General features: G+C 62.1%; 47 protein-coding genes and 1 pseudogene (1 of these 48 running past the window's edge). 17 read left to right on the plus strand and 31 right to left on the minus strand.

The window, feature by feature from the left end; translation table 11 throughout:
• Positions 1-55: 55 nt before the first annotated feature.
• The 3 genes from E6X30_RS08135 to E6X30_RS08140 form a co-directional block, all read right to left on the minus strand.
• Positions 56-502 (minus strand): ankyrin repeat domain-containing protein, encoded by a 447-nt coding sequence (locus E6X30_RS08135; RefSeq protein ID WP_084813908.1) that lies wholly within the window; start codon positions 500-502, stop codon positions 56-58.
• A gap of 93 nt (positions 503-595) precedes the next feature.
• The gene (locus tag E6X30_RS10365; protein WP_084813909.1) at positions 596-799 is read right to left on the minus strand and encodes an RHS domain-containing protein; all 204 of its coding nucleotides are present in this window, start codon (positions 797-799) and stop codon (positions 596-598) included.
• A gap of 24 nt (positions 800-823) precedes the next feature.
• Positions 824-1,372, minus strand: a complete 549-nt coding sequence (locus E6X30_RS08140) for a type I restriction-modification system subunit M N-terminal domain-containing protein (RefSeq protein ID WP_316336008.1) — start codon at positions 1,370-1,372, stop codon at positions 824-826.
• Between the two features lie 290 nt (positions 1,373-1,662).
• On the opposite strand from E6X30_RS08140, the gene E6X30_RS08145 reads away from it, so the two are divergent.
• Positions 1,663-2,247, plus strand: coding sequence for a hypothetical protein (locus E6X30_RS08145; RefSeq protein WP_070487434.1), 585 nt, complete (start codon positions 1,663-1,665; stop codon positions 2,245-2,247).
• Between the two features lie 334 nt (positions 2,248-2,581).
• Positions 2,582-2,764 (plus strand): hypothetical protein, encoded by a 183-nt coding sequence (locus E6X30_RS08150; protein WP_016663415.1) that lies wholly within the window; start codon positions 2,582-2,584, stop codon positions 2,762-2,764.
• Here the strand turns inward: E6X30_RS08150 and E6X30_RS08155 are convergent.
• The 3 genes from E6X30_RS08155 to E6X30_RS08165 form a co-directional block, all read right to left on the minus strand.
• Positions 2,758-3,141, minus strand: coding sequence for a hypothetical protein (locus tag E6X30_RS08155; RefSeq protein ID WP_016663416.1), 384 nt, complete (start codon positions 3,139-3,141; stop codon positions 2,758-2,760). The genes E6X30_RS08150 and E6X30_RS08155 overlap by 7 nt on opposite strands.
• Positions 3,142-3,720: 579 nt before the next feature.
• On the minus strand, positions 3,721-4,842 hold the full coding sequence (locus E6X30_RS08160; protein WP_016663419.1) for a type IIL restriction-modification enzyme MmeI: 1,122 nt from the start codon (positions 4,840-4,842) through the stop codon (positions 3,721-3,723).
• Complete coding sequence (locus E6X30_RS08165; RefSeq protein WP_232049679.1) at positions 4,839-8,174, minus strand: helicase-related protein; 3,336 nt, start codon at positions 8,172-8,174, stop codon at positions 4,839-4,841. Before E6X30_RS08165 ends, E6X30_RS08160 begins: the two co-directional genes overlap by 4 nt.
• Here E6X30_RS08165 and E6X30_RS08170 point away from each other — a divergent pair.
• Positions 8,173-8,883 (plus strand): annotated as a pseudogene (locus E6X30_RS08170) (IS6 family transposase). The gene E6X30_RS08165 and the pseudogene E6X30_RS08170 overlap by 2 nt on opposite strands.
• A gap of 220 nt (positions 8,884-9,103) precedes the next feature.
• Here the strand turns inward: E6X30_RS08170 and add are convergent.
• Positions 9,104-10,114: an adenosine deaminase gene (gene add / locus E6X30_RS08175; protein WP_016663423.1), complete on the minus strand. Its 1,011-nt coding sequence runs from the start codon at positions 10,112-10,114 to the stop codon at positions 9,104-9,106.
• 98 nt (positions 10,115-10,212) lie between these two features.
• Complete coding sequence (locus E6X30_RS08180) at positions 10,213-10,707, minus strand: NUDIX domain-containing protein (protein WP_016663424.1); 495 nt, start codon at positions 10,705-10,707, stop codon at positions 10,213-10,215.
• Positions 10,708-10,801: 94 nt separating this feature from the next.
• Here E6X30_RS08180 and E6X30_RS08185 point away from each other — a divergent pair, with 94 nt between their 5' ends.
• Positions 10,802-11,788: a DMT family transporter gene (locus tag E6X30_RS08185; RefSeq protein ID WP_016663425.1), complete on the plus strand. Its 987-nt coding sequence runs from the start codon at positions 10,802-10,804 to the stop codon at positions 11,786-11,788.
• 109 nt (positions 11,789-11,897) lie between these two features.
• Here the strand turns inward: E6X30_RS08185 and E6X30_RS08190 are convergent, their stop codons facing one another.
• The 3 genes from E6X30_RS08190 to E6X30_RS08200 all read right to left on the minus strand — a co-directional run bounded on the left by E6X30_RS08190 (position 11,898) and on the right by E6X30_RS08200 (position 19,789).
• The gene (locus E6X30_RS08190) at positions 11,898-12,503 is read right to left on the minus strand and encodes a hypothetical protein (protein WP_016663426.1); all 606 of its coding nucleotides are present in this window, start codon (positions 12,501-12,503) and stop codon (positions 11,898-11,900) included.
• A gap of 609 nt (positions 12,504-13,112) precedes the next feature.
• On the minus strand, positions 13,113-18,671 hold the full coding sequence (locus tag E6X30_RS08195) for a S8 family serine peptidase (RefSeq protein WP_016663427.1): 5,559 nt from the start codon (positions 18,669-18,671) through the stop codon (positions 13,113-13,115).
• A gap of 254 nt (positions 18,672-18,925) precedes the next feature.
• Entirely contained in the window at positions 18,926-19,789 is an 864-nt protein-coding gene (locus E6X30_RS08200) for a hypothetical protein (protein WP_016663428.1), read from the minus strand.
• 92 nt (positions 19,790-19,881) lie between these two features.
• On the opposite strand from E6X30_RS08200, the gene E6X30_RS08205 reads away from it, so the two are divergent.
• Positions 19,882-20,376 carry a hypothetical protein gene (locus E6X30_RS08205; RefSeq protein WP_016663429.1) on the plus strand — a complete coding sequence of 165 codons (495 nt, stop codon included), beginning with the start codon at positions 19,882-19,884 and terminating at the stop codon, positions 20,374-20,376.
• 90 nt (positions 20,377-20,466) lie between these two features.
• Positions 20,467-21,606, plus strand: coding sequence for a methyltransferase domain-containing protein (locus tag E6X30_RS08210; protein ID WP_232049680.1), 1,140 nt, complete (start codon positions 20,467-20,469; stop codon positions 21,604-21,606).
• Here E6X30_RS08210 and glpK read toward each other — a convergent pair.
• Together glpK and E6X30_RS08220 are read right to left on the minus strand one after the other, a co-directional pair.
• Positions 21,603-23,153, minus strand: coding sequence for a glycerol kinase GlpK (gene glpK, locus E6X30_RS08215; RefSeq protein ID WP_016663431.1), 1,551 nt, complete (start codon positions 23,151-23,153; stop codon positions 21,603-21,605). The genes E6X30_RS08210 and glpK overlap by 4 nt on opposite strands.
• A gap of 71 nt (positions 23,154-23,224) precedes the next feature.
• Positions 23,225-24,952: a glycerol-3-phosphate dehydrogenase/oxidase gene (locus E6X30_RS08220; protein ID WP_016663432.1), complete on the minus strand. Its 1,728-nt coding sequence runs from the start codon at positions 24,950-24,952 to the stop codon at positions 23,225-23,227.
• 152 nt (positions 24,953-25,104) lie between these two features.
• On the opposite strand from E6X30_RS08220, the gene E6X30_RS08225 reads away from it, so the two are divergent.
• Together E6X30_RS08225 and E6X30_RS08230 are read left to right on the plus strand one after the other, a co-directional pair.
• Complete coding sequence (locus tag E6X30_RS08225) at positions 25,105-26,097, plus strand: asparaginase (protein WP_016663433.1); 993 nt, start codon at positions 25,105-25,107, stop codon at positions 26,095-26,097.
• A 107-nt stretch (positions 26,098-26,204) separates the two neighbouring features.
• Positions 26,205-27,362, plus strand: a complete 1,158-nt coding sequence (locus E6X30_RS08230; RefSeq protein ID WP_016663434.1) for an ATP-binding protein — start codon at positions 26,205-26,207, stop codon at positions 27,360-27,362.
• Here the strand turns inward: E6X30_RS08230 and E6X30_RS08235 are convergent.
• Together E6X30_RS08235 and E6X30_RS08240 are read right to left on the minus strand one after the other, a co-directional pair.
• Positions 27,359-28,807: a multidrug effflux MFS transporter gene (locus E6X30_RS08235; protein ID WP_016663435.1), complete on the minus strand. Its 1,449-nt coding sequence runs from the start codon at positions 28,805-28,807 to the stop codon at positions 27,359-27,361. The two genes, E6X30_RS08230 and E6X30_RS08235, sit on opposite strands and share 4 nt — an antisense overlap.
• Positions 28,808-28,912: 105 nt before the next feature.
• Entirely contained in the window at positions 28,913-29,122 is a 210-nt protein-coding gene (locus tag E6X30_RS08240) for a hypothetical protein (RefSeq protein ID WP_147594870.1), read from the minus strand.
• Between the two features lie 309 nt (positions 29,123-29,431).
• Here E6X30_RS08240 and E6X30_RS08245 point away from each other — a divergent pair, with 309 nt between their 5' ends.
• A complete protein-coding gene (locus E6X30_RS08245) occupies positions 29,432-30,832 on the plus strand; it encodes a hypothetical protein (protein WP_016663437.1) in 1,401 nt (466 codons plus the stop codon).
• Here the strand turns inward: E6X30_RS08245 and E6X30_RS08250 are convergent.
• Genes E6X30_RS08250 through E6X30_RS08260 form a run of 3 tightly spaced genes read right to left on the minus strand, consistent with a single transcriptional unit; the run spans position 30,829 to position 33,506 of the window.
• Positions 30,829-31,488, minus strand: a complete 660-nt coding sequence (locus E6X30_RS08250; RefSeq protein ID WP_016663438.1) for an ABC transporter ATP-binding protein — start codon at positions 31,486-31,488, stop codon at positions 30,829-30,831. The genes E6X30_RS08245 and E6X30_RS08250 overlap by 4 nt on opposite strands.
• Positions 31,489-31,503: 15 nt before the next feature.
• The gene (locus E6X30_RS08255; protein ID WP_147594871.1) at positions 31,504-32,913 is read right to left on the minus strand and encodes a hypothetical protein; all 1,410 of its coding nucleotides are present in this window, start codon (positions 32,911-32,913) and stop codon (positions 31,504-31,506) included.
• A gap of 53 nt (positions 32,914-32,966) precedes the next feature.
• Entirely contained in the window at positions 32,967-33,506 is a 540-nt protein-coding gene (locus E6X30_RS08260) for a hypothetical protein (protein WP_147594872.1), read from the minus strand.
• A gap of 697 nt (positions 33,507-34,203) precedes the next feature.
• On the opposite strand from E6X30_RS08260, the gene pdxH reads away from it, so the two are divergent.
• The gene (pdxH, locus tag E6X30_RS08265; RefSeq protein WP_016663441.1) at positions 34,204-34,887 is read left to right on the plus strand and encodes a pyridoxamine 5'-phosphate oxidase; all 684 of its coding nucleotides are present in this window, start codon (positions 34,204-34,206) and stop codon (positions 34,885-34,887) included.
• Between the two features lie 63 nt (positions 34,888-34,950).
• Here pdxH and E6X30_RS08270 read toward each other — a convergent pair whose 3' ends face one another.
• The 6 genes from E6X30_RS08270 to E6X30_RS08295 are packed head-to-tail and all read right to left on the minus strand — an operon-like array spanning position 34,951 to position 40,385.
• The gene (locus E6X30_RS08270; protein ID WP_016663442.1) at positions 34,951-35,682 is read right to left on the minus strand and encodes a hypothetical protein; all 732 of its coding nucleotides are present in this window, start codon (positions 35,680-35,682) and stop codon (positions 34,951-34,953) included.
• A gap of 14 nt (positions 35,683-35,696) precedes the next feature.
• On the minus strand, positions 35,697-36,206 hold the full coding sequence (locus E6X30_RS08275; protein WP_316336009.1) for an Arc family DNA-binding protein: 510 nt from the start codon (positions 36,204-36,206) through the stop codon (positions 35,697-35,699).
• A 60-nt stretch (positions 36,207-36,266) separates the two neighbouring features.
• Positions 36,267-37,100 carry an energy-coupling factor transporter transmembrane protein EcfT gene (locus E6X30_RS08280; RefSeq protein WP_016663444.1) on the minus strand — a complete coding sequence of 278 codons (834 nt, stop codon included), beginning with the start codon at positions 37,098-37,100 and terminating at the stop codon, positions 36,267-36,269.
• Complete coding sequence (locus tag E6X30_RS08285; protein ID WP_016663445.1) at positions 37,090-38,925, minus strand: ABC transporter ATP-binding protein; 1,836 nt, start codon at positions 38,923-38,925, stop codon at positions 37,090-37,092. Before E6X30_RS08285 ends, E6X30_RS08280 begins: the two co-directional genes overlap by 11 nt.
• Positions 38,926-38,934: 9 nt before the next feature.
• Positions 38,935-39,531 (minus strand): ECF-type riboflavin transporter substrate-binding protein, encoded by a 597-nt coding sequence (locus tag E6X30_RS08290; protein ID WP_016663446.1) that lies wholly within the window; start codon positions 39,529-39,531, stop codon positions 38,935-38,937.
• An 11-nt stretch (positions 39,532-39,542) separates the two neighbouring features.
• On the minus strand, positions 39,543-40,385 hold the full coding sequence (locus E6X30_RS08295; protein WP_016663447.1) for an S-adenosyl-l-methionine hydroxide adenosyltransferase family protein: 843 nt from the start codon (positions 40,383-40,385) through the stop codon (positions 39,543-39,545).
• Between the two features lie 202 nt (positions 40,386-40,587).
• Here E6X30_RS08295 and E6X30_RS08300 point away from each other — a divergent pair, with 202 nt between their 5' ends.
• The 4 genes from E6X30_RS08300 (at position 40,588) to E6X30_RS08315 (ending at position 44,321) form a co-directional block, all read left to right on the plus strand.
• Positions 40,588-41,535: an ABC transporter ATP-binding protein gene (locus E6X30_RS08300; RefSeq protein ID WP_016663448.1), complete on the plus strand. Its 948-nt coding sequence runs from the start codon at positions 40,588-40,590 to the stop codon at positions 41,533-41,535.
• A 44-nt stretch (positions 41,536-41,579) separates the two neighbouring features.
• Complete coding sequence (locus tag E6X30_RS08305; RefSeq protein WP_016663449.1) at positions 41,580-42,398, plus strand: ABC transporter permease; 819 nt, start codon at positions 41,580-41,582, stop codon at positions 42,396-42,398.
• 88 nt (positions 42,399-42,486) lie between these two features.
• Positions 42,487-43,707 (plus strand): sensor histidine kinase, encoded by a 1,221-nt coding sequence (locus E6X30_RS08310; RefSeq protein WP_016663450.1) that lies wholly within the window; start codon positions 42,487-42,489, stop codon positions 43,705-43,707.
• Positions 43,704-44,321 (plus strand): response regulator transcription factor, encoded by a 618-nt coding sequence (locus E6X30_RS08315; RefSeq protein WP_016663451.1) that lies wholly within the window; start codon positions 43,704-43,706, stop codon positions 44,319-44,321. The genes E6X30_RS08310 and E6X30_RS08315 overlap by 4 nt, the downstream gene beginning before the upstream one ends.
• A gap of 184 nt (positions 44,322-44,505) precedes the next feature.
• On the opposite strand, the gene E6X30_RS08320 is transcribed toward E6X30_RS08315, so the two are convergent.
• From E6X30_RS08320 to E6X30_RS08335, 4 genes are all read right to left on the minus strand, one after another.
• Positions 44,506-46,944 (minus strand): PhoX family phosphatase, encoded by a 2,439-nt coding sequence (locus E6X30_RS08320; RefSeq protein ID WP_016663452.1) that lies wholly within the window; start codon positions 46,942-46,944, stop codon positions 44,506-44,508.
• Between the two features lie 169 nt (positions 46,945-47,113).
• Positions 47,114-47,641, minus strand: coding sequence for a NifU family protein (locus E6X30_RS08325; RefSeq protein ID WP_168161692.1), 528 nt, complete (start codon positions 47,639-47,641; stop codon positions 47,114-47,116).
• 143 nt (positions 47,642-47,784) lie between these two features.
• Positions 47,785-49,728: a ferrous iron transporter B gene (locus E6X30_RS08330; protein ID WP_016663454.1), complete on the minus strand. Its 1,944-nt coding sequence runs from the start codon at positions 49,726-49,728 to the stop codon at positions 47,785-47,787.
• On the minus strand, positions 49,725-50,084 hold the full coding sequence (locus E6X30_RS08335; RefSeq protein WP_016663455.1) for a FeoA family protein: 360 nt from the start codon (positions 50,082-50,084) through the stop codon (positions 49,725-49,727). The genes E6X30_RS08330 and E6X30_RS08335 overlap by 4 nt, the downstream gene beginning before the upstream one ends.
• Positions 50,085-50,316: 232 nt before the next feature.
• Between E6X30_RS08335 and E6X30_RS08340 the strand changes: the two genes are divergently transcribed.
• Positions 50,317-51,633 carry a sugar ABC transporter substrate-binding protein gene (locus E6X30_RS08340; protein WP_016663456.1) on the plus strand — a complete coding sequence of 439 codons (1,317 nt, stop codon included), beginning with the start codon at positions 50,317-50,319 and terminating at the stop codon, positions 51,631-51,633.
• A 15-nt stretch (positions 51,634-51,648) separates the two neighbouring features.
• Here the strand turns inward: E6X30_RS08340 and E6X30_RS08345 are convergent, their stop codons facing one another.
• From E6X30_RS08345 to E6X30_RS08355, 3 genes are read right to left on the minus strand one after another with little or no spacing between them, the layout of a single operon-like run.
• Positions 51,649-52,587, minus strand: coding sequence for a carbohydrate ABC transporter permease (locus E6X30_RS08345; RefSeq protein ID WP_016663457.1), 939 nt, complete (start codon positions 52,585-52,587; stop codon positions 51,649-51,651).
• Positions 52,584-53,468: a carbohydrate ABC transporter permease gene (locus tag E6X30_RS08350; RefSeq protein WP_016663458.1), complete on the minus strand. Its 885-nt coding sequence runs from the start codon at positions 53,466-53,468 to the stop codon at positions 52,584-52,586. The genes E6X30_RS08345 and E6X30_RS08350 overlap by 4 nt, the downstream gene beginning before the upstream one ends.
• Positions 53,465-54,790, minus strand: a complete 1,326-nt coding sequence (locus tag E6X30_RS08355; RefSeq protein ID WP_016663459.1) for an ABC transporter substrate-binding protein — start codon at positions 54,788-54,790, stop codon at positions 53,465-53,467. Before E6X30_RS08355 ends, E6X30_RS08350 begins: the two co-directional genes overlap by 4 nt.
• A 223-nt stretch (positions 54,791-55,013) precedes the next feature.
• Here E6X30_RS08355 and E6X30_RS08360 point away from each other — a divergent pair, with 223 nt between their 5' ends.
• Both E6X30_RS08360 and E6X30_RS08365 read left to right on the plus strand, forming a co-directional pair.
• Entirely contained in the window at positions 55,014-55,859 is an 846-nt protein-coding gene (locus E6X30_RS08360; RefSeq protein ID WP_016663460.1) for an MBL fold metallo-hydrolase, read from the plus strand.
• Positions 55,860-56,472: 613 nt separating this feature from the next.
• Positions 56,473-57,671: the 5' portion of a pyruvate dehydrogenase gene (locus tag E6X30_RS08365; RefSeq protein WP_016663461.1), read on the plus strand. It continues 559 nt past the right edge of the window; 1,199 of the gene's 1,758 nt are visible here — the first part of the coding sequence; it begins with the start codon at positions 56,473-56,475; its stop codon lies beyond the right edge, outside the window.

Genomic DNA, 57,671 nt, shown 5'->3' on the forward strand with positions numbered 1-57,671 from the left:
ACCCATATCATCCAATAAAGGTATTCCTATAAATAGGGGGCTTAGACTCTGTATTTCAATTATGCAATAAGTCAATTGGCGCAACACCTGAATCATTTTTCTTGCTTTTATCCGCACCTCTTGCAAGCAAAAGTTTTGCCGTTGAACTATTCTCATCTGGAGAGTTCATCGCTGCACGCCAAAGCGGTGTATTACCCCAAGCATCCACTGGATCAATCTCAGCACCGTTATCAAGTAGCAACTCAGCCATATCGCAGTAATCATGAATAGCCGCTATGTGCAAAGCGGTCATACCTTGATTGTCGGCGGCAGACAGCTCATAGTTCTGCTCAATTAAATATGACACCAGGCTAAGATTATTTTTAGCAACAGCTGATGACAAAAGAGTTCTGCCATCTCTACCTACTGCATCAATACCATTTTTCTTTATAAATGCATCTAAAGCCGGCTTATTATCTGAATTAGTAATAAGCTGAATCATTTGTTCGTCAATAGTTGTCATAAAAAATCTAACTTTTCTATTTAGTGCTGACTTGGAAAACGATGATTATTCTTCACCTGCTCGTCAGCGGCAGACCGGCTCATGACACGGGTTTCACCCCCATGCCTTAGCTTTGGACTCCCACACTACTTCCTGACCTAGGTTCATCAACAGTTGTGGGGTACCGAGGTGATCGCACACATAATGATAAAGTTTCGATGCTGCTGGAATTTCTTGTGCTAACTCGGCCTGCCACTTCCGTGAGCCGAGTAGTTCCGCTTGTGCATCACTGCTATTAATGTATTGTGCCAAGGGCACAAATTGACCATCTTTGTAGAGATACTACACATTCAAGGCCATGGCCGGTGCGTTCTGCAAGTCACGTCCCGGATTGGCCGCATGTTTGCCCAGCTGCTGACCGCTTCGCTCTTCTGAAACAATGGTTAAACCTTCCCAATCATCGTCTATGACCACGTGATCCGTCTGCAAATCTATTCCGAACACGGAGTCACGCAGTTCATCGCACGAGGCACTATGGGGCGCTGTCGATTTAAGTAGATGTTCGACAGCGGGCAAAATGAATGCTCCTGAACCAATGAAGGTTTCGTACACGCGCCCCTCGGTCGGTTCCAGAATCTCCGCGAGGGTGCGCACCAAAGAACGAGGAGTGTAGAACTCCCCTCCCCGCTTGCCCTCAGCAGAGGCGCCCTCCGCCTGCATTTCGGCTTCAAGCTCTAGGCGGCGGGCGTCATCAAAAGCATCAGTCACATACTTGAGGAAGACAAGGCCCAAGACGATGTCCTTGTACTGGGAATCATCCATGGAGCCGCGCAGCTTGTCCGCAGCCTTCCACAGAGTGTCCTCAAATTCCTTCACGGGAGTGGCAACCATTCTTGGGAGTCTACTTCTCAGACTGCGGCTCACCGCTTCGGCGCTACAAAGGCGTATAAACCCGGCCGTCAAGTTGCGCAATCCGCCACCAATTCCCGGGTTTACCTGCCGTTCACCGACGGTCGCTGACCAGTTCACCATGGGCGGCTAACGTGATTTCAAAAGATACTTCCTTAACCTTAGCGTCAGGTTCCTGCAGTTCCACCAGCGAAAGCGGTGGAACTGCACCGAAGATAAAGGACGTCGCTGTGACAACCTCACCAGAAGCACCGAATACTTCGAAAACTCCGATGGCTCGCAGGCTTCTCAAGAAGGTCCCGCCTCAGATCCGAATTATCTTCGTCGTCCTCGGATTACTCCTGATCTTCGGGCTGTTCTCCCTAGGGATGCAACTGTTCATGCTCCTGGTCGTAGTGATGTCGGAAGTGCCGTGGGTCGCATCAGGGATTCTCCTCGGGATCTTCCTCATACTGCTCCTCCCAAGCAAGGGGTGGACCGTGTTCGGTACCCTCCTGTTCATAGTCGGGGCCATCGTCAGCGCGATCGCGGACGTCCCTGGCAACCCGATCTACAACGCGCCGTTTGAGGCACTGTTCCTCAACGAGGGCGAATACCTCTCCGCTAGCGTCATCATCGAGCACCCCACCCAAGGCGAAACAGCCGTCACCCCCGACAACATCATCGTGGATGCAGAGGGCAACGAGCTCCGCGACATCAACGACTTCCTCACGTTCCTCTACCGCCTGGTTCTGTATTCCGTCATCTACGGCGTACTCATCACGCTGCGCGGCTTCCTCGCGAAAATGAAAACCACATCCACGAGCGCCTCCCCTCGCAAGAAAGGGAACGACGAGGCTCACCTCAAGACGCCTTAGGCACGTCGGCGGCGCATCACCATCAACAACGCCATACCCGCCACAACAGTCACGGCCGCCAACGCGGCTGGCACAACCTCAGCCCCCGTGCGGGCCAACGCTCCCCCAGCCTCCGATGCGGTGCCTGCGTTATCGGTTCCACCAGCGTCCGATGGGGTGCTTGCGTTATCGGTGCCGTCAGCGTTGTCGGTGGCGTCCGGTTGCGCTGGGTCGGCTGGCTGCCTGCTGGGGTTTTGTGTTTGCGCTGGTCAGGTCCACGTCGTTAGTGCCATGAGGGCCACCATTGTCGTGGCTGTCATATCTCTTGTGGGATTTTTGTGGGATTCTGGCCCCCATGGTTTTTCTTGAGGATGCTGACACCTACCCCGTCGTCGATCAGGAGCGTGTGCCGGCAGAGGAGTGCGGAATTCTCGGGGCGGCGCAGCAGGCGCCGCGGGAACTGCGCATCGAGCACTCGACGATCCAGCTCGAACACCCCGGGCAAGTCGAGCACGAAGCGGTGTGCGGGGATCAGTAGAAGGCCACCTCGGCGCCCCCGTACTCCACGACGGTGTAACCCTCGGTCTCGGTGGCGGCGAACTGCAGGCCCCGACCGTGCTCACGATCCTCCGCCAGCCAGAAGGACACCCCGAAGCGCCAGCGTTCCAGGGGTTCGGACAGCACGCACACGCTGGTCAGCTCAGGTACCTCACCGTCCGGAAATTCCTCCCGGATCCGCTCCCGTGCTACCGCCAACCACTCCGGTGCCTCTTCGAGAGCCTCAGCGATGCGCGCCGTCATCTCCGGTGACAGGGGAACGTAAGCCGCATCGAGGTCATCGGAGAGGATGAGGCGGACCTGCCACTCGCCCGGAATCTCGACGAGCGTCTCGAAATCGTGGAACTCGTAGTTCATGGTGTCTAGTGACCGCGGATGGCGGTGTCCTCCATCATCTCGACGTCATACTGCGAGATCTCGGCGGCCGGGGGCGGTGCGCAGGTCGCCGTGGAGGTCCTCGCACTCCAAGACGGCGTCCGCGTCCACAGGCTCCCGCAACCGGTTGCTTCGGGATCCCCGAAGGTGGCATTGACTTGTCATGGGGTGATCTTTGGGGCCACAAATCCGTCAATGAGCGGCCCCGACCAGGAGCCCACATTCCAGACACTTTCCTCGATGAATTGGAAGAAAATGGATGTAAGGCTCTCGTTGAAGGCCGCGATTGGTCCTGTGAGCGCACTCGCCATGATAGGGCTTCCCTTGTGATGAAAACGGTTTGCCGTACTTGTGTTTACAAGAATATAACCGCTCAGAGATTAGGTGGCTGCCCTTAAAGCGCAAGATTTCTCGAGCGATTGTCATGGGCGGTTACCCCTGGAGAGCCTTTTCCGTTTTGTGTTTTGTCTGGCTCGCTATTCTGGCGGGCAAGATCGAAGCCGTCCCCATGAGAGGGCAATGACAACAGCACGTGAATAGCCTCCTCGCTAGTTGAACCAGTCAGGCAGCTAAATCGCAGTTCGCGCGCGTTTGTATCCCTCGTGCTATGAAAGTTTCGAGGATGTTGAGGTCACCTAGTTTCTTGAGCAACGCTTCCAGCGCTTTCTTGCTGTCGTACGCCTTGGCGAAAGACTCTTCGAGGTCATCGAGAAACAGTGGGCGAATTGCTTTGAGGATGTTCTCTTCTGTTGTGTAGTGGGCGCCAAATTCGCGGCGCGCACGTTTATCTTTGACCGCCTGGAAGAGCGACCCGAAAATAGCAGGAGAGATTTCGGCCCAGTTGAAATAGGTGGCTTTGAGGAGTAGCTTTCGCGACTGCTCCGTAAAGGCGGGAGTTTCGGTTGCTTCACCGAAGACGCTGCCATTGACGTATGGGAATGCTTGGATGAGTTCGTCATCCTGGCTTGGCCGCTCCTCCCTAGGCTGATTGAGTGCTTGGTAGAGGTCTGCGAGTTTTTCGCCAAGATCACTGCCGTCTTCGTTGGTGCGTTCCTCGATATACCTGGTGAAGAGGTCGCGCTGCCAGAGGTCAGAGTCGTCGGCGTAGAGGCAAAAGAGAGTGCGCACGAGAAACATGGAAGCGTGGTGTTCGTCGAAGCCGGTCGAATCAAGGTGCACATACAGTTCCGCCATGAGCTTCGCAGCGGCAACGGCTGATTCGGCCGCCTCGTAGTCGAACGCTTCGCGCATGCGCGTGAGAATTTCTGGCAGTGTGGGGTCTTCATCGAAGCCAATCCGAATGACCTCAAGTTGGCTCTCGAGGTGGGAGTCGGGCTGGCCAATGGCATGCGTGTGGGCGATGAGTTTTGCGTGTGTGCCGCCTGTTTCGGCGCGGCGGGGCCACCGCCACTCTTGGTGGGTGTCGTTTCCGAAGATGACGAGGCGTTCGTGGCTTTCTCGTGAGAGTTCTTGGTCGATAAGGCGCTGGATACGGCGCGGGGGAAGCTCATTGCAGTACCAGACGCGCAAGCCACTAAACCCGGCAACTTGCGTGAGGGTGTAGGTGTTGTCCTCTATTGAGAGTGTTACGGGTGGCAGTGTGGGGTTTTCCCACCCGAGGTGTTCGATGAAGAGGCGGCGAAAATCGTTGCGATCTACAAGGTTAAGAAGTGTGTGCGTCATTGCGTGATTCCCATGGTGGAGACGATGCGGATGGCATCAGAGGCGGTTCCGGATTCAAATACAAGTTCGTTGTCGCGGTGTAGTGAAACGACTCGGGCGGCGAGGGAGTTGTCGTCGACGCCTTGGCGGATTGCTTGGCGTAGGCGGCGCTCTGCCTCGCGGGTTAGTGGGTGTTGATAAAGGGATTCGAGTGCCGCCTGGGTGTCGCGGTCGAAGGTGGAGAAGTTCAGTGTTGCTCCGAGCCGGTTCCATACAGTCTTACGGACTCCACGTAGTCGTCCAGCGATGGCGGCCGGGGTGGAGAGGTCTTTTCGCACGAGGGTTGTAACGAGGTGTTCGTGATCTTCTCGTGGGTCGAGGCCTGGCTCTTCAGGTGAGGCTTCGAACAGGGCGAGTGTCTCGTGTCCAGTGAGAACTTTAGTAGTTCCGCTGGGGTCAATGAATCCGAACCCGTCGATGCCGCTGGCGGTGCGCACGAAGCACGTCAGGCCTTCACTACTGTCACTGATTCGCTTGCGTCGTGTGGCATCAATGAGATCCGGTAGCGCTGCGATTCGCTGCGCTTCTGCCGGGTCGCGCTGCTCGAGAGCATGCCAGTACTCATATGCCAGCGATGATGCATCCACGTCTTCCGTGCTCTCTTCATCATCGAGCGATCCGTTGTAGAGGTCGTTGAGCATTCGGGTTTCGTTTTCAGAGCCGAAAAAGTTTTCGTCTGAACCGAAGACGGCTGCGTTACGCGAGAGTCGTTGAGCGATTCGTTGACGTAGGGAGATGACGTTTTCGATGCTCTCGTGGAATATGGAGTAGATCAGAACTTCGGGCGAGATTTGCCCGATGCGGTCGACGCGGCCAGCGCGTTGAATGAGTCGGATGATCGCCCAGGGCAGGTCATAGTTGACAACAATATGGGCGTCTTGCAGGTTCTGGCCCTCCGAGAGAACGTCGGTGGCGATAAGGATGCGGGTTTCGTCCTCGGGCGCAACGACGGGATCGGCACCGGGCAGTGCGTTGGATCGGGGTGAGAATCTTTCTGCCATTCGTGTCGGGTCATCGGTCGCCCCGGTCACAGCTGCCACAGCGCCTACTCCTGCCTGGGCCAGCTGGGCTCCGAGATAGTCGGCGGTGTCCTTGTATTCCGTGAACACCAAGACTTTCTCATTCGGGTGTTTCACGCTCACTAATTCAATGAGGGCGGCAAGTTTCGAGTCCCTGTTCGGATCCCATACGCCTACCTTTGTCAGTAGTGCACGTAGGGCCTCCGTGTCTGCCCGCAGATCTGTCGCGAACTGGGCATTGAAATGAGAGGCGGGCACCCACGTAATGTCACGTGGAGCGTTAGCTTTGAGTACCTGGTATCGAGTAGCTGCGTCGGCTGCCGTTAGGTCGAGACCGCTTTCGAGGGTGTCTTCGTCGCTAAGCATGTCAAGGTCATTGATGGTGCCAGCCGGCACGTCAAGATCGTTCTCGAGCGCGTACACAAACAGTTCGTTGCGGGCGAGATGGCGGGTGAGGGACAGCAGGAATGCGTGCCCGCCAGAAGAGAGCCGCTTATAGAGCATGGTTTTTACGAAGCCAGCAACGTGTCCGCGGCCGCGATCAACGCCTTCTGCCCAGTCTTTGAAGAGTGGGTCTTTTCGAGCACGGTGGTTGAGGTACGAGCTGAGGTTGTAGCGAGGCAGACTTAGGTTCTCGATTACGGCGAGAGTGTCATCGTCAGCCAAAATCGTGGCCGGGTCGTCTTCGCCAAAGTCGTGCCGCAGCGGGATCGCCTTACGCGTAGGGAACGTGAACGATTCACCATTGGGGAACTCCACGTATTCTCGTCCGCTGTCGTCTTTCCGCGAGTAGTTTTGGCGGATGAAGGATCTGGTGCGGCGAACGAGGTTTTCGCTCATCAGGCGTTTCCAGTCGTCAGGATCTTCTGACTTACGGAATGCAGCAAGCGTGGTGACCTTCCCATCGACTTGATCCACAAGCTTGCTGTCTGCGGCAATAGCGTTCGTGGGAGCAATCGAAAGATCGTCATCCTCGTCAATCCACAGTGCCAACTGGTTCGCTACATCGGAGAACTCGATGTTGTATGGCGTTGCCGTCAAAGCAAGAACCTTCGACTCATTGCGACGAATGTAGTCAGACAAAGCGGTGTAGTCGCGGCGTTGGTTATTGCGCAGTGTGTGGGACTCATCCACGATGACAAACAGATAGCGGCGTAGGTCAGGGAGTATCTTGTGCGCCATCGAGTAGGGAACGACCGCGCCATGAAGACCGTAGGCTTCGAAGTGCTCTTCCCACATCCGAACGAGGTTCTTCGGGCACACCACAAGCGGCATATATCCGTGCTCATCACGCAGCATCAGCGCAACCGCGATTGCCGTTAAAGTCTTACCTAAGCCCACAACATCGCCGAGCATTGTTCCGCCGCGCGTGACAACTCTTCGAGCCAACGTTCGCACAGCCGTCGTCTGATAATCCAGGAGCTTGTTCGAAATCTCTGGAGGAATGGAATACTCCCCCAAGCCTTCACGCACGTCTCGTGAAAGCTCGTAGCAAACCTTCATAAAAACGTCATACGGTGGTCGGGGATTCGGAGTTGCCCATGATTCATCGAGCAACGCAAGAAGATCCTCGCTCACCTCACGGGAGAACGGATCATTCCATCGATCCTCGAACCACTTAGCTAAATCATGGGCGCTCGTATGGTCGAAAACGTCCACGTTCAGCTCGAGATTCGACATGAGCCCGGGCCACGTCAAGTTCGATGAGCCAACGAAACCGCCAATGGACGTGTTTACGGACTGCCGATGAAAGATATAGGCCTTGCCGTGAAGAGGCCTGCGGGTGAATACCTTGACCTGGATCGCACCTTGCGCCAGCAAGGATCGAAGAGACTGCAAGGTTACGCGATCAGTCGAAGTAGGAAGACCCCGCATCAGCTGTACACGTAGCTGCTCGAGCAATGCTGCCCTGCGCGCTTGAGAGGCCGCTCGATCCGCGTCTAGTCGATCTTTCCCGTCGACCATTGACTGAAGGGACTCCAGCGCCTCCTCCTGCGGTCCGCCCGTCACCATGCCGATCAAGATTCGCGCAACTGGAAGAGTCTTCGACTGCGCCATTTGCTCCACGATCCCGTTGAAAACAGACCAACCGCGCAGGTTGAAGTAGCCCACGGCTACATCCATTCGATCGCTCTCTCGCAGGGTTTTTTGCAGGTGAGGTCCTAGCTGGTGATCGATGTTGTCGAAAATCCGTCCCATGCAAACAATTATGCCGAAGGGTGCTGTTGCAAAGTTGGGGCAGTAGGAAAAGCGACGTGAAAAAATCCCAGCCATGGGTATCTTCTCCGGTCGTCATTTCCCCCGTAACATCATTCTGTGGGCAGTGCGGTGGTACTGCCGCTACGGGGTGAGCTACCGCGATCTGGAGGAAATGATGACCGAGCGGGCCGTGCCGGTCGATCACACCACGATTTACCGCTGGGCCCAGAAATACGCTCCTGAGCTGGACTAGCAAGCACGGTGGTACCGACAGGTACCTGACTGGCAGTCCAGTTCCTGGCGGGTGGATGAGACCTATATCCGGGTCGGCGGCAGGTGATGCTACCTCTATCGGGCGATCACCGCCGGTGGCCAGACCCTGGACTTTCTCCTCTCTCCGAAGCGGAATGTGGCCGCCGCGAAGCGTTTCCTGGCCAAGGCCCTCAGATCCAATGCGTCAGCCGGGTATCCCAGAGTGATCAACACCGATAAAGCACCCTCCCTAGCCAGGGCAGTCGCCGAGTTGAAGTCAGTGGGAATCTGCCCGCCAACAGTGGAACACCGGCAGGTGAAATACCTCAACAACATCCTGGAAGGCGACCACGGTCGGCTGAAGCGGATCCTCGGGCCGAAAGGCGCGTTTAAGAACCGGACATCTGCATATCGAACGTTGAAAGGGATGGAGGCGATGCGCTCATTGCGGAAAGGGCAAGGCGCGATGTTTGCCTACGGGCAACCGAACCCGGACGCGGTGATCGTCAACCGGGTCTTCGAGACGGCCTAACAACGCCCACACGCAGCGGCCATCAGGGAATGAGAAACTGAGTCTTCGCTGCTCTCCGCCCAACTTTGCAACAGCACCATTCGGCCACTGAAATCGTCTTCATGGCTCGAGTGTGGATGCACTATCTAATCGAATCGAGAGCATTCTTCGCACCTGGAACGCAACGGCGCCCGGTGACTTCCTCGAATGTGAGGCTCCGGAGGTGTGCAGCTTCTTGCACTCAGTGTGCGGCGAGGAACTCCTCGAGCGAATCAAGCATCGCCAACCGCTCTGACTCCTCGGCCCACGAAATCTCGATCGAGTTCCGCGCGAGCTGTGCAACCTGTTCCTTCGTGAGGCTTTCCTTTTCCGCAAGCGTAAGGAAGTTATCCGCGATGTAGCCGCCGAAGTACGCCGGGTCGTCGGAGTTGATCGAAACCTTCACCCCGCGGCCAAGCAGCTCGACAATTTCCTTGCCCTTCATCTCTTCCGTCACGAAGGAGTTCGACATGGGGCAGCTCGTCAGGCCAATCCCCTTCTCCACCACAAGCTTCACGAGCTCGGGGTCCTCAATGATGCTCGTGCCGTGATCGAGACGCTCGGCACCAAGCTTCGTGAGCGCGGTACGGATGTTGTCGATCGAACCGACCTGGTCGATATCGCAGTGCATTGTCACGCGAAGGCCGTTCTCACGTGCGAGGTCAAACGCCTCGGCAAACTTCTGCGGTGGATTGTCGCGCTCATCCGAATCGAGCCCCACGCCCACGAACATATCCTTGTACGGAAGCGCCGCACGAAGGGTCTCAAGTGCCGAATCCGCCGACATGTCGCGAAGGAAGCACAGGATGAGATCCGCGCTCAGGCCATTCTCACGGGCCTCCTCGACGGCGCGATAGTAGCCGCGGATCACGGCCCCGAGTTCAACCCCCCTGGTGGTATGCGCCTGCGGGTCAAAGAAACATTCGGCACGCACAACACCATTCTCTTTCGCCCTCGCAAAATACGCGGAGCCCAGCGCGTAGAAATCGTCCTCGTCCTGAAGCACGTTCATCGCTGGGTAGTACACGGCGAGGAACGACGACAACGAATCGAATTGATAGGAGGCCTCGACCTCCTCAACGCTCTCCTGGCCAATATCGATCCCATTTTTCTTCGCAAGCTTGAGCTTGAGATCAGGCTCAAGAGTGCCTTCGAGGTGAAGGTGAAGCTCAGCCTTGGGAATGCCGTAGGCGAAATCTCGCGAAATAGCCACGATTGCTCCTCATCATCGTTCGAGAAAAATACTTCTACGGGAATACCCTTTTTTCATTGTTGCACCACGGAGCGCAGGCAACCGTCGGACCCGAGCCTCTAAAGTGACTGCTCGCGGATCGTGCCGAGCGTGCGCGGGCGGATACTCGGATCCGACTGCAACCACTCGCCAACCTCGCGCGGTCGAACGTCGACCGTGTGGAGGTCGTTGATCTCGATCCACTTGACGCCCACCTGGTGCGGGTCGTGGCCCTCCCCGATGCGCGGCTCGCTACCCGGTTCGAGGTCGCACCAGAACAGAAGATTCTGCTGGTGGAACACTTGCCCTGAGTCGCGGTGGCGGCCCACCTTCGCGCTGATGAGATCGAACGTGCACGCGAGGTCGTACACACGCACGGCCGCGCCGACCTCCTCCTCGCATTCGCGCCTCAGCGCCTCCACTTGGCTTTCGCCGTGTTCTTGCCCGCCGCCGGGCAGGACGAACACGCGGTTGCCGTCAACATCGATGTTTTCGTTGAACAGCACGCTGGTTCCGCGCACGATAATCGCCTTGACGCCAACGCGCACGTTCGAATAACCGGGATCAAGTTCCATAACCCCATCGTAGGGGTCCGACGCTTGCCCGCCACCCGGGCGCCCTATTTTGCGGGGAGTTTCTGCGCGAGACAATCGCGAGACAATGGTGCGCATGAGTACGCAAAGAGAAGTGGCAGATGAGCACCACGGGGGAGCCGCAACACCTCGCGCGCCGTGGTGGGCGATCGCCATCATCATGGCAGGGGGCGTTCTCGCCGCTCTCCAGTCCCGCATTAATGCCGATCTTGCGGGGCAGCTCGAGAGCCCCTATCTCGCGGCCTTCGTGAGCTTCGGCATTGGCTGCCTTGGACTTTGCGTAATCGTGCTGTCTCTGCCCGCTGAGCGACGTGCGGCGCGGGACTACGCGCGCGACATCGCGACGGGTCGCTTCGATTGGCGGTACGCGATCGGCGGCCTTGGCGGCGCCTTCCTTGTTTTCACGCAGTCCCTCACGGTAGGGGTGCTCGGGGTCGCCCTGTTCATCGTGAGCGTTGTCGCGGGGCAAACTCTCGCTGGGGCCGCTCTCGACCGCGTCGGTTTCGGGCCCGGTGAGCCGCGGCGCTTGAGCACCTCGCGCCTTGTCGGCTCAGCCCTCATGGTCGCCAGTGTCGCCTTGGCGCTTGCCTCCGGGCTCACGAACGCCGTGCCGTGGCTCAACCTGATCCTGCCGTTCGTCGCGGGAATAGGCGTCGGCCTTCAAACGGGAGCCAACGGCATCGTCACGGCGAACACGGGAAGTTTTCTCGTTTCGGCGCTCGGAAACTTCACGCTCGGCTCACTCGCGCTCGGCATAGCTGCGGCGGTCAGCCTCGCGCTCACCCCGCTGGGTGGGGCGTTTCCCACCAATCCGGTTCTCTACCTCGGTGGCCTGATCGGCCTCACCTACATTGCCGCCTCCGCCGCCCTCGTGCGGTACACGGGCGTGCTCGTCCTGAGCGGCGCGGCGATTGCGGGCCAAATCATCGGGTCAGTCATGCTCGATGCGCTCGACCCGAGCGTGCACCTCTCCCCGCTCACGGTGATCGGGGCGGCGCTCACCCTGCTCGCGGCCGTCATCATCGCGGGCTACATCCCCCTGCGCTCACCACGACCTGAATGACGCCCACACCTTCGGCCGTATCCCGGGGCGCGCAGCGTGAGTATCGAGGTATCAAGCAAGCGCCCCGAGACTGTAAGGGAGCGAAAAAGTTCGGGTAATCCTCACCTGATCACGCTTGATCCGCGACGAGGCGCGCGCTGAGGCCATCGGGGGCGAATTCAACGTGTGAGGACAGATCCTCAACCGATTCGAGAACGGTGAACGTCGAGCGCTTCGATGCCGCAACCGCACGCCACACATCCTCCGCCGGTTCGCTTGCCTCGGGGCTGAGAGCAGCGATCGCGCGCGCAACGGTATCCACGTATTCATCGAGGCTCGTCGCTAGCAGATGCATGTCGAGTTCCTCGTCGATCCACCACACGCCGCCCGGGATGCCCTCATCATTGAGCGTGAGAATCACGGCATCGTCGACGGTCTCGAAGAGGGGATAGTACGACGTCGGCTCGCCCAGCAACGTGAAGGGGCCAAGATCCGTGCGGTCCTCGGCCAGAAGGTTCAGCTCAAACTCCTCCCCCACGCGTGCCCCCGCCATTTCATCGGCGAGATCTTTGAGGGCGGGGGGAACATCGGCCCCGGATTCTTCGGGGTCGATCGGTTCAGCGAGGCCATTCGAGGAGGCAACTGCGACGGCAAGCCGCTCGAGTGCCGCCCGCATTTTCGAGGTGTCGACGTCGGTGGTGGGAGTGGGCCAGTCAAGTTTTACGGGCTGATTCACGTGCATCCTCCTCGGGGCGCCAGGCCATGTGTAAAGGTTTCGTGAGGAACCACGGCAATCGTACCGTGACCTCAGCCACGATTCCCAGACTCTAGCTCGGCAAAATGCATCACTACCAGCACAAACGCTGACCTCGCGAGCGCTCCTTGCAGGAACGCCGCGGCGCTCCCAGCGATTTGCTAGGCCAAGCACAGCGCCCGGGAAGAAAGAGGCGGTTATATGTAATCACGCGTTAGCGGCGTACCGATTCTTTGAGGAGAGGATCCGTACATCAGGCCCTAGCGCGGGGGAAAGGGATACGGCGCCGGCTCGTGGGGACGAGCCGGCGCCCTCTTTATGCGCTGACGCCGTGGGGTACCAGCAACCTCGGCCCAGCCTCGCACGGTTCGCCGCCAAACGGGCATGACTCGTCGCCGAAAACTGCACCCAACGTTTGCGGCTGAATTCGAGCGCAAACCACCACATATGTTGGGGTTAGTTTCCTAGACGGGAGAGGAGTGGGTCGAGGGGCCACGGGTCGACAGGAGACCCCGAGCGGGCCGAGGCAAGCCAAGGGGCCACCCGCGAACGGATTCGCAGGCGGCCCCTCGTCACAGGCGTCAACCGCCCCTATGGCCGCTGGTCGCGCCGACGCGTCGTCATCAGCATCGCGCCCGCAGCCACGAGCGCTCCGCCAACGAGCATGAGCCCTGCTACTTCGGCACCCGTGCGCGGCATGAAGGCCGAAGCACCCTTCGCCTTACCGCGACTTGGATTCTTGCCACGCTGGCTGCCGGCAACCGTCGGACCTTCGCCCTCACCGCTACCGCTGGAACCCGAGGTCGCCGAAGGCGAACCGCCCGGCTTCTCGGGGTTCGCGGAAGCATCGCCGCGGCCACCGGAGTCACCCGAGCTGCCCTTCGGGCCGGGCTTCGCGGGGGCGACGATTTCCTTGCCGTCATCGCCGCCGTCGGTGCGGGCCGGCTCGACCACGCGATACGTCCCCTGCGAGGAGCCCACCCAGGTGAGCATGCCATCGGCCCAGGTCGAGCCGATCGGCTCCTCGGTGCCGTCCTCGCGCACGAGCATGACCGCCGAACCCTCGGGCACGGGCAGCGTGAAAGTCGCCTCGAGTGGGCCGAACGCGTTCGACACGGCGATCGTGTGCACGCCGTTGTCGCTCGCGATGTCAGCGGTGAGCGAGTCGTCGCTGCGGAAGGTCGACGTGGCGCTCAGGTCACCCGCGCGCAGGGTCACCTGCTCAAGGTCGATCGTGACCTTGACGCTCCGCACCACCTGGCGTCCGGCGGCATCGGTCGCGACGAGCACGACGGAATTCTCGCCGGCAGTGAGGACCGTGCCCTCGCGCAGGGCAAGGGTCGTCGTCTCGCCCTTCGCCACGGTGCCATCGGCAAGCACGGCACCGTCATCCGAAACCGAGTAAGCCTCGAGGACGCGCTCGGCAAGCGCCTCATCGTCCGCAAGGTCCTTCCGGTTCACGGTGAGGGAGAGCGCGTCCTCGCCTTCGATCACGGGTTCCGCATCGACGTCGAACGTCCGCGCCCCGGTCTGCTCGTTGCCGGCGAGGTCGGCGCTCGCCGCGGTCACGGTGTAGCGACCCGCGGGAAGGCTCGATGTGTCGAGCTCGCCGGACAGGCTCGTCGTGTCGGGAACAGCAAGCGTGCCCTCTGCGGTCACGTCTTCGCTCGAGCTCGAGGTGGCCGCTTCGTGTGCGGGAGCCTCGCCACCATCGACGGATTCGGCCTGGGACGCCGAGTCCTTGCCAGGATCAATCTCGTCGACGTCCACGAGGACGTTCTCGACGGTCACCTTTTCCGTGTCGAGCGTGACGCTCTCGTTGACGAATTCGCGCGAGAGAGTGCCGTCGGCCGTCACACCAGCAAAGCGCGCATTGAGGCTCGCGAGATGCGGATCCGTAGCGCTCACGGTGAGGGTGCGGCCGTCGGTAATGCGCTCGCCATCGCCAACGGTCTCGATCGCCACCTCGGGCGCGACCTTGTCAACGATCACGGGGATCGCGGCGACCCTCGTGTTGCCGATCGAATCGGAGAAGGTCACGAGGATCGTGTCGCCATCGGCGACCGCAACCGTCTCGGAGAATTCACGGCGGTTGGCCTCGGGGCCGATCGCGTTCGGAACGTGGATGTCCACGGCTTGCTGGTTATTGACGCGGAGGCCATAGCCCCAACCGTCATCCTCCGCGGTTCCCGCAAACGTTGCCTCGTCCTTGTTCGTGAAGAGGGTGCCGTTCACGAGGTTCGGGCTGTCGAAGCGCACGGTCGGTGCGTTGACGTCGAACCAGATGTTGAGGATCTGGCGACCCTTCACCTCGCCTTCGGGGTTCGTCACGACGTATTCGTAGTGGTTCTCTCCGGTGGCGATGGGAACCTTCGCGGTGAAGGTACCGTCCTCGCCGACGGTTGCCGTGATGGGCTCGAGGCTACCGATGTGCTCGCCTTCGGCGCGCGCACCGGGGGTGAGGGTCACGGTCGAGCCGGGCTGACCGCCCTTGCCGCGCAGGGTGTAGGTCGAGCCGTCTTCACTCAGGTCGCCAGATTCGGGCGACACGAGGCACAGCGCGAATCCCTGGAGGCACTCGAGGTTCTCAAACTCGGGAGTCGGGGTGGCTTTGGAGCCTTTGACGCGCCCCGAGATCTCCACGACGAGGTAGGTGAAGTTGGCGTTGTCGCCTGCCTGAAGCACGAAGAGCGGTTCCTCTTCTTCCACCGAGGAGGTCGTCACCTCGAACGAACCATCGGGTTCAGCACCCACGAAGTCCCAGTTCACACCGGCCCACAGGCCGCCCTTCTTCGCGCCAGGGTTGGAAGGTTCGGGGTCCTTGATGGTGCCCTTGATCGTGATCGACCCGTCCTCGTTCGGGATGATGCGGCCGTCCTCGTCGAGGTTCGAGGCAGAGATGTCCACCGAGGCCGGTTGAGCATCGTAGTAGAACGTGAGGGTTTCGGAATCGATCTCTTCGCCGGCCTCGTTGAAGGCGCGGGCCGTGATCGAGTTTTCCGCATCGGGCTTCACATCAACGAGCGCCGTGAAGCCGCCGCCCGTGATGTCGTAGCTCTTGCCTTCGACCTCGACCTTTGCCACCTGGCTCGTCACGGTTCCGCTCAACTGGAACTTTCCGTCCACGTACGCGTCGGAGGCATTTCCGAACACGAATTCGGGGTCGTTGTAGGTCTTCGTGTTGAGAAGCACGAGCGGGTCATCATCAACGAGGACCTTGCGGAACTCCACCTTGTTGTAGGCGTTGTCGGAAGCGATGAACCACAGGTACTTCGAGGCTTGGGCGTCCTTGACCGTAACGGTGTAGGTACCGTCACCGTTGGCCTTGACCGGGAGGCCCTCCCCCGTGGCATCGATGACGGACAGGGACGGGTTGGCACCCGAGAGTTTGTCGTCGATCGTGATCGTGATGGTGCCGTTTTCAAGCTCGCCAACGCTCACTTCGGGTGGCGTGACATCGATGCCGAAGGGCATATCGACCGTCTGCCAGTCGAAGTCTTCCGAGAGCCGCGACTTCACACGGTAGATGTAGCGGCCTTCGGGGACGTTCACGAATTCGCCCTTGGCCGGATCCCACATGCGGCCGTCGAATGTGCCGCCATTGATGAGGGTCGAGCCTTCGGGAGCGAGTTTGTTCTTGACCTCGAGCACGTCGCCCGCGATGGTGCGGGGAACACTGTGCGTGGCGCCGAGGTCAACGAGCGGTTCCCCATCCTCCGTGAGCACATTGAACTCGACGTCGGCGGCGTTACGCATCATGGCGAGCGCCGCGCTGGCTTCGTCGCGCGTACCGTCGCCATTCGGCGAGAGCCAACCACCCTCGGGCAGGGTGCTCGGGTATGGGCTGCCAAATAGATCGAGTGTCGTGGAAAGACCCGTGACCTCGCTCTTCACGCCGAGGGCGTCCCAACCATGACCCTGCTCAGCGACGATGGGTTCGGCATTCCAATCTCCAACGAAACCGAAGTACGGCACGGAAAGGGTGGGCGCGTTTTCGGAGTGAAGCACCGCGTACCCCTCAATGAAGTGGTCTCCGGCGCTCAGGTCGGGCTTGAGGGTGAAGGTCACGTTCGCGGTGCCGTTTGCGGGAACGGTCACGGATTTTTCCGACGCCTGCAGGCTCTCGTGGGAGACCACGCTCGTCGTCTTTTCCCCCTTGGCATTCGTTTCGTTGAGCACAGTCTGCGCGGGGATGTCGTAGGTGACCGCCTCGCCCGAGTGGTTCGTGAGACTCACCGTGAACTCGCGAACGGAGTTGACCTCTTTGAGCTCGACGGCCGGCTCGCCGTCGACGGTCGCGTACACGTTCGTATCGAGGGCGTTGTGCATCTGGGCGAGACCTGCGCCGACCTGACGCGGCGGCGCAACGTGCTCGCCGTTCTTCACGGGAATCGCCGTGTTCATGAGTGCCGTGCGGGCACGGGCAAGCCGCTCTGGCCCACTGAGGTCGGGGTAGCGTTCGGCGTAGTTCTCAAGGAGCAGCGCGGACATGCCCGAGATATTCGGGGCCGCCATGGATGTTCCGGACTTCGTGCCGTACTTGTTGTCGTTGAGCGTCGAGTAGACGCTTCCGCCAATGCCGGCGATCTCGGGTTCAAACTCGAGATTGGGGGTCGTGCCCCACGAGGAGAACGTCGAGGCCTGAGCAGCGGTGGGGTTCGCCTCCGAACCAATCTCGTTTGTGAGGCGGATCGTCACGGGCGTATCGCCGGCCTTTGCGATCGCATCGCGAATGGCAACGCCCGTCGAGCGCTTGAGGGAACCGCCGATGATCGTGAAGTCTTCGATGCCGGCCATCCCAGCGAAGGCTTCGCCGCCCTCTTGGGAGTTGAACACGAGCACGCCGGCTGCGCCGTGGTCCATCGCGCGCTGGAATTTCTCGGTGAAGGAGATTTCGCCGCGTTCGATGAGGGCGATCTTCCCGCTCAGATCGGTGCCGTCCGGGTAGTCCTCTTTCTTGCCTCGACCGAGAAAAGCAACCTCGTAAGGCTTGTTCGTCGCTTCGCCGATCTGGAGCTGGTAGCCGAAAGGATGGTCTTCCCCGTCGTTGTAGAAGCCGCGGGGTGTCGAGACGACGTTGTTGTCAACCGAAGCGACCGTAAGGGCATTGCCCTGGATGCCGGGGGTGCCAACGGTGCCGTCGTCGAGCTTGCCGAGGGCGTCGTCGGTTCCACCCGTTTCGGAAAAGTTGAGCCCGTCGTTGCCGGAGGAGATGACGGCGAGTACACCCATCTCTTCAGCCTTCTTGAGGGCGAGGTTCGAGCCGTCGGAGTCCCACTTGACGCCATTGGTGGATCCGAGGGAGAGGTTGATGACGTCGGCCTTAAGTTTGACGGCATCCTCGATTGCGGCGATGAGGTCGGAGTCGGAGGCGTAGGGGTTTGCGCCGTTAGAGAAGACCTTCAACGAGAGGATCTGGGCGTTCGGGGCGACGCCCTCGAGCCCGCCTTTCTTGCCGTCGGGGGCGTTGGCGGCGACGATTCCGGCGACGTGCATGCCGTGCTGGCTCGTCGTTGTATCCCAGAATTCGTAGTTTTCGTCGGCGTAGTTGTAGCCCTCGGGGATTTTCTTCGTGAACTTGCCGTTCGGATTCACCGTGTCGATTTTCGTATCGACGCCGTCGTCGATGCGCATGTCTTCGTGGGTGGGGTCGACGCCCGAGTCGATGACGGCGACGACCATCCCGGAGCCGTCAACGCCATAGTCATCGAAGGCTTTGGAGACCTGCTGCATTTCGCGAGCCTCGTATTCGGTCCGCTCGTACTGGCGCTCGCGACGCACGGAGTCGACCGCCGGTTCAGCCTGGAGCTTCGCCATGTTGGCCGCGGGCATCGTTGCCGAGAAGCCGTTGACGAGGAAGCCGAACTGACGGTCGACCTCGATGCCGTAGGTTTTGCTCCACGAGTTGATGAGGCGAATCTGTTCGCGCAGGTTCCGGCTTTCGCCGTTTTTGGAAGGCGAGCCAGGCTGGCTCTTGAGAGTCACGAGGACGGCGACCCGGTCTTTGCTGGAGTTGGACTCGACGTGCGCCGGGTCCTTAGGGGGCTCGTTGCCGTGCGGCTGTGCGGCCACGGGCGCGGCTGCGAGCGTGAGCGCCGTGAGCGCTGCGACGCATGCTGCGGCGGCGCGCTTGAGTACTGGGATTCCCACCCGACACCTCTTCGGTAGTGACGATCCCGCGCCACGGATGTGACGCGCAGCCCAATTAAGGGTTGCGGTCGATCATAAGCATGTAACGCGCAACACGCAGCCGAATCTCAGAATGTGTACAAAATGGGTTCAGGGAATCTGTACCCAACATTTGCGGCGGAATGGGCTCGAACACCGCCGCAAACGTTGGGGTTAGTTTTCTAGACCGCGAACGAGAGGGCTGGCCTGAGGTCAAGAACCCGCCCAAGCCGAGGTCAGGGTTCCGACGGTGCCTCGCGAATATCGATCCCAAAGACCCGTTTCACCTGGGCCGTCACGAGTTGCGGGTGGCGTCGGTCGCTCGGGGTCGAGGCCCATGGGGCGAACAATCCCGGAAGATCGGGGTGGGTGATTTTGCCGTGGGTCGCTCCCGAAGTGGTGACCACGAAACCATGCTCCTCGAGCCGGCGTTTGAGCGCGGCGCGATCGCCGGGGTGGCGCGTGCCCTTCTTTTTGCGGTTACTCGGGCCCGCAAAATCCGCGGGGTCGAACGAGTCCACCTCCTCGGGTCGAACCGAGAGGGCGTAGGCCGTGGGAAACGCGCCAATCACGTGGTTGTCGGCGCGTCTGACTTGCACGGTCCAGTCGCCGCGCTGGAAGTGGTCGCTCGCGCCGTTGTCGCTCGTCCACGCGTCCTCGGGGTCAGCGACGGTGAGCACGATGATGTCGTGAGTGATGCGCGCGAAACTCGCCCCCGAGACCGTGCGAACTTCGTCTTCGTGAACGGTCAGCGGGCGGGTGAAGGGCCGCGGGTCGGTGGGATTGAGCGTGACGACGGTACCTGCGGGAGGCGCACCGAAGCCTCGATCGATGTCGAGACTCTCCGCTTCATTCGCCTTTTCACGCGCGGCCTTCGCGGCAGCCTTAGCCTCGCGCTGGTCCTCGCGCTGTTCTTCGCGCCGTTTTTCGGCTTCAGCGAGGAGATCCGCGAGGTCCTCGCCCGCCGCCCTGCGCCGCGCGAGCTCGGGGAGAGCGCCGTAGTCGACCTGGCGCACCTCGCGTTTGACGCGCGTACGCCCCGCGAGGGCCGCGGGGCTCGGTGCACCTAGGCGGGGAGTTTCTCGCGGTGAATCTGCCATGTCCCCCACCGTACCGCGGTGAGACGCCCACCTCGCACGGAGCCGATGCGGTTAATCTGGTGGTCGTCTCATTTCACCCTAGGAGGACATTCGTGCGTGTTTCCACCTCGCTGCGGGCACTGGCAGCATGCGGCTGCCTCACCCTCGCTCTTGCTGGCTGCGGCTCCCCCAATGAGCCGCAATCCTCCCCGTCTGCGACGCGCGCAGCGGCAGCGAGCGACGGTGGCGGCCCGAGCGTCGTGATCAATGAGTCCGAAGGCGACGGGGATGCGCCACCCGTACCCGAGATCACCGCCGGAGGCCTCGATCATTCGGAACTCGGCGATTCCTGCAGCGACGAGGGCATGGTGAAGATCCCGCTGCACGGCGCCCCCGATCCGGCGCTCGAAGGCTTCAACGGCTCGTTCACGTACAACGGCTGGAAGGAAAACGGCGGCTCCTCGGAAGCGACGTTCACGGTCAACCAGGGCGGCGGCAAGCAGCAGTTCGGCCCCCTCCAGGTCGGGGACCAGTTCGAACTCGGTGGCGCGCTCTACTCCGTCACGAGCATTTGCAAAGATAACGCCCAGCTCGACGTCATCGGCTAACCGATGTCCGCTTTCGCGCACCCGCGAATCGACCCCGAAAGCGGGATCTGCGAGTACTATTCTGCCGGGCAATGCGAATCGTGCAGCCTCATGCGCACCCCGCACGATGCCCAGGTACGTGAGGCACGGGACCGTCTTCACTCTCTTCTCGCCCACGCGATGACCCCCGCCACCGTGTGGGAAGAGCCGCTCGTGAGCGCACCGTGGGGGTTTCGCACGAAGGCGAAGATGATGGTGCGTGGCACGGCTAACGCTCCGGTTTTCTCGTTCCCGGGCACGCATGAGGGCGTCGATCTCGCCGACTGCCCCCTCTACCCCGCGCTCGTCACCGACGTGCTTGAAAGCGCCCGCGCGCTCATTCGCCGCGCCCAGGTCCCGCCCTACAACCTCGACAAACGCCGCGGCGAGATCAAGTACGTGCTCGTCACCGCCACCCAGACCGAAGCCATGGTGCGCCTCGTCCTGCGCAGCACCTCGGCGCTCGAGAGGATCCGCGAACACCTCGCGCTCCTTGACCCTCGCGTGAGCGTCGTGAGTGCTAACATCCACCCCGAGCACGAGGCCCTCCTCGAGGGCGCCGAGGAGATTCACCTCGCGGGCGAAAAGCAGCTGCGCATGCCGCTCGGAGGGATCGACGTCGACGTGCTCCCCCGCTCCTTCACGCAAACGAACACCGCCGTCGCAAGCGAGCTCTATGCCCAGGTCGCGCGGTGGATTCTTGACGCGGGCGCTCACACGGCGTGGGACCTCTACTGCGGCGTGGGTGGCTTCGCCCTCAGCATCGCCCACGAGGCCCGCGCCCGCGGCGCGCACATGGACGTCACGGGAATCGAAATCACGAATGAGGCGATCGAAAGCGCACGTGGCTCGGCGAAGCGGCACGGTTTCGCGGGCGCCGTCGGACCCCTCACCACACCCGAACCAAGCGTTCGCGCGCACTTCGACACCGCTGACGCAACCGAGTGGGCGAGGCACCAGCCAAACCTGCCCGAAGCGGTCGTCGTCAACCCACCGAGGCGCGGCATCGGCGATGCACTCGCCACTGTCCTCAACAGCTCGGGGGTTCACACCATCGCGTATTCGAGCTGCAACCCGGAAACACTCGCCGCGGACCTCGCGCGCATGCCGAACTACCGCATCGCACGCGTACGGCTCATAGACATGTTTCCGCACAGCGCGCACAACGAGGCCCTCGTACTGCTGACACGCGCCACTGCGGGGGAACGTTAGCCCTCGTTATCGAAGGCTTCCTCGACGTCCTCATCGACCCAGTCGAAGGTGCGCTCGACTGCCTTGCGCCACAATCGCATGCTGCGCTCGCGCGTCTTGTCGTCCATCGACGGGCTCCAGCGCATGTCCTCTTCCCAGTATTTCTCGAGGTCGTCGGTCGAATCCCAGAAACCAACGGCGAGGCCGGCGGCATAGGCGGCACCGAGCGCCGTTGTCTCGATGATCTTCGGGCGAATCACGTCCACGCCGAGGATGTCGGCCTGGAACTGCATGAGGGTCTCATTCACGGTCATGCCGCCGTCAACGCGCAGCTCCTTGAGCGGCACCTTGGCATCCTCATTCATCGCGTCGATTAGCTCGGCGCTCTGGTAGGCCGTGGCCTCGAGAACGGCACGCGCGATGTGATGCTTGTTGACGTAGCGGGTGAGGCCCACGATCGCCCCGCGAGCATCGTCCTTCCAGTAAGGGGCGAACAGACCCGAGAACGCGGGCACGACGAAGCAGCCGCCCGAATCGTCGACCTTTGTCGCGAGTTCTTCGACCTCTTTCGCGCTCGAGATAAGCCCGATGCTGTCGCGGATCCACTGCACGAGCGAGCCGGTCACGGCGACCGATCCCTCGAGGGCGTAGACCGGGTCGGCGTCGCCGAGCTTGTAGAGCACGGTCGTGAGCAGGCCGTTATCCGAGGAAAGCGCCTCGTTCCCGGTGTTCACGAGGAGGAAGTTACCCGTGCCGTACGTGTTCTTCGCGGTGCCCTTCTCAAAGCATGCCTGGCCGAACGTCGCCGCCTGCTGGTCGCCGAGGATGCCCGCGATCGGCACATTCGTGAGCAGGCCGCGCTTGCGGCCCTTCCCGTATACCTCGGACGACGAGCGGATCTCGGGCAGCATCGACATGGGGATTCCCATCTCGCGCGCAATATCTTCGTCCCAGTCGAGCGTGTGCACGTTCATGAGGAGGGTTCGCGAGGCATTCGTGACATCGGTGACGTGCACGCCGCCCTTCGTTCCGCCCGTCATGTGCCACAAAAGCCACGTGTCGATCGTGCCGAAGAGCAGATCGCCCGCCTCGGCTTTCTCGCGCGCGCTCTCGACGTGGTCGAGAATCCACTTGACCTTCGGGCCCGCGAAATACGTCGTGAGCGGTAGGCCGGTGACCTCTTTGAATCGGTTCACGCCCTCCTCGCCCGCGAGCTCGTGCACGATTCGCGCCGTGCGCGTGTCTTGCCACACGATCGCGTTATACACGGGCTTGCCGGTGTTTTTATCCCACACGACCGCGGTCTCGCGCTGGTTCGTGATGCCGACGGCTGCCAGGTCATCCCGGTTCACTTCAGCCCTGTTCAGTGCGAGCGCGATGACCTCACGGGTGTTGCTCCAGATTTCCATCGGATCATGCTCGACCCACCCTGAGCGCGGGAAGATTTGCTTGTGCTCGAGCTGGGCCTGCGACACCGCGTGGCCTTCATGGTCGAACACCATCGCGCGTGAGCTGGTTGTGCCCTGGTCGACTGCGAGGATGTATTTCTGCTCTGAGGTCTCTGGCATGAGCGGTCCTTTCGGCTCCCGCGGGCACCGCTGCCCGCGCTTGATCGTGGGTGCGCTTTCACGCGCGGTGGTCAGCGTGCGGGGATTTCGCGCACGTTCTCGAGGAGGGCGGCGGCATCGGCATCGCTCGTCGTGTGCTCCGCCTCGAGGCGCGCGGCAATGAACGTCGAGTAGGCCTCGATCTCGGCCTCGCGCCGCGCCTCGTCCCAGCCGAGTTCGTCCGCGAGGATCCCCGCGACCTCGCGAGCAGCGCTCACGCCACGATCGCGCGTCTCGTAGTCGAGACGCGTGCGGCGCATGAGGGCATCGGCGAGGTGAAGCACGCCCTCGCTGCGCGCGGCGTACACGATTTCGGCACGGAGGTAGCGAGGCGCGTCCTTGAGCGGTGTCGCGAGCTCGGGGTTCTCGTCCATGAGGTCAAAAATGTCCTCGAGCAACGAGCCGTAGCGGAAGAGCAAGCGTTCGAGGCGCACCTCGTCGATTCCGTACTTCCCCGCGAGCGCGGTTGCACGCACCCGCATCTCCTCGTAGCCGGCGCCACCGATGACGGGGATGTCGCGAGTTTTGGTCTTCGGGGCATCGGAATCCCCGCGAAGGGCGAAGTCGACGACGTCCTCGGCCATGACGCGGTAGGTCGTGTACTTGCCACCGGCGATCGCGCTCAGGCCCGGTTCGACCTCCATCACCGTGTGTTCGCGCGACACCTTCGTCGAGGCGCCGTCGGACTTTTTCACGGGCTGAAGAAGGGGGCGCAAGCCTGCGTAGACGCCGATGACGTCCTCGCGCGTGAGCGGGCGGCGAAGCACGTCGTTGGCCTTTTCGAGTACGTAGTCGATGTCGCTGCTCGTCGCAGTGGGCACCGAGACGTCTTCTTTCCACGGGGTGTCGGTCGTGCCGATCAGCCAGTATTCGTCCCACGGGATGATGAACAGCACCGATTTCTCGGTTTGCGTGATGATGCCCGTATTGTCTTTCGCCTCGATCGCCTCGCGCGGCACCGTGATGTGGATGCCTTTCGAGGCGAGCACCTGAAGGCCTGAATCGGCGCCGGCGCGATCCTGTTCTTCACCGGTCCACACGCCGCCGGCAAGAATGACCTCGCGCGCGTGCACCTCGTATTCGTTGCCGGTCTCGAGGTCCGTGATGGCAGCGCCCACAACGCGACCACCGTCTTTGAGGTAGCGCGTGACCTTCGTGTAGTTCGCGGCGGCGGCGCCGAGGTTCACGGCGGAGCGCACGAGCATCGCGACGAAGCGCGCGTCATCCATGCGGGAATCGTAGAACTCGATCGCCCCCGAGTTCTTTTCGGGGTCGAGTCCCGCGAAATCCTTCGCGAGGCCCTTGGAAAAGACGTGCTTGTGGATCGGGACCTCGCGGTGGCCGATCTGCATCGCGTCGTAGAGGGCGATGCCCGAGCCAATGAACCCGCGCTCGAAAACGTTCTTCATGGGGAACATGAAGCTGATGGGCTTCACGAGGTGCGGGGCAGTCTTTGAGATGAGCAGGTCGCGCTCGCGAAGGGCTTCGGCGACGAGCGTGAAGTCGAGCATCTGCAGGTAGCGGAGGCCGCCGTGCATGAGCTTGGACGAGCGCGAGCTCGTGCCGCTCGCCCAGTCGTTCATTTCGACAACGCCGACGCTAAGCCCGCGGGTCGCGGCATCGAATGCGGCGCCAGCGCCGTTCACGCCACCACCAACGATGAAGATATCGAGTGGCTTTTCGGCGCTCGTCGAGGCGAGCCTTTCGAGATGCGCGGCGCGAGTGGTGGAGTTAAGTGCGGAACGGGCGGATGCGGACATAACACTTCCTTCGTGAGTGTGCTCGGTTCGCCGTTGAACCACGTCTATCAAGCTCAGTGAGGCTAACACCGGCACATCATCGTTCACGGTGAGTGACCGATCGGCTCGGTTCTACACTGGTGGCACGCGCACCGGCACGCATAGGAGCACCCATGACCGCGACAGTCCGCATTCTCGTTCTCGGCCTCGGCGGCACGATCGCCATGAGCCAAAACCAGCCGGGTGGGCACGCCTCCCCCGCTGCACAGCCAGACGCGAGCGTGTTCCCCATCCCCGGCATAGAGCTGGAGTTTCGGGAAATCGCGAACGTGGGGTCGCCCTCGGTCACGTTCGCGCACGTGCGGGAGGTTCTGCGGGTGGCACGGGAGGGGTCCGACGCTGGCTTTCGCGGCATCGTGCTCACTCACGGCACCGACACTCTCGAAGAGACGGCGTTCTTGCTCAATCGCTATTGGAACCTCGATACGCCCCTTGTTGTCACGGGCGCGATGCGTCCCGCGAATGCCCCCGGCGCGGATGGACCCGCGAACCTTCACGACGCGATCGTCACCGCCGCGAGCGAACAGGCGCGCGGCCTCGGCGTTCTCGCGGTTTTCGATTCCCTCGTGCACGCCGCCGATCGCGTGACGAAGGTCAGCTCTCGAAGCATCGACGCGTTCGATTCGGAGCCTTCGGGCCCCCTCGCGCTCGTGAGCAAGGATGGGATTCGCGCGATGTATGCGCTGGAGCCGTCGGACTGCGTGATGCCTACCGTGCCCGCCGAGCTTCCCTCCGTACCTCTCATCGGGACGGGCCTGTTTGATCGCGGCGAGGCTCTCGGGGCGCTCGTGCATCAGTCTGAGCCGCCCGCGGGGATCGTGATCAACGGTGTGGGGATGGGGCACGTGCCCGAGGCTGTTATGCCGCTCGTGCGTGAGGCCCGCGAGCGCGGCATCCAGATCGTTGTCGCGACCCGCATCCCCGAGGGCGGCACGTCAACCTACCACTACTCTTACCCGGGCGCGGAAGTGGATCTCATCAATTCGGGTGCGTGCATGGCCGGCATGTTGAGCGCGCACAAGGCGCGCCTGCTGCTCCAGGTTTTGCTCGCTTCCGGCGCGAGCCGCGAGGAGATCAGCGGCGCATTCGCGGGCTTCGCCTACTGATGCTCTGTGGCAGCCACCCCGGCCCTACTTTTCATAAATTTCATAAATTTCAAAGCAATTCATAAAACTCATAGATCTTCATAGGTGCTGCGGCCTACTCTTGAGGTATGACCCGTGCACGCAACCCTTTCCGCGCAACCCTCGGCGCTACTCCCCCGCTTCTTGTCGGTCGCAACGAAGCGGTGCAGAACTTTGCCTTCGCGCTCGATGACGGTCCCGGAGCTCACGAACGCATCTCGCTCATTGTGGGCCCAAGGGGAATCGGGAAAACGGTGCTTCTCAACGCATTCGAGGACACAGCCCAGGAGCACGGGTGGTTCGTCATAAGTGAGACGGCAACACAAGGCTTTGTGGAGCGCATCCGCAGCGAGATCATTCGCCGTTTGGCACGTCAGCGCTCGCAACTCAAGGGCCTAGGGCTCTCAATCTTCGGCGTTGGCGGCTCCGTCACCTGGGACTCCTCCTCGATCTCGGAAACGTCGTATTCCTTGCGCAATGCCCTCGACGATTACCTCGCGTACAAGGCCGATCTCGATCGCTCTGCGGGGCAGCCCGCGAGCGGCGTGCTCATTACCCTCGACGAAATGCACCACCAACGCAACGATGAACTGATTGAGTTCGGTGCGACCGTTCAGCACCTTGTGCGCGAGGGAAAAGACATCGCTGTCGCGATGGCCGGGATCCCCTCGGCGATCAAACCGTTGCTGTCCAGCCGAACGAGCGAGAGTGAGGGTCCGAACCCCATCACGTTCTTGCGCCGTGCCGAGAGAATTGAACTCGACCGGGTATCGGACGATGACGTGCGCCTGGCGCTCGAAACTCCGCTAGCCGAAGCGGAGATCACCTGGACGCACGAGGCACTCGAGACCGCGGTCAACTCGTGCCAGGGCTACCCCTTTATGATCCAGCTCGTCGGGCAGTGGGCATTTCGCGAGGCTCAGGGGAGGAGTATCACGCGAGAAGCTGCCGAACGAGGGGCAGACAAGGCCCGACGAAAACTCGGCCAACTCGTTCACGAACCTGCGTTGGCGGACCTTTCCGATGTTGATCGCTCGTTTCTCATCTTTATGGCGCGAGACGACGGTCCTACGGAAATCGCCGACCTCAAGGCACGGTTCGGCCGCTCAGACTCCTACGTCAGCAACTACCGCAGGCGTCTTATCGATGCCGAAATGATCGTCGAAGCTGGGCGTGGTCGCATTGACTTTGCGCTGCCGTATCTGCGCGAATATTTGCGCGAGCACGCCGCCAGCCTCGTGGATTAGGCCTGCGCGCGGCGGACGATGAGCACGTGCGCGAACCAGAAGACGGCGCCGCCGGCCGAAAGAGCGAGCCCGCCGATACCGAGCTTCACCAGGTCGGCGCCGAGCATCGGCACCATGACGCCGGAAGCGATCGCGGCGACGATGAGGTTCACGAACGTCGCGAAGCTCGTTGCGGCGCCGCGCTCCTCGGGGAACATGTCGAGAACCTCGAGCTGCACGGGCGCCATCATGAGCGCCGCACCCATGCCGAGAAGACCCGGGCCAATCATGACCAGAAGGTGCCACACACCAAACTGCGAGGTGAGTTCGGGGGTGAGCATGGGAATGATGACCGAGAGGACCCCTCCGAGAACCACGGTGATGAACGCGATCGTGATGAGGCGCGAACGGCTCATGACGAATGCGAGGCGCCCCACGAGGTAATTGCCGAGGATCATGCCCGCAATGATCGGGATAAACAGCACCCAGTAGTCCTGTTCGCCAAGGTGCATGACGTCGGGAACGATGATCGGCGCCGCCGAAATGAAGATGAAGTCGGCCTGGCTTGCGAGGCCAAGCGCGAGCGAAAGGCGCCAGATGACCGGCGAGCGCAGCACGCGCCCGAGCGACGTGAGGATGCCCTTCGCGTTGAACGGCTGGCGCTTCTCGGGAAGGAGCGTCTCGGGGATGACAATGAGCATGATCACGAGGGTGGCGAGCGCGTAAAGGAGCATCGCCCCGAAAATCCAGCGCCACGGCCCGATCAGGAGGATCCAGCCGCCGAAGATCGGCGCCGCCGCGGGCGCGAGGGCGAAGATCATCATGACCTGGCTCATGAGCTTTTGCGCTTTGCCACCTCCGTAGAGGTCGCGGATCACGACGCGAGAGACGATCGTCGCTCCGCCCGCACTGAGCCCCTGGAGCACGCGGAAGGCGAACAGCATCGGAAGATTGACGGCGAGAGCCGCACCGAGCGAGCCGATCGAGAACACGATGAGCGAAATACCCATGACGCGTTTGCGTCCGACGGCATCGGAGAGCGGGCCGTGGAACATGCTCATGCACGCGAAGGAAATGAGGTACAGGCTCGTAACCTGCTGCATCGCGGCCGCGTCGGTGTGGAAGTCGCCCCTCATCGCCGGGAAGCCCGGGAAGATCATGTCGATCGAGAACGGGCCGAGCATCGCGAGCATGGCCATCGCAAACGTGAAACCGAAGGTGACCTTTTCACTCCGCCCCAGGTGGAGGCGGAGCGCGGCCGTCTCGGTCGCGACTTCCTCGACCTGCTCGATCGGGCCGGTCACGTGCGAGACGTTGTCGGTGGGGTTGGCGAAAGCGACCTGCGGAATTTCTTCCGTTAGCGGCCGCGGTTCCTCGGTCGCGAGACTTTCGGCGGCACGCTCATCGGCAAGCCGCGCAAGTTCGAGTGCGCTGGTATCGGTTTTCCTCTGAGAATCGTCTGTCACTCGGTCAAGTTTATGGAACTCTCGCGGCCTTCCAACCCCTCTCGTACAACATCACTCATGACTTCAGTGACACTCTTGCAACACTTCACCGCACAAGCGTGACCGTCAGTCGTTGAGGCGCAGATACTTTCTGTTTCTGCTTTGCGGCGGAGCAGTCGCCTTAACTAACCCCTCGTCAACGAGCGTTCGTAGCGCCGGCCTGAGCGAGGCCGCTGGTCGCCCTGTCATGTCTTCGAGTTCACGAATAGAGCGCGCATCGTCGGTTCCTAGGCGTCGCGCTCGTTCGACTTCTTCACGCCAGTCACTGTCAGTCATGTCCTCACTGCACATCACTGAAGCAGTCACTTATATAAGTGAGAATGTCACTCGCATAAGTGAGGATTTCACTGAATCCTCCTGGTATAACCAAAATCGGGGGCCCGCGCCGATTCCGAACGCCGAAAACATTGATATCGCCGCACTTCTCAATGCGACTCGTTTTCACGGGCAGGCGAGAGAGGGAGCGCTCTAAGGTCCCGCGAGTGATGCAGCGGACCTCACGGTCGCGCACGAGCGCACTCACGCGTTGCGCGAACAGCTTGTTAAGCTCGAGCCACACATCGCAGCGGAAGAAGGAGGAAAGCCATGCGGCGTCGCGCTCTTCTTGGCGGCGGCCTTCTCGCCGCGCTCGGCGCCTCGGCCCTGTATGTGGAGCGCGACAGCATCGCTGGCCTCTTTCCGCACGAGGCGCACGTGGACCTCTTTTCCCTCGGCGTTGCCTTCTCATCCGTGCCGGATTCACTCGCGAGTGAGGTCCAGGCGCACGGCCCAGCGTCCGTTCTGCACGCCGGGTGCATCCCGGGCGTGGATCGCACGTTCGTTCAGCCTGATTCACCCCCGATCATTGCGGGCACGCGCACTCTGAGCACTGCACACGGCGCCGAGACCCTCACGGCGATCACGCGAGCGTTCCTCGAGAAAGCTTCACGACCCGCGCCCACTCCCGCGCTCACTAATCTCGATCGCTCCGCGCTCCTCGATATTTTCACCCTCACGTGGGCGCTTCCCTCCCCCATCGCGGCGCTCAGCCCCAACTGGCGTTACACGTGGCCGCGCGATACGGCCCACGTGATCGTGGCCCTCGCCGAGCGCGGCTTCGACGACTGGTCGCTGGGCCTCCTCGAGCACCTCGCACGCATCCAGCGCCCTGACGGCACGTTCGAGGCTCGCTACCGACCCGGCACTACAAGCGCGCCCGATGCCCGCTCACCGCAGTTCGATGGAATCGGCTGGTTCCTCTGGGCGGCGGCAACGCTCGCCAGGCTTGGGGTTTTGACCTCCGACGCCTCCCCCGCGACCTCGCTCCCCACTCTTAGAACGGCGCTCACCCGCGCGGCTCGCGCCGCCCTCGACGCCACGACCACCGAGAGCGGGCTTCCGAAGCCGAGCCCCGACTATTGGGAGGTACCCGAGCGGCGCCTCACCCTCGCAACGGCAGCCATGACACTCAGCGCGCTCGGGAGCGCGGCGCAGCTTTCGGCGCTGGGGTTACTTGAGGGCGAGGCAGGCGTCGGAAAGGAAACACTCGAGAGACGTGCCCGGGAAACCGAACGCGCCCTCGTGGAAACTTTCGGCCCCGGTGCCTTCCAGCGGTACGCGCGCGGCGGAGGTTTCGACGCGGGGCTGCTCATGCTCCTGCCGCCGTACCAAACGCAGGAGTTTGCCGAGCGCAACCCAGCGATTGCCGGCCACATCGACGAGGCTTTCGAGGCGATGCAGCGCCCCGCCGGCGGTGTCGCTCCGGGCGCGCGCTGGAAACGCGACGGCATCAGTTGGACCCCGCAAACGGCGATGTTCGCCCAGGCCTATGCGCGTCTCGGCGAGCGCGAGCGCGCTCTCGAGCTCCTCGAATGGCTCGCCGCCCACCGCACGAGCGCCGGGGCAATCAGCGAAAAAATCCTTGCCGACGGTAGCCCCGCCGCCGTCGCGCCCCTCTCGTGGCCAGCGGCGCTCGCGCTCAGCACGCTCGAGGCGCTGCACAGCTAGGAAGCGCTTGCGGGTGGACGCACACGGTCAAACTGCATGCGATCGAGCTCGTACACGCTTGTGCACAGCTCGTCGATGTCCTCCTGGTTGTGGCTGGTCATCACAATCGTGCGCCCTTCTTCATGGAGCTCATGGAGAAGCGCACGAATATCGCGAACGCTCGTCTTATCGAGTCCGTTGAAAGGCTCATCTAAAAGCAGAAGCGGTTGTCCTTCCATAAACGCTTGGGCAAGAGCGAGCTTTTGTTTCATGCCGAGAGAATAGTGGCGAACAGACTGGCGTAGGTTCGGCGCAAGGCCCACACGGTGAAGAGCCTCTTCTATCTGCTGGTCTCCAATGAGCCCGCGAATAGACGCGAGCCGACGCAGGTTGTCGAACCCCGTGAGACCACCGATGAAGCCTGGGCGATCGATAATAATGCCAATTTTGGAGGGGAAGTCCTCGCCAGTACTTTTCAACTTTGGTGAGACGACGACGCGACCCGAATCCGGCTTGAGGAAGCCAACGATAAGTTTGAACAGCACGGACTTACCCGAACCGTTAGGGCCTTGCACTCCCATGAAATCGTGCTCATCGATTGCAAGCGAAGCATGACTCAAGACCGGAGTCGAACCGAAAGCGATCGAAACGTCTTTTACATCAACAAGATTGACCATTCGGCACCTCTACAATCATGAATCAAACTGAGGAATACGGGTATTGCTCAGCACGAACCGGAGAAACACAACACTGGCGACTCCTACTGTCGCCGTTACGATAATGGCACCTGCCGTAGCCGGAAAGGCCCCATAAAAGCCCAGGGCAAATGGGGCCGGCCACAGCGGGTTCAACCACGGCAGCGTGAGCGCCGCGCATACGACCAAAGTTATGGCGGCTACCGCCATCGACCCAAACCTCCACGCAGCGGCCATTGAGAGCAGTGTCGTCACCACTACGGTCACGATCGAGCCCAGCCATACCTGCAGGGCTGGCAAGAGCTCCGTGGGGTGATGAGCCATGCTGCTTGAAACACCACCGAGCAACACAAGCACAAGGGACAGCGCAGCGATCGCAGTGACAAGCGAACCCCCTATTGTGCGAGTGAAGAGTTTCCACGGGTCTCCCGTGCGGATCGCCACCAGCGATGCCGCGGGTGCCGTCTCACCCGCAAAACGTACGAGCGCGGCATACGAAGCCCCGAAAACTAGCACCATGTACATGAACCATGCCGCAAAGGAAAACTCTTCGCGCGCCGAACCGTAAGTGAGATACATGAAAAGGTCGGCACCGTCGGGCCGCAAGAAACTCATGAGAGTCGCCGCACCTACGGTTGCGATACACCAAAATCCGAACGGCCCTGTCCGCGCGAAGACTTTCCGAGCGCGCACCAAGACTGACGATCCACTCACACCAATAGTCAGGATCGTCGCGACGGCGAAAAAAAGCGGAACATACCATAGGGCGCCAAATGCTTCGACACCCGAGAAGGGCGCAAGGGCCACATCGGGATTGCTCCACTGCGGAAACGGCCATACCTTGACGAGCACAAGCGGAACAAAACCTACCCCGATCCCAGGGATCCATGGCTTCACTCGAGTATTCACGATAAGGGCCCCTAGTAGGGTCGCCGCAAGCCCAGCGAGCCCGACCTCGAACGCGATTCCGTACGCTATACAGGCCACAGGGCTTAGGTTTCGACTGGCATAGGGCTGCAGAATTCCCTGCCATATTGTCGCCGGCTGCACAGAGAGCACTCCCGGGGTCCAGGACATGCGCCACGTGTATCCAGACGACGTCGCCAAGACCCCTAACAATTTGCTTGCTCCGAGCAGCGCTCCTATCCCAGCACCACGCATCCAGAGCGCAAGAAGTCCGTGCCGTTTTGACCCGAAACGAGACAACGCAAGAGGGTTCGCCACAAAGGCACACTGCCGCAAAAGCAGAATAATGAGTAGAGGCCACTGAAAGTAACGGAAGTAGTACGGGTCTTGTCCGAAGGCGAGCACTCGTTCCCACAGCGAGATGCCGACGACCGCATCGAAATCGACGTCGCCTTTGAGCAGGGGCTGCGACGACGTCACGATAGCAAGCAGTGCGCACATCCCGCAGATGAGCCCCCACCCAGCTACCGGACGCAAACGGCTCACTGCCCCCATCAGCACAAGGCCTTCGGCAGCTTCGCTGAGAAAGCGGCGTAAGCAGCGACGACTCCAGCGATGAGGAAAACAATAAGGCCTACGGTCACGGGGATGAGGGGATCTTGTTGGGTGACACCAGTTGGAATGAACGATCGTATAAGGCTGAAGTGGTCAACCCGAAGAGCCCCCGCGACAAACTCGGAGAGAAGCACGACGACAGGAAGCCAGAGCAGTGCAACAAATCGATTCTCAAAGAACATCGCCCCTACCGCTGCCAACGTCGATAATGCCGCACCGCCGATACCTACCCATATCGCCTGGAAAGCAAAGTACAGTACCGGGGAGACGGCATAGAGCTGCGAGAATGTTAGACGTTCTGCTGCCGGTTCAAGATCGTCCCCGAAAGGGTTGAAAAAATCGACGGGGATAAGGTGCGGGTGGATTCCGTATGACACGACAGCCACGAGAGCGACACCTCCCGCGAAGACGATAAACCCAGCGCACGCAGCGCGAACCGCGTGGCGAACAACGTAGGGGCTGCGCCCTCGCCTTGCCATGATAGGCCCCCACGCACCCCCAGTGCCGACCTCCTGCATCACCACTGGCGCGTACAGCAGGGCGGCAAAAATTGGCATGAAGAAGGGCAGAAAATCCGATATCCCTAATGTGAATAGGGAGAATTGATCGGCGACCGCACCATTAGCGCGGGAGACCTCCATAAAAACGCTGGGACTCAAGAGGACAACTATTGACATAAGAAACGTGGAGGTTTTGACAGGATTTTTCACGGGTGCCATTCCTGAAGCAAGCCGAATCACAGTTCACATCGCCGTTTCAGTTATTACGCCGCTTCTCGCCAGTGCGCCCAGCATAAGTTTTCCATTGATACGACGCGTACCCCTCGCCGCTGAGTGGTGCAGCCGTCGAACTAAACATTGAGAGGAAGATCCCGCATAGGCGGATGTTGCCATAAAACCAGCCCCCGTAACGATGGCCCGAAGCAACCTTGCACGTCTACGCATCACAACGATCCCCCTCATCCTGGAACACCACTTAGACAGCAAGGATCCTACCCCCCCTAGTGCCTTACGCTACACGCCACGCCCTCCGTCATCCCTTCGGTTGCTGGCCCTCAACGCGCTCGAGGCGCTCGAGCATTGATGCTTCCCTTAGTCCCCGCAAGCGACCAGAGGGCGGGGCTAGAGTGGTAGATCGGGATCGAGGACGATCCGCATCGAGTTTCGAGGAGAGGTCATGAACGAGAAGGCTAGTGCGCCCGATCTTCGCGCGGAACGCGTGAATTACACGAAGGGCCAACTCACCAAAACGCTCGCGGGCAACGACCCGCACGCACTGTTTGACGAATGGATGAGAGACGCGATCGAGCGTCGCGACCGCGAGGGCGATGTGCTCGAACCGAACGCCATGGTCGTCTCCACAATCAACCCGGAAACTGATTGGCCAGATTCGCGCGTACTGCTCCTTAAGGAGCACAAGAACAAGAAGTTCGTGTTCTTCGGCAACTACGAGTCCCAAAAAGGACACGACCTTGACGTGAACCGCAAGGCCGCCCTGAACTTCACGTGGCTGCCGCTTCAGCGCCAGGTGCGCATCCAGGGCAAGGTGCGCCGCATCAGCCCCGAGGAGTCCGACGCCTACTTCGCGGTTCGCCCGCGTGGTTCGCAGATCGGCGCCTGGGCAAGCTCGCAGTCGGACGTCATCGACTCACGCGAAGACATTCAGCTCGCGAACGAGCGCGCTGAAAAACGCTTCGAAGGCAAAGACGTTCCCCGCCCGCCGCACTGGGGCGGCTGGGCACTCACCCCGCACGTGATTGAGTTCTGGCAGGGTGGCGCTTCGCGCCTGCACGACCGCATCCGCTTCACGGCCTTGGATTCGGAAGAAGGCCGCTGGCAGGTCGACCGCCTCGCTCCGTAAACACTCACCCGAGATAACTGTGAGGGCCGGGGAGACGCTAAGCGTCATCCCGGCCCTCTCGTATTAGGCGACCTCGTTGAGTTCGAGCGAGGTGCGTGTTCCGCCCACCTTGACGCGGAACACGGGCGCTCCCTCCTGCGGAACCCCGCGCGGAGTAAGGCTCGAATTGAACGACGAGGCAAGGCCGTCAAAATCAGTGTGGACGTGTACGCCGGGCAAAACCCCGACGGTGCACGCGGCCTTGAGGCCCTCAACCTGAAGATCACCGCGGTGGACGCGGGCAATATCGACAGTGATCGAGGCGCCCTTCGCGTCGAGCGCGCCCGAGAACTCACCGATGCTCACCTTGGCCGCGGCACCATTCACCTCCACCGGGGAGGAGACAGCATCGAGCTCGGCCCTGACCTTGAACCCTTGGATCGAGAGAGGCGCGGTCACGGAAGAAGCCTTCACGGTGCTCGAGACCGCATCGAAGTGTGCCTCGCGTGGGACCTCCTCAAGCTCGATCGTGCTCGCGACGCTTGCGCATTCGAGGGCTGTCGTGGTGGGAAGTGAAAGCCTCACCGTGAGGCGCGAGCGCTTGCGGTGGAGAATGTCGAGCGCTTTTCGGTCAGGGCTCTTGATTGCGAGGCGCCCGAAGCGATACTTCACGCTCGTTCCCGCGGCTTCTTCGCCCTCGAGGTCGATCGTGATCTGGTTCGTAGTGTTTGTCGTGATCGCGACGTCGGCATAGTTCAACTTGAGCTCGGCACGCACATCGCCGGTGGCGTCGTAACGATAGGTTGTGGTGCTCATGGCGGGACCCTTCCTTAGATCCATCCCTTGACGGGGTTCGTGCCTTTCGGCGGGTTATCGGGGGTGAAGCCCCAATTCTTCGTGAATTGCGAAGTGCGGGGTTCGACAACGGCATCGCGGATCACCTGGACGAGCCAGGCATTGAGACTCTGGCCCGAGGCTTCCGCACGCTTTTCCGCGCGGGCCTTGAGCCCTTCGGGCAGGCGAAGAGATACCCGCGAAATATCGCCTTCATCGAGTCCCTGATCCGCCGCGGTGGCCGATTCAGGCGCGGGAGTGGCGTCAGGATACTTTGGAGTGACATCAAATCTGACACCTTCGGGGGCAAGGCGCGCGCTCACGCGCTCGAACGTGAGCGACTCGCTAATCTCGGCGGTCGCCGTCGTGACCGTATCGAGAAGGGCAAGCTTGAGTAGGGGGCGGGCAAGGGGGCCCACTCGCTTCATAGCGGAGCCGAGATCATCGCCACCGACGTTAGCGACATGCTCGAGCTGCTCAACAAGAGCGTCGGTCTGCTGTGACATCTCCATAACTCAACAGTAGCACCACTGTGACGCCACAACAAGCTTTTTTGACGTCATTTTCTAAGCGAAGGGGTTCCAGAACCTTCCGCCATTGACGATCGCGAGCGCAATCGGCACTGCGAGCACGGCGAAGGAGAGGGCCATGATGAGCCCGTCGCGCCACGTCAGGGGCTTCTTGCCGTACCACGTGCGCCGCTTGCCGCGCCCAAAACCGCGCAGCTCCATAGCGCTCGCGACTTCCTCGATGCGGTCGAACGCGCCGAGGAGAAGCGGGATGATGACGCCCACGATGTTCCGCGCGCGCGTCACGATCCCCGCCTTCGATGAGGTTTCGAGTCCGCGCGCCTGATGCGCCTTCGAGATCGTCACGAAATCACGCTGAATATCGGGGATGTACCGAAGGGCGATCGAGACGGAGTAGGCGATCTTGTACGGAACGCCGATGCGGTTCAGTGACTGCGCAAACTCTGGCGGGCGCGTCGTCGCAATGAACAAAAGCACGGGTGGAAGCACCGCGAAGTACTTGAGGGTCACAACGAGCTGATAAAAAAGCTGCTCACTCGTGATGTCCCAGTGCCACGGGCCGTTCACGAGCACGGTGCGTGTGCCATACAGTTCGGTTCCGTAGCCGGGCGCGAACAGGAAAATGAACACGTTGTTGAGCAGCATGAGACCGGCAATGATGACGAGCACAACGGCGAGGTCGCGCAGCTTCACGCGACTGAGAACCCACAGCACGATGTTGAGCACGAGCATCGCCGCAAGGTAACGCGCATCGAATCCCACGAGCGCACCCACGACGCTCGTGACGGCGAGCATAAGCTTCGACAGCCCCGAGACTCGGTGCAGGAACCCCGGCCGGTCGACGTACCCGAGAACGGACTTAGCGGGCATCGCCCACCTCCCGCCTCTCGCGATCAACCGCGATCACAGCCTCGACAAACTCGCTGCGGCCAAACTCTTGGGTGGCGCCGTCACCGGTGGAAACGGGAAGTCCGACGGCTGCCGCGAGCGCATCGAGGCTCGTGCGCACGAGGTTCGCGCGCGTCGTCACGTCATCGTCGACGAGGATTCGCGAGGGCGAAGAATCCGCGATGATCTCCCCTTCGCTCAGAACGACGGCGCGCGGCACATACTCGAGGGCAAGATGCATGTCGTGTGTGATGAGCAGAATCGTCGTGCCCGCACGGTTGAGGCCGCGAATGAACTCCATGAACTCCGTGTAGTGGCGAAAGTCCTGGCCAGCGGTCGGCTCATCAAGAATGAGGATTTCGGGCTCGAGCGCGAGCGCGGCCGCGATCGTCACGCGTTTCTTCTGGCCGTGACTGAGGGCGCTCACGGGCCAGGTTTTGAACGGGGCGAGCCCGCACGTCTCGAGGGCAGATTCCACGCGCCGGCGCACCTCTTCCTCGTCGAGGCCGTGGGCGCGTGGACCGAGCGCGACCTCGTCGAAAATGAGCGGCTTCGAGATCATGTGGCCCGGTTCTTGAAGCACGAAGCCCACGCGCGTGCCGATCTCGGCGATACTCAAGTTCAGAACATCGTCGCCGAGCACCTCGACGGTGCCCGAGTTCGGCTTCGCAAAACCCGTGATCGCGCTCGCGAGCGTCGATTTTCCAGCGCCGTTGTTGCCGAGGATCGCGAGCATCTCTCCGCGCCGCACCTCGAGATCGATTCCCCGCAGCGCGTGCACGCCCTCGTGGTCTTTATCGTGGCCGTGCAGCACGTGAAGATTGCGCACGCTGATGGCCGCGGTGGCGTCGGACCCCTCCCCCGGCACTTCCTCAGCCGAAACCGAGCCGAACCTCGCGGACCACTGCTCACGCCCCCACTCTCGCACCCGCGCGCATTCGCTCTCGCTCAGGCGGAGGGTGTCGAGCCGAGCGGGGTGCGCCGACGCTGGCGGTTCGATCCCCGCATAGTTGAGGGCCGTGAGGTGCAGCGGACGGCGAATGCCGTGCTCGGTGAGGAGCCCGGAGGTCACGAGCTCATCCGGAGTTGTATCGGCAACGAGGCGGCCGCCGGCCATCATGAGGATCCGATCGACTCCCCTGTGCAGCACTTCTTCGAGACGATGCTCGATGATGACGACACTCGCGCCGCTCTCCCGATTGAGGTCGTCAGCCAGTTCGATCATCGCGCGACCCGTCGCCGGGTCAAGGTTCGCGAGCGGCTCGTCGAACAGGAGAATCGGCACGTCGTCCACGAGCACGCCCGCGACGGCGACGCGCTGCTTTTGCCCGCCACTCAGTTCGTGCGGCGAGTGTTCGAGAAGCTCGGTGAGGCCCACGCGTTTTGCGACCCGCTCGACGATGCTCGGCATGTTGCCCGAGGCAACCTCCTGGTTCTCGAGCGAAAAGGCGATGTCCTCCGCGACCGTGAGGGCGACGAACTGCGCGTTGGAATCCTGGAGAACCGTGCCGGCCTCACCGGCGGTGCGCACGAGCGGTGCGCGCACCGGATCCACGCCACCGACCTTCACGCTGCCACTCACGCGTGCCTCGAAGCGGTGCGGCACGAGACCGTTCATCACGTGCAGCAGGGTCGACTTTCCCGAGCCACTCGGCCCCACGATCGCGACCTTCTCCCCCCAGCCGATCGTGAAGCTCACGTTCTCGACCGAGGGAAGTTTTTGGGTGCGGTAATGCACGCTCACGTCATCGAACACGATGGCGTGAGCGGCACGGTTCGCCTCGGGCGAATGGGAGGGAAGAGCCATGCGGAACGCTTAAGCGCCCACCTCGAGCGAGCCCGAGCGGATGCGCGTCTTCGCGTACAGCGCGAGGATGATCGAGCCAAACACGCAGGTGAGAATCGCATTCGTCACGAAGGCCAGGAGGCCCTGCACGATGACCTTATCGAACGGTTCGCCCATGAGCGTCACGTCGAGAATCCACGCGAGAACGCCCCATGCAACGAAGTGACCCACGATGACCGCGAGGTTGAAGCGCACGAGATCCCGGCGCGGGAACTCCCCCTCGTTTACGCGGTTACGAAGCATGAAGAAGCCCACGATGAGGCCGAATACAGCCGTCGGAATCTCCCACGAAAGCCAAATGCCGTAGCCGGTTGCGTCCGCGAGAATATGCCCCACGAAACCGGCGATGCCCGCGACGTACGGGCCATACAGGACCGCGAGAACCGCAAGGAGAGCGTACTGGAACGTGATCGATTGATTCGGCACGGGGACGGGAATCGCGACGAAGCGGCTCAGGACAAAAAAGAGGGCGGCACCGATACCGATGGCGACGACCTGCGTCACGGGAGAGACCTTACGGGTCACGGGAAGCGGTGCACTCGACGTAGGGGTTTCAGGGGTAGACATGAGGGGATCCTTTACTTTTCGACCTTCTCGAACACGACGTGCCAGCTGTTGCCGCGCCCGAGGTGGAAGGCATTCGCGTACGAGCCACGATTGATCGCGACAGCCACGCGATCAAGGGAATTCACGTAGATGAGCGATTCGCCAACCTCGACGTGCGCGAAGCTCGGCGCATACACGAGGCTCGTCGCGTGAACGGTTTGCCCGTTATGGGTGATCGTGAGGCGCACGTAGTCGCCGTGGAAAATACCGGCCTCTTCAAAGAAGGTGCGCGGGATGGACGTCCACAGGGAGCCGTAACGGTTATCGTGCGCGTCAATCGTGCCCGTAAGTGCGTTGCCCTCGATCTTCGGCGCAAGCACCGGGAGGGTCACGACCTCACTCACCTCGCGGCTCGGGCCGACCTGCTCGTACGTGATCGTTCCGCTCGCGAGCCGCGCACCGGTGAACGCGTAAATGTCACGCCCGTGGAAAGTGTAGGAATGCGCCGAACCTTCGCGCCGATTGAAATGCTCGTCGATCTCGCGCAGCTCCTCGATCCCGAAAAGCTTCTCGATGTGAGTGAGGGTGCCGTTGTTCGGGGTCACGACGTAGTGGCCGGTCGACGTGCGCGCCACCACGCTCAAGCGATCCGAGCCAACACCCGGATCCACGACCGAAACGAACACCGTGCCTTCGGGCCAATACGACACGACCTGCGCGAGGCGGTAGGAGCCCTCCCAAATGTCATAGGGAGGAATGTTGTGCGTGACATCGTGGATGCGCAATTCGGGGTGCACGCCCGTGGCGACGCCGTACATTGCGCTCACGGCGCCATCGACGTACCCGAAATCCGATTGCAGAACGAGCGGTTTCACCGCGCACCCTCCCTCTGTTCACCTGCACTGATACCCCCACAAGGATAGCGAGCGAGGCAAGAGGCATGAAGCTCCGTGGCGAAATGTGAACACCGCCGCAGGGTGCCTGTTGACATCTGTCATTCGCACGCGTGACAAAACCCAGCGAAGCTCCTGACGTTTTCCACTACTGGGTTCGCGAGCGATCGCGAAGAGTGGAGACATGAACACGGCACACACCCCCATCACCGTCTCGAACCTGACCCGCACATACGCGGGCGCAAAGAAAAAGAAAGCCTTCACCGCGGTGGACGGCATTTCCTTTCACGTCACCGAAGGCGAGGTCTACGGCCTCCTCGGCACGAACGGCGCAGGCAAAACGTCAACTCTCGAAATCCTCGAAGGCCTCGCACCCGCCACAAGCGGGAGCGTATCGGTCCTCGGCATGGACCCCACGAAGGACCGCGCGAACGTTCGCCCCCACACGGGAACCATGCTCCAATCCGGCGGCCTGCCCACCCAACTGACCGCCGCTGAAACGATTCGCATGTGGGCAGGAACGTGCTCGCAGCCGATGCCCCCAGAGCGGGCCCTCGACGCTGTCGACCTCACGCACCGCGCGAAGGTCAAGGTCGGCTCGCTCTCCGGCGGTGAACAGCGCCGCCTCGACCTCGCCTGCGCCCTCGTTGGGCAGCCCTCGATCCTCTTCCTCGACGAGCCCACGACCGGGCTCGACCCCGAATCGCGCCGCCGCGTATGGAGACTCCTCGAGAACCTCAAAACGCAAGGGGTCACGATGATCCTCACGACCCACTACCTTGAGGAAGCCGAGCGCCTCTGCGATCGAATCGGGATCATGCACCGAGGAGCAATCGTCCTCGAAGGCAGCCTGCGAGACATCGTCTCCACGGAAGCATCGGTGATCCGCTTCGGCGTCGGGGACGGGTCCGACGCCGCCGGCGCCTCCACCGCCCCTCAGCCTCCCGCCCTTGCCGGCGCCCAGGTCACTCGCTCCGGCTCCACGTACGAAGTGCGAACCGATCACCTTCAGGAGCACTCGCTCGCCATCTTGCAGTGGGCGCGAAGTGAGCGCCTCGCCCTGCGCGACTTCTCCTCGACCCCCGCATCCCTCGAGACCGTCTTCATGCGCGTGGCAGGCGAACAGAACTGACGGGCGCGCAGCAGACACCAAAGCTTCCACCGAAAGGACACCCCATGACCACGGCAACAGCCACAGCACATTCCACACCCCGCTCGAGCCGCCTTTCCCGCACGATTGCCCTCGCGCGCGCCGAGCTCACGCAGTTTTTGCGCAATCCCACTCTCCTGTTCATGGCGCTTCTCTTCCCCCTTGGCCTCACGGTCGCCATGTTCGTGCTCAGCTCCACGGGCGGCGGCGAGGCCTTCGCCGCCTCGCTCGCTCTCGAAACGTCCGTGCTTATGACGATGCTTCTCGTCGTGTACTACTCGGTTCTCTCGATGTCGACCACTCGGCGTGACGAGAAGGTCCTCAAGCGTCTGCGCACCGGAGAGGCGAAGGACTCGGATATTCTCGTGGCGATTGCTGCCCCGAGCTCCCTCCTCGCCGTCGTGTTGATGGTGCTCGCCCCAATCCTCCTCATCGTTCTCGGTGCTCCCGCACCAGTCAACGTCGTTCCTCTCATCGTCGCTGTCCTCGGCGGGATCGCCGTGAGTGCGGCACTCGGATTCCTCACGAGTGCCTTCACGATCAACGCCGAAGCCGCCCAGATCACCTCGCTACCCGTTATGGTCCTCGCGATCGCCTCCCAAAGCACCTTCCGCGCGCTCATGCCCGAACAGGTCACGCGCATCATCGACCGCACACCCTTCGCGCTCATGGGGGACCTCGCACACCTGGCATGGTCGGGAACGACGGTCACCGGTGGGTTCGAGCCGCTCGAATCCGGCGCGGCTCTCGCGGCCGCAACCGCGCCCATGCTCATGCTCGCACTGTGGGCCATAGCGCTCCTCGTGCTCGTGCCGAGGGTCATGAAGTGGGAATCTAACCGGTAAACCGCCGACTACGACCCGTGGGACACTGGTGGGGCTTCTCTCGGCCCCGCCAGTTTCCCCTTTTCCGCCAACAAACAGAGGACACCGCATGAGCACCGCCCCGGGCGACCACGCCGCAGAACCGGCGCGCGTTCGCAGCATGGAGAAATACGCGCTCTACACGAAGTGGTCCGTCGCGCTTGCGGCACTCTTCACTTGGCTCCTCTTTGCCATCCCCAGTATCACGGCAACAACCTCGAAGCACGCGGGCCTCACACCTCTGCTGTGGGCAGTCGCCACGGCTGCCCTCACGCTCTTCGTGAGCATCACTCTCCTACGCGAACCCGCATTCGAACTATTTCCTGAAAGACGGGGACGCGCGCGTGGAGCGAGGGTCAGTTTCATTCTGGTGCTCGTGAGCTGGATCGTGTGCATCCTCGTGTCCGTGCTCGCGCCCGTTTCGATCGGGGCGTGGGCAAGCGTCTACGCGATTCTGTGCACCGCGCTCTTCGCACTCGCCCACGCGCCGTGGATGCGACACAAGTGGATCGCCGTCACCGTCGCCGCCCTTCTCACGTGCGCAACGCAGCTCAGGATTGACGCCAGCACCGCACTCACATCGATCTGCATTCCCCTCATCTTCCTCACCGCCACGCTCTCCGCCTTCTGGGGCCTCGACGTTTTGCGCGACGCTGACCGGGCCCGCAAACTCGATGCCGAACTCCACGTCAGCGCGGAACGACTCCGCTTCGCCCAAGAGCTTCACGACACGATGGGTCAGAGGCTCGCGGCGATCAGCCTCAAAACACAGGTGGCGATCGCCCTCGTCGAACGTGGCGATAGGAACGCCATGAAGGAACTTCGCGAACTCCAGGAACTCGTGAAGGCCAGCACCGCCGATATGCGCGCCGTCGCCCACGGCTACCGGCGCATCAATCTCGCCACGGAGATCGCCGAAGCCCGTGCGCTCCTTGGAGCCTCACACATCAACGTCCGCGTCGACGGCGACTCCCTCGACGTTCCCGACAGCCGTCGAGAAGACGCCGCCTGGTTCGTCCGCGAAGCCACCACCAACATCCTCCGCCACTCCCACGCCACGAGTGCGCGCCTCACTCTTGCCGAGGACAACGTGGCTATGACGAACGACGGCGCGCTCGAAAGCCCCGGCCCACTCTCGGGTCTCGAGTCGCTCCGCCGCCGCGTGGCCGTAGCGGGCGGAAGCATCACCGTCGAGCATGACGCCCCGCACTTCACCGTGCGGCTATGCTTCGACGAGGGGCCGGCGAGTGTCAGACCCGCCCCCACCCACACACCCGAGGAGAGCGCATGATCCGCATCGCCATCGCCGACGATGAAACCCTCGTTGCCTCTTCCCTCGCGACCCTGCTCGGGCTCGAAGAGGATTTCGAGATCGCCACCGTGTGCGGCTCGGGCGAGGAGATACTCGAGTGGTGGGCCCGAGACACCGGCGGCGCCGACGTTCTCGTGTGCGACCTGCAGCTTGGCGGGATCGACGGCATCGAAACTGCGCATCGCGTGCGCGAGAAACACCCCGGTGTGCAGGTGCTTATCGTGACGAGCCACGCACGGCCCGCAGCCCTCAAGCGCGCGCTCGAACGCGGTATCGCGGGATTCCTCCCGAAAACGTCGGACGCGAAAGAGTTCGCCGCGGCCATCCGCACCGTCCACGCCGGACGGCGCTACCTCGACCCCGAAACAGCGGCCCTCGCGATCAACCAGGGCGACAGCCCCCTCACGGTCCGCGAGCGGGAACTACTTGAACTAGCGGGGCGGGGCCTTTCCATCGACGACATCGCCTCCGAAGCGCACCTCGCGGCCGGAACCTGCCGAAACTACCTCTCGAACGCGATGGCAAAAGTTGGTGCGGCCAACCGCTTCGAAGCCTTCACCGTGGCGCGCGACCGCGGCTGGCTCTCGTCATGAGCACGTTGCCGGGCAGGGAGTGCCGGTTCCACGGCTTTGAGAGGGGAGCAAACAGACTAGAGAGCCCCTTCAGGTGTCGTAGCGTCGCTTTTCTCCCCCAGGAATTAAGGCAAAACCAGGGAGGGGCCCCGCGCCGCAGCGCGAGACCCCTCCCGTTTAAGCCCTAGGGCTCAGCGGATCATGCTCAGGCGTCGGCCTGGCCGTCACCTTCAGCCTCGGTTGCAGGCTTAGCGTCCTTGGCGGACTTTGCAGCCATCATGCCGCCAGCGGCGAGCAAAGCCGCGGCGCCTGCGGCGACCGGAGCGGCCTCGAAACCGGTGCGCGGAAGCGGACCACGGTTGTTTTCTGCATCCTTCTTAACCTTCTTGACCGGCTTCTTCGGCTGCTTCTTCTCCGGCTTCTTGGGAGCGGGCGCAACCGGAACAGCCGCGTCGCTCGGGTCCTTGCCGGGCGCAGGCTGTGCCGACGGCTCCTCGGGCTTGGGCTCCTCGGGCTTCGGCTCTTCCGGCTTCGGCTGTTCCGGCTTCGGCTCGGGCTTGGGCTTGGGCTCTTCCGGCTTAGGCTCGGGCTTCGGCTCCTCAGCCTCATCCCAAATCGGCAGAACCTGCACGACCGTCGGGCGCGGGCCGGTCTGGTTGTACTCAGGGAAGAAGGAGTGCTGCTCGCTGAACTTGCCATCTTCACCCGGGTGCTGAACCGACACGAATGCCGAGTAGTCCTCGTCGCGAACGATCGGGCCACACGTCTCTGCCTCGCGAGGCACAGAGAGGAACTGCTCGACGTTGCCGCGCATGTCTCCCTCGAGGGTCACGCGGAACAGGCCATCGTTGTAGCCGATCCCGCTCGGGGCACCGTCGGTCGAAATCCAGAGGTTGCCCACAGAGTCGAACGCGAGGTTGTCCGGGCAGGAAATGGGCGAAACCGACGTCGGATCGACGTTGCCGTAGAAGGTTTGGTCGCCACCGTTCGGGTCGCCGGCCACGAGGAGAAGGTTCCACGCGAACTCGGTGCTCGTCTGGTCACCCTGCTCGTCGAGCTCGAGAACCTGACCGTCGCGGTTCTTCTGGCGCGGGTTCACTTCATCCACCTGGAAGATCTCGCGCTTCGAGTTGTTCGTGAGGGCCGCGTACACCTTGCGCGAGTGGTGCGAGGGCTCGACGTCCTCGGGACGGTCCATCTTGGTGGGCTCCACCTTGTCGGCAGCGGTGCGGGTGTTGACCGCAATCTCTTCGACAGTCATGCCCTCAACCTGCGACTTGCCGCCCAGGATCAGCGGAACCCATTCGCCGGTGCCGTCGAACTGACCGTCCGAAGGAACGGCGCCGCTGCCGTCGATTTCTTCCTTGGGCGAGTTGCCGTAGAAGCGCGCGACGTAGAGATCGCCCTCGGTGAGGAGCGTCATGTTGTGCTTGCGATCGCCCTCGACGTACTTCTCCTTGGAGACGAACTTGTACATGTACTCGAAGCGCTCATCGTCACCGGAGTAGACAACCGCGCGGCCGTCCTCGGCGATGATGACGTTCGCACCCTCGTGCTTGAAGCGGCCGATCGCGGAGTGCTTCTTCGGGGTCGAGGTGGGGTCCCACGGGTCGATCTCGATGACGTAACCGAAGCGGTTGACCTCATTCTCGTAGCCGTGGTTGGTCGCGTTGAAACGGTCCTCAATCATATCGAAGCCGTATACGGTCTCGCCCGAGCCGAGCCCGAGGCGGGCGTTCGACTGAATGTTCTCATCGGCAACGAAGTAGCCGTGGAAGTTTTCTTCGCCCGAAAGGAGCGTGCCCCACGGGGTGAGGCCACCCGAGCAGTTCGCGAAGGTGCCGAGGATCGTGCGGCCCTTGGGGTCGTCCTTCGTTATCACGAATTCGGAGCCCGCGGCGGGGCCGGTGAGTTCATACTCCGTGTCGAGGAGGAAGCGGCGGTTGAGTTTTCCGCCCTTCACGTAGGTGTAGGGCGACTTGCGGTCCTTGCGCTCGAGCTCCACGACGGTGAGCCCCTGCGCAGCCATCGTGATGGCGACCTGGTCTTCCTTCATCATGTCCTCCGGGAACATGATGTTCGCGTTCGTGTACTCGTGGTTCACGAACATGACGGCGCGCAGGCCATCCGAGCCGGGGATCTCCTGGATCTCCGTGTAGTCGTTGTTGTACCCGAACTGCTTCGCCTGGGCTTCGGGAGTCTGGTTGTTCCAGTCGAACTCAGGCGAGTCGTCGAAGAGGGGGTCGCCCCACTTGATGACGGGCTCCCAGCGGTAGCCCTCGGGGACATTGAATTCGTCGACATCCTTGTTGACGGGAGCGATGGGGGTGAAGCGGAGCTTCGAGCCATTCGGCGCTTCGGGGGCCGAGCCGATCGTGGGGTTCGGGGCGCTCGGGTCGGCAGCGAAGGCGGCCTGACCCATGCCCTGCGTGCCGCCGGCGGCGATCACGAGGGCGCTTGCGGCAGCACCGCCGAGGAGCGAGCGGCGGCTGATCGCGGCGGAGACGATGTCACCGATGTAGGAGTTGTTGCTCGTGTTGCATGCGGGCTTCGCGCACTGGTTGTCGCACTTGAGTGCGCAGGTCACTGCGGAACGCTTGCCGCGAACGTGATCCTTCATGAGGAGCGGGAGGTGGAGCACCATTGGAGGCATCCCTTCAATGTGGTTGGTGATCGGACGCAGTTACAGTGCTCTACGCGAGGGACCAACATCCGCAGTAAAAGTGACGCCCACGTGAATTTTTTTCAAAGAACAGTCAAGACGTGCGCGTGCCGCCCGCAACGAGGGGCGGATGAAGCACCTACCTACACCCTCACGAAGAAGACACAGGCGGGCGGCGAAAAAGCCCCTGGAAGAGCCGCGGCGCCGTGCGCGGGGTCGCATCGCGCACCTCAGCAAGCGCGGGGATGCGCTTCGCGAGCGCCTTCTCAATGCGCAGGTGGAGCGTCACTTCGGACAGTTCGCAGCCCTTGCACGCCCCTGCGAACTCGACACTCACCACCGGCCCGGCATCGCCCCACTCGACACCAACGATGTGCACTTTTCCGCCGTGCGAGGCGATGTAGGGCGCGAGGTCACCGTCAATCACATCGGTCGCGGCAAGACGCACGGCCTCGACGCGCCTGTCCACCCCGATTTGAGACTCAAACTCCGCGAGGTGGGGCGCCGCCTCGGCAATCATGAGCGCAAGACCCTCGCGAACAGCCTCGGCATCGTTGCGCCAGGAATATCCCGCGCGCAGCCACACCCAGAGTCCGTGAGGCTCCGCCACGATTCGTTCAAGCTGCGGCAGTGCCTCGGCAATCGGCTCCCAGCCAAGCGGCAACGACGCCCCCTGCACGCTCCACCTCAGCGCTCGCTCCGCCCCGGTTACGCTCGTCGGAGCGGGGGTGGCATGGCCAAGACTTGGCACGGCACGCTGGGAGTGGTCGGGCAAAGCGTGAGGTCCGACGCTTGCCGGGGAACCGTCGGAACCCACGCCCACTACAGCGCTCCCACCGCGAGCTTCGCGATAAACGCTCCCACCCACGCGAGCGCGAACATGTAGCAGAAGGCGAGGGCGGGCCATGTCCACGAACCGGATTCGCGACGCAACGCCGCGATGGTACTAGTGCACTGCAGCGCGAACACGAAGAACACGAGGAGCGCGGCTATCGTGCCTGGCGTGAAGAGGAGCTGGCCTTCGTGCGGTCCGGGACCCCACGTGAGAGAGGAGAGAGCATCGCCGGGGTTTTCTGGATCGGACGCACTCGCGATCTGCCCGAGCGTCGAAACGAACACTTCGCGCGCGCCGAGCGAGGCCACGACACCGACGCTCACGCGCCAATCGAAACCAAGGGGCTCGAACACGGGCTGGACGGCCTTGCCGAGGCCCGCACCGTAGGAATGCTCAAGCTGGTAGGTCGCCACGGCCGCCGAATCGGACTGGTCGATGCCCGCGGCCGCGAGCTCCGCATCGCCCACGGCCGGGAGGTTGAGCAGCGCCCACAACACGAGTGTGAGCAGGAGGATGATGCGTCCCACCTTCGTGAGAAAGCCCTTCACGGGAATCCACGTGTTCGTCACGAGCTCGCGCACCGTTGGGATGCGGTAGGTAGGCATCTCCATGTAGAAGGGGAGGTTTGCCCGACCGCGCCCAAAAATCTTCGAGAACACCCACGCCGAGCCCATCGCAGAGCATGCCCCGAGCACGTACAACCCAAAGAGCGCCGCGCCCTGCGCGCCGATCACTCCGCCGAGGCGGGCATCGGCCGGGACCAGCATCGCAATCAACATCGTGTACACGGGAAGACGTGCCGAGCACGTCATGAGAGGGATCGTAAGCATCGTCGCGAGCCGGTCGCGGGCCGACGGCAGCGACCGCGTCGCCATAATCCCCGGAATCGCACACGCGAGGCTCGAGAGCATCGCGACGAACGCCCGGCCCTCGAGGCCCGCACCTGCCATGACCCGATCCATGAGGAACGCCGCCCGCGACATGTAGCCGGACGCCTCGAGGATGGCGAGCGCGAAGAACAGCAGGAAAATCTGGGGAACGAACGTGAGAACGCCGCCCACGCCACCGATCACGCCATCGGCCACGAGACCGGCAAGCCAGTCGATACCGATATTTTCGCGCGCAACATCTCCGAGGAACGCGAAGCCCTCTTCGATCCAGCCTTGAATGGGAGCAGCGACCGTAAAAATAAGCTGGAACAGCGCAAACATCGCCGCAAAAAACACGAGGCTGCCCCACACGGGATGCAGCAGCACCGCATCGAGCTTGCGGGTGCGGGCGTGGGTGCCGGGCGCGCGATAGTGCGCGGCTTCGAGCACCGAATCGATCCACGCAGCGGAGCCCTTCGGGTTGGTGGGAGCGGCAATGGCGGGGCTCGGCCAGTCCTCCTCCGACGCCAGCTCGGCTTTCAGCGCGTCGAGCTCTCGGTGGTTTCCGGCCGTCACGACGAGAACGCGGTGGCCAAGCGCCTTCGACAGTGCCGCGACGTCCACACTGCCGCCGCGCGAGAGGAATTCGTCGGCATGGGTGAGCGCCACAAGGATCGGCAGACCCGTGCGTTGAAGCTGTGCAATGAGCCCGAGCGAGCGGCGCATACTCGTCGCGTCAAGCACCGCGATGAGCGCATCCGCGCGGCTTTCATCGCTGAGCGATTCGAGAACAACCTGTTCATCGGGGCTGATGGGGTCGAGCGAGTAGGTGCCCGGCAAGTCCTCCACCTGGGCATCAATTCTCGCGCCGGAAGCGTCCTGCACTTCGACGCTACCCACGAACCTGCTGACCGTGACGCCCGGGTAGTTCGCGACCTTCGCCCGCATGCCCGTGAGGGCGTTGAACACCGTGGATTTACCGGCGTTCGGGTTGCCCACGAGCGCAAAACGGCGCGCACCGGTATCGCGCGGCGCTTCCGGCGCCGCATCGTGGCAGGTCATGCTGCCTTCTTCTCGACCGAGTTGTTGGGGTGCTCATCCCCAACGTGCACGAGGATGCGTGCCGCGTCGCGCTTTCGAAGGACGATTTCGCAATCGGCAACGCGGAACACGAGCGGGTCACGCATGGGCGCCTTGCGCACGAGCTCAACCTCGAGACCCGGGTGGAAGCCCAGGTCAAAGAGGCGGCGGCACAGAACAGAATGCGAGTCACGATACGCCGCGATGATCGCCGTGACCCCCTTCGGCACATCGCTCAAGGCGATCGTCGAAGCGAAGGGGCAGTCGAGGGTGCACACGAGCGCACGCGAGGTGAGCTCATTGGCGAGCGACGTCATCTCGGGATAGGCAACTGACATATTTGCAAGGTTAGCATTGCCTAATCTAACTAGGAAGGGACGTGGGGCACGCCACCGTCGGACCGAAGAACCCCCGGGCAGTGCCGCAGATCTGAATACTCAGTGAACGAGCTGCAACATTTCACCTCCTGCCTTGCCGTAAATTCCCCGCCATTGGTCTTCTTAAAGCGGCTTTAGAAAACCGTTCACTTCTGCCACTCTCCGAAACCCCTTACCCACAAAGGAGACCATCATGGCCACATCCCCGATCGCCCGCCGCTCCCTCCTCGCCGCTGGCGGGGCCGCCTTCGCCGCCGCAGCAGCAGGATGCGGCGGAGGGAACAAAGCCGACGTCAAGGGCGCCACGAACGAAATTGGCGACGACCCGACAAAGATCAAAGGCACGATCACCTACGCCTACTGGGACATCAACCAGGAGGCCATGCTCACCGACGTCATGAAGGCCTTCAACAAGAAATACCCGAACGTCAAAGTCCAGCTGAACATGGTGCCGTTCAAGGACTACTTCACCAAGCTTCGCGCGCAGGCTTCGTCGAAGGCTCTTCCCGACGTCTTCTGGATGAACGGCCCGAACTTCCGCTCCTACGCGGAAAACGGCCAGCTTGCGTCCCTCAAAGCCCTCGTCGACGACGGGCTCATCGACCCGAACAAATACCCGAGCGCACTCGTCGACATGTACACGGTCGACGGCGAACTCTTCGCGACGTGCAAGGACGTCGACTGCGTAGGTATCTGGTACAACAAGAAGCTCTTCGACCAGGCCGGCGTTGCCTACCCGGACGAAACCTGGACGCTCGACACCTACAAGGAAAAGGCACTCGAGCTCACCGACAAGCTTCCCGACGGCGTGTGGGGCTGCGCTGAGGTTTTCTCGCGCACAGCCTCCTACTACCACTCGATCGCCATCAACGGCGGATGGGTAATCTCCGACGACAAAAAGAAGTCCGGCTACGACGACCCCAAGACGATCGAGGGCGTGAAGTTCTGGCGCGACCTCATCGAGATCGGCGCATGCCCCGACCAGGAGTTCCTTGCTGAAAACTCGTGCTACGGCATGTTTGAAGGCGGCCAGGTGGCCATGCAGTGGTCAGGCAACTGGCGCGTTGGCGCACTCATCGGCTCCTCCGTGAAGAACGACTGCGCCGTCGCGTATCTTCCCGGCGGCGACGACCGCAAGACCGCCGTGCACGGCCTCGGCCACGTGATCTCTGCAAACACCAAAAACCTCGCTGCCTCCCAGGCCCTCGTGACCTTCCTTGCGGGTGAAGAAGCAGCCAAAATCAGCGCGGAATCCGGGATCGCGCTCCCCGCTCTCGAAGGCACCCAGGATCCGTACGTCGACGCCCAGCCCGGCTATAACCTCGAGGTCTTCGTCGACCAGGCACACAACTACGCCGTGCCTTTCCCCGTCTCCAAGACGTGCCCCGAATGGGAGGAACTCGAGGGTGAATACCTCTCGAAGGTCTTCAACGGGGAAATCACCGCGGAGGACGGCTGCCGCGAGCTCGCGAAAGCGATGAACGAGGTCCTCGAAAAGGAAAACAGCTAAACGCCCGGACTCTCCCTACCCCTTGACCGAGCCCTCCGTGAGGCCACCGCGCCAGAAGCGCTGCAGCACGAGAATGAGGATCGCGAGCGGGATCACCGAGAGCAGCGCGCCGCCGGTCGTGAGCTGGAAAAACTCCGGCAAACGATCCGTTTGCGCGCGCCAGTTATCGAGGCCCAGAGTGATCGGGTAGAGCTTCTCGTCGGCAAGCATCACGAGGGGCAGGAAGTAGTTGTTCCAAATCGCCACGAATTGGAACAGCAGGATCGTCACCACCGCCGGCGTGAGCTGAGGAAGGGCAAGCCTGTGGAACAGCCCAATCTCGCTCACGCCGTCGAGACGCCCCGCCTCAAGCATCGAATCCGGAACGGCCGCACTCGCGTAGATTGACGCGAGGAACAGACCGAACGGGCTCACGAGCGACGGAATAAGCACGGCCCAGTACGTGTTTGTGAGCCCCACGCTCGAGAACAGGAAAAACAGCGGGAGCGCGGTCGCGGTGCCCGGCACCAGCACACCACCGAGCACGAACGCGTACACGGCCCTGCGGCCGGGGAAGCGGTATTTCGCGAGCGCATACCCCGCGGCGACCGCGAAGTAGGTCGCGAGCACCGAGCCCACTCCCGAATACAGAAGCGAGTTGAGCGCCCAGCGCGAGAAGATCCCGCCATTGGCCGTAAAGACAGCCTTGAGGTTGTCGAACAGCAGGAATTCTTTGCCAAACCAGAAGCCGCTCGTACCAAACAGGTCCTCGGTCGACTTCGTCGCGTTCACGATCACCCAATAGACCGGCACGAGGAAGTACATCGCGACGATCGCCAAAAGCGCCGTCACAATGATCGTCGTCGCTGGCTTGCGACCGGCCGAGCGGGCACCCGAACGCTGATCCCGCTCAAGGCGCATAGCCTGCTTCTTCCTCGAACGTTCGCTGACGTGCGTCGTTTGCGTGGCGCTCATCGCTTCCTCTCCGCCCACGAGGAGACCCCGAGAGCAATGGCCGAAAGAACAAAGGCCGAGACCGCGATGATTACGGCCTGCGCGGCCGCCATCCCAACCTCGTTGTATTGGAACGCGTACGCATAGGCGCTCATGTTCGGCGTGTACTCGTTCGTGATGCCCGAGCTCATCGTCATCAGTAGGCGAGGCTCCGCGAACAGTTGGAGCGTGCCGATGATCGAGAAGATGATCGTCAGCAAAAGCGCCGGCCGAATGAGTGGCAACTGAATGGAGGTCACGATCTTCAAGGGGCCGGCCCCGTCGATGCGGGCGGCCTCGTACAGCTCACCGGGAATGGCCTTGAGCTGGGCGATGATGATGAGCATGTTGTAGCCCGTATACGTCCAGGTCACGATGTTCGCGATCGACCACAGCACCATGTCTGGGCTCAGGAAATCGGCCTCAATTCCCACGAGCTGAAGCGCATCAACGATGGGGCTCAGACCCGGGATGTACAGGAACGACCAGAGGATAGTGGCGATCACGCCCGGAATGCCGTAGGGCAAAAAGTAGGCGCTTCTAAAGAATCCCGGCCATTTCGCCGCGGCACTTTCGAGAAGGAGCGCGAGGATCGTTGCGGCGACGATCATGACGCTCACCTGCACGACGCCAAAGAGGATCATGCGCCCGATCGAGGCCACAAAGTTCTGGTTCGCGAGCGCGGCGATGTAGTTATCGAAGCCCGCGAACGAAGTCTCGATACCTCCCTCGCCGAGGAGGCCGTGGCGCTCCACGGTCGTGAAGCTGTAGCCAACCGCCATGATGATCGGCACCACCATCGTGCCGATGAACAGCACCAAAAACGGTGCCATAAGTACCCAGGGTGCCCACTTCGATTTCATCGCGCCTCCTCCGCGTTGAGGCCCATGCCTTGCATAATCTCGGTGATGTCTTTCTGCGTGACCGCAAGGAGGTCCACGAGGGGCTGCTCACCGTTGATCGCTTTCGTCATTCCCGTGCCCACGACGTCCATGAAGCGCTGCATAAGCGGCGCCCACGTCCATTCGAGGTTCTGCCCCTCGGCCATGGGCACCATGACCTCTTCGTTGTAGTTTTGGCCCGAGAAGAACTCTGATGGTTGTGTGCGGGACTCACCGATGTAGTCCGCCGACGGCGACCAGCCGATACCGCAGTTCTCGATCATCGCGTCGATTCCCTCGGGGCTCGTGCACATCCACGTGCAGAATTCGAGGGCCTCGGCCGGGTGCTTACTCGTGGAGAGGATTGCCGCTGACGAGCCGCCGTGGGCTCCCGAGGCGTAGCCATCACCCCACGTTGGCATGGGCGCGACGGCCCACTTACCTTTGGCGCCCGGCACCGCTTCGATGAGAGCGTCGCTCCACGATCCGGAGATCGTGCTCAGCACCTTGTCGTCACCCGTGGCCGCCATCCACGGCGTCGAAAACGCGCCGTATCCGGTGCCCACGAGGTTGTCGGCGAGGATGCCATCCCAGAACTCGGCGACCTTGAGCGATTTCTCGTCGGTCATGTTGATGACCCATCCATCGCCCTCGGGCTTGAACCACGTGGCACCCGCCTGCATGGCCCACATGACGAAGTAGGAACCGTCGCTCGGATCGAGGGTAAAGATCGTCTTACCCGCATCCTTGACGGCGCCCGCGACCTCGCGGAACTCGTCCCATGTGGACGGCGGCGTAAGGCCAAGCTCCTCTTCGAGCACTTCGCGATTGTAGAAGTTTGCGACGGGGCCCGTGTCTTGCGGAACGGCCCACACGGACTCGCCCACTTGCGCTTGCGCGAAAGCGCCCGGATCAAATTTGTCTTTGACGATCCCGTAGCGAGAGAGGTCCACGAGGGCGCCCGCGAGCGCGAACTCGGGGACGGAGCGGAGTTCAACCTGCGCAATGTCGGGGCCGCCTCCTGCGGCTACAGCGGAGAGAATCTTGGCGTAGCCGCCACTTCCGCCGCCGGGGATCCATGAGGCTTCCACGTGGATGCGGTCTTGGCTCCTGTTGAATACGTCAGCGACTTTTTGAAGGTCTTTGACCCACGCCCAGTAGGTGAGCTTTACGCGATCCTTCGACGGTGGGATTGTGGCTTCGGCGTTAACCGAGCCGGGGTTTGGTGGAGCGCAGCTCGCGAGGGCACCCGCGAGTGCGGCGCCTGTTCCGGCGAGCGCGGTACGCCGCGTGATGGGTTTCATGGGACCTCCTTGTCGATCCGCAACGGTGCGGCCCTCGACGTTGGGTCGGCCAGCACCCATGCGGCCTGCATCACATTTTATTATACGCCTACCCCTCGGACCTGGGCAAACACCACGCCGTCCAACCGAAAAGGCCGAAGAAAGGGGCCGCGGCGTCGCTAGTTTTGACGCGCTTGACGGGCTGCTTCTACCTCGAAAACCGAGCAGCTGAAAGAATGGGGCCATGGCTGAATTGGTGGATGTCGCGCCCGGAGTCCTCGTGCACACCTCGCGCCACGAGGCACTCAATAGCGTTGTGCTCGCCTCGATCAGCGAGGCGATGCTCGTCGATCCGGGAGGGGAGGTCGATGAGCTCGATGACATCGCTGACCAACTCGACGAGCGCGGCTTGAGCGCCCTTTCTGGCTTCGCCACCCACGCCCATCACGATCACGTCCTGTGGCATCCGGCTTTTGGTGATGTCCCGCGGCTCGCCTCTCAGGCAACCGTCCGCCTTGTCGAAGCCGATCGCGAGCGCCTCCTCGAGCGCGCCGCTTCGGACGATCCGGGCCTTGATTCTCGGCCCGACATCGCCGCGCTGCTCGGCCGGCTCTACCCCACCCCACAGGCTCCGGCCGATGCCCACCGCACATGGCTCCCAAAGGGTGCGGCACCGGACGGCTTCGAGCCCGAATTGCTCACTCACGACGCCCACGTCCCGGGCCACACAGCGCTATGGCTACCCGACCAGCGCATCCTGATCGCGGGCGACATGCTCTCGAGCATCGAGCTCCCTTTGCCCGATCTCGACGGCTGCGACTATCGCGCACGCGTGCTCCAAAAGCGCAGCTTCGACCCTTTCCGCGCCTACCTCGATGCACTCTCACTGCTCGAGCCCTACGCACATGAGGCGCGACTCGTCATTCCTGGCCACGGCCCCCTTGGCACCGATGCGCTCGACAGGCTCGAGCGCGATCGGGCCTACCTCGAGACGATTCTCGAGGGCGGCGATCCCCGTGATGAACGCCGATCGATACCTCGCATGGAGGCGTGGCACGCGCGCCTTCGGGAGGCAGTAGGGCGCGGGTAACCGTCGGACCCTTCTTCCGCGTGGAGAAAAATTCGTAGGCATGCGCGAAAACGGGGAAATAGCGCAGTTATCGACACCTCGATTACGCGAGGCACAATAGGGAAACCCCCGGTCTGCCTTCACGAGGCACAACCGGGGGTCAATCCCTTTACCCTTATCCCCGCACGACGAGACCCCACTTTGCGGGATCCGTGCGCGATGCATTAAGGCAACTACGTCCGCCTTGAAAAAACCAGGAAATGGGCTCACGATTGGCTGTATTTCCTGCAATTCCCCTCGGAAGCGCAACAAACTGCCTGGTCAGCGCCTTGAGCGATTCGCGAAATATTACGCGAGTCACACAATCCGCACGCCACCTTGCACCACTCACGCTCCTTTTTGCATTACGTGCCCGTTCACTCGCATGGCCTGCGCGAGGCCGACGCCCCCGCCCCAAGAATGTACTAACTTCATCAATACGTGGCCCGGCTCACGCGAATAACGTGACCTCTGAAACCTCAAGCTGCAATGGACCAAAGTCCCGCCTACGCTTAAAGCGTCACAGACTCAACGCTGGTCTTTTCGGCGTTTTCGCCGCGGGCCAGACGAACATCCGCGAAAGGGATGAAACTCCATGGCGAAAAAGACACTCGCCCAGCACACCGTTGATCAACTCGTTGCTATGGGCGTCGAGCGCATTTACGGCGTTGTGGGCGACTCCCTCAACCCCATCGTGGATGCCGTGCGCACGACCAAGGGCATCGAATGGATCCACGTGCGCAACGAGGAAGCCGCGGCTTTCGCGGCAGGCGCCGAAGCCCGCGTTACGGGCAAGCTCGGCGTATGCGCAGGCTCGTGCGGCCCCGGCAACACGCACCTCGTTCAGGGCCTTTACGACAACCACCGCGACTCCGTCCCGGTTCTCGCGATTGCTTCGCATATCCCGAGCGAAAAGATCGGGACCGGCTTTTTCCAGGAGACCCACCCCGAGCTTCTTTTCAACGAGTGCTCGGCCTTCTGCGAAATGGTCAATTCGGGCAACCACGGCGCGCAGATGCTTCATAACGCCGCGCAAACCGCGCTTGCGAAGAAGGATGTTTCGGTCCTTGTGATTCCCGGCGACATCGCCAGCCAGGAGGTCACGATTGAAGCGACCCGCACCCTCACCACGACCTTCGGCGCGATCCAGCCGCAGGCCTCGGTCGTCGAGGAACTCGCCCGCCTCGCGAACTCGGCAAAGAAGATCACCCTCTTTGCCGGGGCCGGTATCGAGGGGGCACGCGCGGAAGTCCTCGAGCTCGCCGACACCCTCAAGGCGCCGATCGGGCACGCTTTCGGCGGCAAGGAGTTCATCCAGTACAACAACCCGTTCGACGTGGGCATGAGCGGCCTGCTCGGCTACGGCGCTGCCTACGAGGCAACTCACGAGTGCGATCTTTTGATCCTGCTCGGCACGGACTTCCCGTACTCGGAGTTCCTTCCCCGCGAAGGCAAGCCGAAGGTTGTGCAGATCGATGCCGACGGCTCGCGTCTCGGCCGCCGCGTGCCCCTCGATCTGGGCGTGCACGGCGATGTGGCTCTCACGATCCGCGCGCTGCTGCCCCAGCTCAAGCAGAAGAAAAACCGCTCGTTCCTCAACTCGATGCTGCGCAAGCAGGAGAAGGAGCTCACGCACGTCGTCAACTCGTACACGAAGCGTGCGTCGCGCCTCAAGCCGATCCACCCGGAGTACGTTGCGAGCCTCCTCGATGAGTTCGCGGACGACGATGCTGTGTTCACGGTCGATACGGGCATGTGCAACGTGTGGGCCGCACGCTACATCGAGCCGAACGG

The sequence above is a fragment of the Dermabacter sp. genome (genome assembly GCF_032550575.1).
GTDB classification, from domain to species: domain Bacteria; phylum Actinomycetota; class Actinomycetes; order Actinomycetales; family Dermabacteraceae; genus Dermabacter; species Dermabacter hominis.

Coding starts and splice junctions, on each gene's coding strand:
- E6X30_RS08360 (WP_016663460.1), top strand. CDS start 55,014: ATGGCTGAATTGGTGGATGTCGCGCCCGGAGTCCTCGTGCACACCTCG.
- E6X30_RS08330 (WP_016663454.1), bottom strand. CDS start 49,728: ATGACCTGCCACGATGCGGCGCCGGAAGCGCCGCGCGATACCGGTGCG.
- E6X30_RS08290 (WP_016663446.1), bottom strand. CDS start 39,531: ATGTCTACCCCTGAAACCCCTACGTCGAGTGCACCGCTTCCCGTGACC.
- E6X30_RS08180 (WP_016663424.1), bottom strand. CDS start 10,707: ATGGAACTTGATCCCGGTTATTCGAACGTGCGCGTTGGCGTCAAGGCG.
- E6X30_RS08245 (WP_016663437.1), top strand. CDS start 29,432: ATGCGGCGTCGCGCTCTTCTTGGCGGCGGCCTTCTCGCCGCGCTCGGC.
- E6X30_RS08135 (WP_084813908.1), bottom strand. CDS start 502: ATGACAACTATTGACGAACAAATGATTCAGCTTATTACTAATTCAGAT.
- E6X30_RS08160 (WP_016663419.1), bottom strand. CDS start 4,842: ATGACGCACACACTTCTTAACCTTGTAGATCGCAACGATTTTCGCCGC.
- E6X30_RS08340 (WP_016663456.1), top strand. CDS start 50,317: ATGGCCACATCCCCGATCGCCCGCCGCTCCCTCCTCGCCGCTGGCGGG.
- E6X30_RS08275 (WP_316336009.1), bottom strand. CDS start 36,206: ATGTCACAGCAGACCGACGCTCTTGTTGAGCAGCTCGAGCATGTCGCT.
- E6X30_RS08270 (WP_016663442.1), bottom strand. CDS start 35,682: ATGAGCACCACAACCTATCGTTACGACGCCACCGGCGATGTGCGTGCC.
- E6X30_RS08315 (WP_016663451.1), top strand. CDS start 43,704: ATGATCCGCATCGCCATCGCCGACGATGAAACCCTCGTTGCCTCTTCC.
- E6X30_RS08155 (WP_016663416.1), bottom strand. CDS start 3,141: ATGAACTACGAGTTCCACGATTTCGAGACGCTCGTCGAGATTCCGGGC.
- E6X30_RS08165 (WP_232049679.1), bottom strand. CDS start 8,174: ATGGCTGGGATTTTTTCACGTCGCTTTTCCTACTGCCCCAACTTTGCA.
- E6X30_RS08250 (WP_016663438.1), bottom strand. CDS start 31,488: ATGGTCAATCTTGTTGATGTAAAAGACGTTTCGATCGCTTTCGGTTCG.
- E6X30_RS08350 (WP_016663458.1), bottom strand. CDS start 53,468: ATGAAATCGAAGTGGGCACCCTGGGTACTTATGGCACCGTTTTTGGTG.
- E6X30_RS08210 (WP_232049680.1), top strand. CDS start 20,467: ATGCGCACCCCGCACGATGCCCAGGTACGTGAGGCACGGGACCGTCTT.
- E6X30_RS08230 (WP_016663434.1), top strand. CDS start 26,205: ATGACCCGTGCACGCAACCCTTTCCGCGCAACCCTCGGCGCTACTCCC.
- E6X30_RS08145 (WP_070487434.1), top strand. CDS start 1,663: ATGGCTCGCAGGCTTCTCAAGAAGGTCCCGCCTCAGATCCGAATTATC.
- E6X30_RS08335 (WP_016663455.1), bottom strand. CDS start 50,084: ATGTCAGTTGCCTATCCCGAGATGACGTCGCTCGCCAATGAGCTCACC.
- E6X30_RS08240 (WP_147594870.1), bottom strand. CDS start 29,122: ATGACTGACAGTGACTGGCGTGAAGAAGTCGAACGAGCGCGACGCCTA.
- E6X30_RS08255 (WP_147594871.1), bottom strand. CDS start 32,913: ATGTGCGCACTGCTTGCTATCGTGACGTCGTCGCAGCCCCTGCTCAAA.
- E6X30_RS08220 (WP_016663432.1), bottom strand. CDS start 24,952: ATGTCCGCATCCGCCCGTTCCGCACTTAACTCCACCACTCGCGCCGCG.
- E6X30_RS08285 (WP_016663445.1), bottom strand. CDS start 38,925: ATGGCTCTTCCCTCCCATTCGCCCGAGGCGAACCGTGCCGCTCACGCC.
- E6X30_RS08280 (WP_016663444.1), bottom strand. CDS start 37,100: ATGCCCGCTAAGTCCGTTCTCGGGTACGTCGACCGGCCGGGGTTCCTG.
- glpK (WP_016663431.1), bottom strand. CDS start 23,153: ATGCCAGAGACCTCAGAGCAGAAATACATCCTCGCAGTCGACCAGGGC.
- E6X30_RS08300 (WP_016663448.1), top strand. CDS start 40,588: ATGAACACGGCACACACCCCCATCACCGTCTCGAACCTGACCCGCACA.
- E6X30_RS08225 (WP_016663433.1), top strand. CDS start 25,105: ATGACCGCGACAGTCCGCATTCTCGTTCTCGGCCTCGGCGGCACGATC.
- E6X30_RS08185 (WP_016663425.1), top strand. CDS start 10,802: ATGAGTACGCAAAGAGAAGTGGCAGATGAGCACCACGGGGGAGCCGCA.
- E6X30_RS08355 (WP_016663459.1), bottom strand. CDS start 54,790: ATGAAACCCATCACGCGGCGTACCGCGCTCGCCGGAACAGGCGCCGCA.
- E6X30_RS08200 (WP_016663428.1), bottom strand. CDS start 19,789: ATGGCAGATTCACCGCGAGAAACTCCCCGCCTAGGTGCACCGAGCCCC.
- E6X30_RS08260 (WP_147594872.1), bottom strand. CDS start 33,506: ATGGCAAGGCGAGGGCGCAGCCCCTACGTTGTTCGCCACGCGGTTCGC.
- E6X30_RS08320 (WP_016663452.1), bottom strand. CDS start 46,944: ATGGTGCTCCACCTCCCGCTCCTCATGAAGGATCACGTTCGCGGCAAG.
- E6X30_RS08140 (WP_316336008.1), bottom strand. CDS start 1,372: ATGGTTGCCACTCCCGTGAAGGAATTTGAGGACACTCTGTGGAAGGCT.
- E6X30_RS08150 (WP_016663415.1), top strand. CDS start 2,582: ATGGTTTTTCTTGAGGATGCTGACACCTACCCCGTCGTCGATCAGGAG.
- E6X30_RS08310 (WP_016663450.1), top strand. CDS start 42,487: ATGAGCACCGCCCCGGGCGACCACGCCGCAGAACCGGCGCGCGTTCGC.
- E6X30_RS08345 (WP_016663457.1), bottom strand. CDS start 52,587: ATGAGCGCCACGCAAACGACGCACGTCAGCGAACGTTCGAGGAAGAAG.
- E6X30_RS08305 (WP_016663449.1), top strand. CDS start 41,580: ATGACCACGGCAACAGCCACAGCACATTCCACACCCCGCTCGAGCCGC.
- pdxH (WP_016663441.1), top strand. CDS start 34,204: ATGAACGAGAAGGCTAGTGCGCCCGATCTTCGCGCGGAACGCGTGAAT.